Below are 57,390 nucleotides of genomic sequence, written 5' to 3'. Positions count from 1 at the left end.
GGGGACTGCCGACCTGGTGGGGGGAGTGCCGACCTGGTGGGGGGAGTGCCGACCTGGTGGGGGGAGTGCCGACCTGGTGGGGGGAGTGCCGACCTGGTGGGGGGAGTGCCGACCTGGTGGGGGGAGTGCCGACCTGGTGGGGGGAGTGCCGACCTCTTGAGGGAACTGCCGACCAGGTCAGGGAGCTGCAGTCCCGGGCAGGGGAGTTGCTGTCGAAGCCGGAGGGCGGCCACCCGACTCAGGGGGGTCGCTCGGGGCGGGGAGCTCCGGGGCGCTCTCGCGGTACTGGATCGTGTGGCCCACCGTGACATGGCGGCCCGGGCCGGCGTAGCCCTCCAGGCGTTCCAGCAGCAGGTCGAGGGCCCGCTCCGCGAGCGCCCGGGTGTCCGGTGCGACCGACGTCAAGCTCGGCGCGGTGCTCGCGCCCAGCTCGATCGCGTCCCAGCCGATCACGGCGACGTCGCCCGGGACGTCCAGGCCGCGCCGGCGCAGCGCGCGCAGGGCGCCGATCGCGGCGAGGTCGTCGCGGCACAGGAGGCCGTCCAGCTCCAGGCCGGCGTCCAGGGCGGCACCGAGCGCCTCCTCGGCGTCGAGGGCGACGCCGTCCTGCCGCCGCGCGACGAGCAGGGACGGGTCGGCGGGCAGGCCCGCCTCGGCGAGCGCGGCGCGGTAGCCCTCGAGCCGGAGCGTGGAGGTCCACGAGATCCGGTCGGTCTCGTGGCCGAGGAACCCGATGCGGCGGCGTCCCGAGCGCACCAGGTGCCCGACGGCGTCGCGGGCGGCGGCGACGTTGTCGATCGCCACCTGGTCCGCGCCGTCGGGCTGTGGGTCCTCGCCGAGGAAGACGATGGGCAGCCCGTGCCGCTGGTCGTCCAGGTCCCGGGCGGCCAGGACCTGCGGCTGGAGCACCATCCCGTCCATGATCCCGGCCTCGGGGTCGCGCAGCACGGAGCGCTCGCCGTCCGCCGTCGCGCCCGTCTCCGCGAGCAGCAGCCGGTAGCCGCGCGCCTCGGCGACCCGGGCGAAGACGTGTGCGAGCTCCGCGAAGTACGGCCGCCGCAGGTCCGGGAACGCGAGCCCGAGCATGCTCGACCGGCCCGTCGCGAGGCTGCGGCCGGTGCGGTTGGGGCGGTAACCGAGCTCGTCGATCGCGGCCTGGACGCGCTCGCGCATCCGCGGGCTCACGTGCTGGTAGCCGCGCACCACGTTGGACACGGTCTTCATCGAGACCCCGGCGTGGTCCGCCACGTCCTGCAGGGTCACCCGGTTCATGACGAAAGATTACCTTTGGCGTCCTGGACCACGAGACAGGAGCACGGGACTGGGCGCGGGACGGAGCACGGGAAAGGCCCGCCGCGAGACCTCCGCGGCGGACCTCCGGGCGGTCCGTGTCAGGCGGCACCGGCCCAGGCGGCACCGGCCCAGGCGGCACCGGCCCAGACGGGTCCGGCCCAGACGGGTCCGGCCCAGACAGGTCCGGCCCAGACGGGTCCGGCCCAGACAGGTCCGGGTCAGACAGGTCCGGGTCAGACGGCGACGGCGTCCGCCCGCGCGCCCGTCACCGCCAGGCACGTGATCGCCGCCGCCGCCGACCACGCCTGCGGGCGGCAGGCCGCCGGGTACGGCGTGGGCACGCCGGCGCGGGTCGCGGCGTCGCCGCCGTGCAGCTCCGGGACGCGGTACGCGAAGCCCTCGGCCGCCGCGAGCAGCCCGTCGACGGCTTGTGCTGCCTGGTCGGCGAGGCCCGCGCGATGCATGCCGTGCACCGCGATGGCGGTGTCGTGCGTCCAGACGCTGCCCCCGTGGTACGACAGCGGCCAGTACCCCGCCGCGCCGCTCGACATCGTGCGGATGCCGAACCCCGTCGACATCGTCGGCCCGAGCAGCAGGCCGGCGACGTGCTCCTCCTCGGCCGGGTCGAGGATGCCGGTGCCGAGCAGGTGCCCGATGTTGCTGGTCAGCGTGTCGACCGGACGCTTGTGCCGGTCGAGCGCGACGGCGGGGTACCGGCCCTCCGGCGTCTCGACCCAGTACGACGCCGCGAACCGGGTGCGCAGGTCCGCGGCCCAGGCGCGCAGCCCGGCCGGGGTCAGCGTGCCCGACGGCTCGGTGCCCGACGGCGCGGCCCCGGACTCTTCAGCGGTACCTGCCGCACCGAACGCCTCCAGCAGCTCGGCGCCCGCGAGCGCCGCCTCGTAGGCGTATCCCTGGACCTCGCAGAGCGCGATCGGGCCGTCGGCGAGGCTGCCGTCGCGCCACTGGATGGAGTCGCCGGAGTCCTTCCAGCCCTGGTTGGCCAGCCCGCGTCCGGACCGGTCGATGTAGTCGATGAAACCGTCGTCGTCGCTGTCGCCGTGCTCCAGCAGCCACGTCAGGGCGCCGCGGAGCGTGGGCAGCAGGGCGGCGACCTCGTCGTCGGGCATGCCGGCGCGCCAGGCGTCTGCGAGCAGGCACACCCAGAGCGGCGTCGAGTCGACGCTGCCGTAGTAGAGCGGCGGCAGGACGACGCCCTCGCCGGGGATCTCCAGCGGCGTCGCGCGCAGCTCGTGCAGGATCTTGCCCGGCTCCTGGGCGGTGTCGACGTCGTGGGCGGTGCCCTGCAGCCGCGCCAGGACGCGCAGCGTGGAGGCCGCGATCCGGACGTCGAGCGGGAGCGCGAGCCGGGCGGCCCAGATGGCGTCCCGGCCGAACAGCGTGAAGAACCAGGGCGCGCCGGCGGCGAAGAACTCGTCGTCCGGGTGGCCGGGCAGGGTCAGTCGCAGGGCGTCGAGGTCGTCGAGCGCGGTGTCGAGCCACCGGCCGAGGCGGGGGTCGGCGCCCTCGGGGACGGCGATGTCGCCCGCCGCTTCGCCTGCGCGTCCGGCCGCCGCGCCGCCCGCCGCGACATCGGGCCAGGTGCCGGCCGCGCCCCGGACCACCATCGCGTCGTCGTGCAGGGCAAGCGTCCAGGCCGCCTCCGCCTCGCCGCGGGCCGGGACGTCGAGCGGCCAGACGGCCTCGATCGTGCCGTCCGGCCCGGAGGTCACCGTGGCGCCGTCGGCGGTCAGCGTGAAGGAGGCGCCGCCGGAGCGCGCCGTCGCCGAGCCCGGCGTGACGGTGATCGTGAAGGCATCGCCGTCCGCGCGGCCGTCGGAGCCCGCTGCGTCCCCCGAACCCGCTGCACCCGCCCAGCCCACCGAACCGGCGATCCCCGCCTTGACCTCGTGCAGGGTCGCGAAGTCGGCCCGCAGGCGCAGCCGCAGCGTCACGCGCGTCGGCTCGGTCAGGTGCGACGCGACGGTCCAGGTCTCGGCGAGCGCGCCGTCGGCGACCCGCCGGTCGCGCACGAGGCGCACCTTCGGGTCGGGCGTCGGGTCGTCCGCCCGGCGCAGGAGCCCGCCGAACACGACGTGCGAGGCGCTGTCCGGGGCGACCGAGATGTACTCGACGTCCGACTCGGCGCACTCCAGCACCAGCTCGCGCACGTGCCGCACGTCGCCGTGGTAGACGCCGTCGATCGGCGCGGCTCCCAGGTCGCCGTCCCGGCCGGACCAGACCTGGGTCGGGGCGCGCAGGGCGATGACGGCGTCGCTGAGCAGCGGCTGCAGGGGCGGGGTGGTGGTCGTCGTCATGCTCGTCGTCATGCTCGTCGTCATTCCTTGACGGCTCCTTCGCTGGTGTTCATGATGCGTCGCTGGAACACGAAGAACACGACCGCCACGGGGATGGTCATGATCGCCGCGGCGGCGAGCTTGATGGGGTACTGGCTGCCCTGGCTGAGCTGCCCGCTCGCCAGCGACGCGACGCCCTTGGTGAGAGTCGTCAGCTCCGGGGACTGCGCGGCGACGATGAAGTGGCTCAGCTCGTTCCAGGAGCCCTGGAACGACAGGATCACGATGGTCACCAGCGCGGGCCGGGCCATGGGCAGCACCACGGACCAGAAGATCCGGAACGTGCCGGCCCCGTCGATGCGGGCCTGCTCCTCGACCGACCGCGGCACGGACTCGAAGAAGTTCTTCATGATGAAGACGCCCGCGGCGTCCACGAGCAGCGGCAGCACCATGCCCGCGTACGAGTCGTAGATGCCGAGCTGGTTGATGACCAGGAACTTGGGGATCAGCAGCACGACGGTCGGCACGGCCATGACGGCGACCAGGGCCGCGTAGACCACGCCGCGTCCGCGGAAGTTCAGGCGGGCCAGCGCGTAGCCCGCCAGGGAGTCGAAGAACACGCGCCCCGCGGTCACGAGGACCGTCACGACGGCGGAGTTGGCGAACCAAACCGGGAAGTCGGAGCGCAGGAACAGGCGGCCGTAGGCGGACCAGGTCAGCGGGTCGGGGACCAGCGAGACCGGGTCGGCCGCGGCATCCGCCTCGGTCTTGACCGACGTCGCGAGCTGGACCAGGAACGGGTAGACGTAGACCAGCGCCAGCAGGACCAGCAGCGCGTAGAGGCCGAGCTGCCAGGCGAACGCCTTGCGCGGCATGCGGTGGCGGGTGCGCAGCGGTGGACGGCGCGGGGTGCGGCTCATCGGGCGTCCTCCGTCGTCGAGGCGGTGCTGGACGCCGGGGCGCCGGACGGCGCACGGCGCCGTCGTCGGGTCCGTCGCGGCACGTCGGGACTCTCGCGCAGGACGAAGCGCTGCAGGATGGTCAGCAGCACGATGATGACGAACAGGATGAACGCGATCGCCGCGCCCTGGCCCCACTCCTGGGACAGGAACGCCGACTGGTAGCTGAGGTACGCGGGCGTCAGGGTCGTCTTGCCGGGGCCGCCCTGCGTGCCGGTGTAGATCTGGTCGAACACCTGCCAGCAGCCGATCAGACCCAGGGTCAGCACCGTGAAGAGGGTCGGCTTGAGCTGGGGGAGCGTGATGCGCCAGAACCGCTGCCAGGCGTTCGCGCCGTCGACCATCGCGGCCTCCTCGACCTCGGGGGTGATGTTCTGCAGGCCGGCGATGAACAGCAGCATGAACGTGCCGCTGGTCGTGAAGATCGCCATGACCACGAACGCCGACATGGCCACCGAGGGCCCGGCCAGCCAGTCCCACCAGGTCACGCCGAGAAAGCCGTGCTGGGTGAGCGCGTCGGGCCCGCTCGTGACGCCCAGCGCGCCCAGCAGGTTGTGCAGCACGCCGCTCGGCTCGTTGAACCAGTTGGGCCCGGCGATGCCGACCCGGGCGAGGACCGTGTTGACCACGCCCGACGTCGAGAACAGGAAGAGCCACAGCACCGTGATGGCCACGGAGCTGGTCACGGAGGGGAAGTAGAACGCGGTGCGGAAGATGCCGCGGCCCCGCAGCACCGCGCGGTTGACCAGGACCGCCAGGAACAGTGCCAGGGCGGTCTGCAGGGGCACGACCAGCAGCACGTACCAGGCGTTGTTGCGTAGCGCGACGCCGAAGTCGCGCTCGGCGAGGCCGCCACCTGTGGTGACGGCGGCGTAGTTGTCCAGCCCCACGAAGCCGACGCCGGCCGAGAGCGGGCTGCCGCGCCCGGACCAGTCCGAGAAGCTGACCCAGAGCGCCATCAGGACCGGGACGAGCAGGAACACGCCCAGGATCACGAGCACGGGCAGGGTGAAGAGCCAGCCGGCCACGGCCTCGCCGTGCCGGATCCCACGAGGGGACCCGGCACGGCGAGGCGCGGCGTCACGCGGCGACGCGAGAACGGACATCCGTGCCTACTCGGCGATCGCTTCGAGGTTCGACTGCGCGGTGTCGAGGATCGCCTGCGGGTCACCGGACTCCAGCGACTCGAGCTGCGCGTTCAGGTCGGTGATGACGTCGGTCGCGCCGGCCCAGTTCGGCGGGAACTGCGCGTACGCGGCCCCGTCCAGGAACGCGGTGAGGTCCGGGTTGGCAGCGGTCCAGTCGGCCGCGGCCGACTGAGAAGACGGCATCGGGCCGAACGCCTCCGAGAACGCGAGCTGCTGCTCGGTGCTCGTCAGGTGCTCCACCAGGCTCAGTGCGGCCTCCTGGTTGGGGCTGTCGGCGGCCATGCCCCAGCAGTTGGTGAACTGCAGCGTGCCCTGGCCGGCGGGGCCGGCGGGCAGCTCGGCGACGGTGTACTCGACGTCGGGGAAGTCGTTCGTCAGCGCACCGGTGACCCAGTTGCCCTCGATGACCATGGCGGCCAGCCCCTTGCCGAGGGCCTCGCCGCCCCAGCCGGCGCCGAGGTCGGCCGCGTACGCGAACGTGCCGTCCTTGAGGTGGGACTGCACGTAGGTCAGGCCCTCGACGCTGCCCTCGCTGTCGGCGACCGGCGCGCCGTCGACCACGAGGCCGCCGCCGGCCTGCGCCATGAAGGTGCCCACACGCTGGTACTCCGCGCCGAACGAGAGGCCGACCTGGTCGTCGGTGGTCAGCTTCTCGGCCACGGTGGCCAGCTCGTCCCAGGTGGTGGGGAGGTCGGCGTCGGTCAGGCCGGCGTCCGCCCAGAGCTGGGTGTTGATCACCAGGCCGAGCGTCGAGAAGTCCTTGGGCGCGCAGTAGAACGTGTCGTCGACCGTGAAGTTCTCCACGAGCGACGGGTAGAAGTCGTCCTTGTTCTCCAGCAGGTCGCCGTACGCCTGGAGCGAGCCGTTGTCGGCATAGCCGGCGATCGCCTCGGGCGCCAGGTAGAACAGGTCCGGCGGCGAGCCGGCCGCGAAGCCCTGCGAGAGCTGCTGGGGCAGGTCGCTGGCGACCTGGACCTTCGCCTCGACGCCGGACTCCTCGGACCACGCCGCGACCGCCTCGGTCACCGCGTCGGTCTCGGCGTCGCCGGACGATCCGATGAGGATCGAGAGTGCGTCGTCGGAGCTGGTGAGCTCCTCGGCGGCGCCCGCCGCGGGCTCCTCTGCGGTGTCCTCGAAGCCGGAGCCGCCGCAGGCGGTGAGCGTCAGCGCGCCGGCGACGAGCAGGGCGCCCGCTCCGACGAGCTTCCGCGAGATGGGCCGTGTCATGTCTCTTCTCCCTTGATGAGGCACGTGGTTCGTGACGTGGTGCGGGTTCGTGATGTGGTGCCGGTTCTTGACGAGCTGCAAGTTTGAACGATCAAATTATGCTGTGCAGGAGGTTATGGAGCGCGCGGGTGCGGTGTCAAGGTGGACGACCCCGCGGACCGCGCACCTAGGATGACGTTCCGGACATCACGTTCCGGATCTTCACGGAGGCACGCCGCCTCACGACGGCAGGCGGTCTCACGAACACGCAGGCACCACACGAACGGAAGGGGAGCACGATGACCAAGGCCCCCACCGTGGAGGACGTCGCCCGCGCCGCGGGGGTCTCGCGCCAGACCGTCTCCAACGTGCTGAACACGCCGGACATCGTGCGTGCGCCCACCCGCGAACGCGTGGAGCTGGCGATCGCCGAGCTCGGTTACCGCCCGCACGCCGCCGCCCGGCGCCTGCGCACCCGGCGCAGCTCCACCATCGGCGTGCGGCTCGACCCGTACGCGGGCGGGATCTCCGGCGTGGTGCTCGACCGTTTCGTGCACGCCCTGACCGAGCGCGCCAGCGAGCGCGGCATGCGCATCCTGCTCTACGCCGCGCGCACGCCCGGAGAGGAGATCGAGCGCATCGGCGACCTCGTCGACGGCGGCGAGATCGACGCCGTCGTCCTGACCGGCACGTCCCACGAGGACACGCGCACCATCTGGCTCCAGGAGCGCGGTGTCCCGTTCGTCTCGTTCGGCCGTCCGTGGCGGTCGGACGGCGACGGGGCCGGCGGTGGCGATGGCTCTGGCGTCGGCGCGGGCGGACACTCCTGGGCCGACGTCGACGGCGCCGCCGGCACCTACGCCGCCACCCGGCACCTGCTCGACCAGGCCGGTCCCAAGATCGCGTTCCTCGGCTGGCCCGAGGGTTCCGGCACGGGCGACGACCGCGCCCGCGGGTGGAGCGAGGCGATGGCCGACGCCGGGTCCGCCGGCCCCCGCTGGCACACCGAGGAGAGCGTGGGACTGGCCCGCGAGCTGATCGGGGCGGCGCTCGCGGCCGACCCCACCGTGGACGCCGTCGTCTGCGTCAGCGACTCGCTGGCCATCGGCGCGCACCTGGCGGCCACGGCGCTCGGCCGCCCCGACCTGCCCGTGGTCGGGTTCGACAACACGCCCGCCGCCGAGGCCCTCGGCATCAGCAGCGTGGAGCAGCTCCCGGAGCAGGTCGCGGCCGGGGTGCTGGACCTGCTGATGGGCCCCACGGGCGGCGTCGTCCTCCGGCGCGAACAGCGCGACTCGGCGGGGGAGGCCGCGTACGTCCTGGTCGAACCACGCCTGGTGGTCCGCGGAGCGCCCACCCCCTCACCGAGCCCTCCCCGCCCCGCCCGTCGTTGAGTGCTGGCTATGTGCGCACTTTCGGGCCCGGGACGCGCATATAGCCAGCACTCAACAACGGTGGGTGGGTGGGTGGGTCAGGGGGAGGCCGTGGCCCACGTTGTGCCGTCCGGGGCCGTCAGGCGTACCTCGACGACGTCGCGCACTGGGACGCCGAGCACCCCGCCCGCCGAGCAGGTTCCCGTCGTCACCGCGCACGAGCCGAGGGAGATCTCGCGGGTGTCGGTCCTGTCTCCGCTGCCGGGGACGATGGCACCGTTCGTGCGGCCGGTGCCGGGCGGAGTCCCGGACTCCGAGGCCCGGCGGTCGAACGTCGTGCGGCCCGGCTCCGTCGCGCGGATGCCCCTGCCGTACGGGGACGGGACGACGGCGTCCGGGTCGTCGGTGCCCTCCGCGTCGTTCGCGACGACGGCGGTGACGTCGTAGCTGGCCGCCGGCCCGGCGTCGCGCACCACCACGTAGGCCCAGGAGGGATCTCCCTCGTAGAGGAAGACGGTGCCGACCGAGACGTCCGCTGAGGCATCCGCTGCGCCGTCCGCTGTGTCGTCCGCGACCAGGTCGGCGCCGGTGAGGTAGCGGCCGTGCGCCGTGTCGAGCGTCGCGCGGTACGACGCCGCCAGCTCCCGATCGGGCGCCGTCACGACCCACACGCTCGCGCCGCCCGCCACGAGCAGACCTGCGCCGAGCGCGGCGGCGAGGACGGCGCGCCGGGCGCCGTGCCGCCGGACGGTTGCGGGGACGGATGACGCAGAGCCGTGCGTCGCCCGGCCGGGTGCTGCCGGACCTGCTCCGGCCGGCGGGCTGTCCCAGGCGTCTTGCTCGGTCGGCGCGCCGGGTGCGCGGCTCGTCGGACCGGCGTCGGGCCGTGCCGGGTCGCCCGCGAGCCGGGCCAGCACGCGCCCCTCGAAGTCGGCCGGAGGTTCGCGCTGCGGCACCAGGAGCAGCAGCTCGTCGGCGGCGTCGGCCAGCGACGACAGCTCGTCGCGGCAGCGGTCGCACGTCGCCAGGTGCTCCATGACGGCGGCCCGCGTGGCGCCGTCCGCGACCCCCAGCGCCACCTCGGTGAGGGCATCACGCAGCTCGGCGCAGCGGTCGCTGTTCCTGCCCGAGCCGCTGCTGCCTGCCCCGTTACCGCCTGGCCCGCTCCAGTCCGCCCCGTTCATGGCCGCTCCTCCTCCCGGCTGCTCGCCAGCTCGTCGCGCAGGTGCCGCAGCCCCAGCCGGATCCGCGTCTTGGCCGTCCCCAGCGGCACGCCGGTCTGCCGCGCGACCTCCGCCCCGCTGAGCCCGAAGACCGCCGCGAGCACCACCGCCGTCGCCTGCTCCCGTGGCACGTGGGCCAGCGCGGCGTCGACCGTGGTGCCGGTCGCGACCCGGTCCGCGAGCAGGTCGGGGTCGGCGACGGTCTCGGCCGTGATCCGCTCTGCCATGACCACCGGGTCGACGGGCACGTCGCGCCGTACCCGCAGCACGTCGATCGCGGCGTGCCGGGCGATCGCGAGCAGCCACGTCGTCGCGCGGCCCCGCCGCGGGTCGAACCCGTCGGCGTGCCGCCACGCACGGACGAAGGTCTCCTGCGCCACCTCCTCCGCGACCGCGGGAATGCCGACGACGAAGAGCGCCAGCCCGTACACCCGCGCCTGGTGCCGGCGCACGAAGACGGCCGCCGCGTCCGGGTCGTCCGCGGCCATCCCGGCGAGGAGCGCCTCGTCCGATGCCGTCATGTCCCTTCCTACGTGCCGGGACTCGTGTGTGGATCTCTCGCCGGCTGATCTTCGGCTCACCCTGCTGCGCGTCGGCACCCGAGAGATCCGTCGGGCGCTCCGCCACGTAGGGACAGATGACGGGCGTCGTCGGTGACGCCCGGAACAAGGAGGCAACCATGTCCAGACTACGAGGAGCGTCCAGACCACGAGGGCTGTCCGGACGACGAGGGATGTCGGGGTCGCGCGGGATGAGGCTCGCCGCCGGGGCGGCGTTCAGCGTCCTGCTCCTGGCGGGTTGCGGCACCGGCGGTGGCAGCGGGGGCGGCTACGGCGGGGGTGGCGGCGACCAGGGCAACGACTCGGGCGGCGCGGCCGGCGGCATGACCCTGGAGATCACGTCGCCCAAGGACGGGGCAACGGTCGAGACGCCGTTCACCGTCGACCTGTCCTCCAGCGAGGACCTCGGGCCCACCGAGTCGGGCAAGCACCACGTACACGTGTACTTCGACGGGGACGACCAGGAGTACCTGGTGGTCGAGGGCGACAGCGTGGAGGTCACCGACCTGCCCGAGGGCGAGCACGAGATCGACGCGTCGCTGCGCAACGCCGACCACTCGGCGGCCGGGGTGGAGACCCAGATCAACGTGACCGTGGGCAGCGGTGCTTCGGGCGGCGAGACGGGCGGTGACATGGAGGACGACGGTGACAGCTACTGAGCGCCGTGACTCTTCCGGTGATGCTGCGGGCGATGCTGCCGGGGTCACCGCCGGGGCCGCCGCCGAGCCTGTCGTCGGCACGGTCGAGCGCAACCGCCGTCCGGCACGCTGGTTCCATGCCGGCGTGTACCTGACCGTCATCGTGCTGCTGATCACCGGCTGGTGGCTGCTGCTCGGCAACGAGGGCAGCCCGAGCGTCGTCGCGCAGGTCACGGGCGTGTCCGACGCCGACGTGCACACCGTCACGGGCTGGGTCCTCGCCGGGCTCACCGTGCTGGCCGTCGTCGTCGGCGCGCGGGGCTGGCGCACGTTCTGGCGCGAGACGTTCCGGGTCGAGCACGGCGACGCCGCCTGGTTCCGGACCTGGCCCGCCGCGATCCTCACCGGGCGGTTCGGGCGGCACGAGGGCCGGTTCGACCCCGGGCAGCGCATCGCCAACCTGGTGCTCGTCGCGACGCTGCTCGCCTTGGTCGTGTCCGGCGTGGGGCTCGCGCTCGTCAGCGGGGGACCGGCGTTCGTCTGGTTCGCCGCGGTGCACCGGTGGTCGACGTATGTGGTGACCCCCGTCGTCGTCGGGCACGTGATCATCGCCTCCGGCATCCTGCCCGGCTACCGCGGCGTCTGGCGGGCCATGCACCTGGGCGGCAAGCTCCACGAGCGCGACGCCCAGCGGGTCTGGCCCGGCTGGACCGAACGCACCACGGGCCACGCCCACAACCCCCGCCACCGCCGCTAGCCCCGCCCAACCCAACCCAACCCAACCCGACTCGTTGAGTGCTGGCTATCTGCGCTCCTGGCACACGAAAGAGCGCAAATACCCAGCACTCAACGATCTCGGGGGCGGGAGGGGGTTACTCGACCAGCTTGCCCTCCGTGGAGACCTCCTGGGCTGCGATCAGGGTCGCGATCTCCGCCGGGACCTCGGGGATCTCCTCGCGGACGATCCCCTCCTTCGGGGACCAGACCAGGTTGACCTGCAGCGCCGGGTCGAGGTCCGGGTAGTCGCTGCGGTTGTGGCAGCCGCGGGTCTCGCGGCGCTCGCGGGCGGCCTCCAGCGTGGCGCGCGCCGCGATGAGGGACGCCTTGAGGTCGAAGGCGTGCGCGAGGTCCTGGAACCCGGCGATGTCGGGGTGCACGCCGATCTCCGCGGTGCGCGCCTCGATCTCGTCCAGCTCGCGCAGGCCTGCGGTCAGGCCCTCCTCGTCGCGGACGACGCCCGCGTGCTCGGTCATCGTGTTGCGGATCGCCCGCTGCAGGGCGCGCACGTTCTCGTGCCCGTCGGCGGTGAGCAGGTCGGCCACCTCGGCGCGGGCGTGGGCCTCGGCGTCGTGCGAGCGGCGCTGCGCCTCCAGGCCGGCGGAGTACGCCGCGGCGGCGCGCCCGACGATGCGGCCGAAGACCAGCAGCTCGATCAGCGAGTTGCCGCCCAGGCGGTTTGCCCCGTGCAGGCCGCTGGACGCCTCGCCGATCGCGTACAGGCCGTCGACCTCGGTGCTGTGGTCCTCGGGCCGCACCCACACGCCGCCCATGGAGTAGTGCGCGGTCGGCGCGATCTCGATGGGCTCGGCCGTGATGTCGAGCATCTGCAGCTCGAGCATCGTCTGGTAGACGCGCGGCAGGCGCGTCATGATCGTCTCGCGCGGCAGGTGCGAGACGTCGAGCCAGACGCCACCCTTCTCGGTGCCGCGACCCTCCTTGATCTCGGTGTACGCCGCGAGCGCCACGCGGTCGCGCGTCGAGAGCTCCATGCGCTCGGGGTCGTAGTTCTGCATGAACCGCTCGCCCAGGGCGTTGCGCAGGATGCCGCCCTCGCCGCGCGCGGCCTCTGAGATCAGGGTGCCGGCGGCGTTCTCGGGCTCCAGGATGCCCGACGGGTGGAACTGCACCAGCTCCGGGTCGCGCAGGCGCGCACCGGCCTGGACGGCGAGGCGGAACGAGTCGCCCGTGTTCTCGTCGCGGCGGGACGACGTGCGCCGCCAGATGCGGTTGTGCCCGCCCGCGGCGAGGATCACGGCGTCGGCGTGGATCAGGTAGGGCGTGCCGTCGTTCAGGTCGAACCCGTAGGCGCCGAACACCGCGCCGTCGTGGGTCAGGATCCGGGTGACGTAGACCGAGTCGAGGATCGGGATGTCGAGCTGCGTCGCCCGGTTCACCAGGGACCGTTGGATCTCCAGGCCGGTGTAGTCGCCGGCGAACGCAGTGCGGCGGTAGGTGTGCGCGCCGAAGAACCGCTGGGAGATGCGCCCGTCGTCCTCCCGGGCGAAGGCCATGCCGTACCGCTCGAGGTCGGCGATGCCCTGCGCGGCACCCTGCGCGACGATCTCGGCCGTGTGCGGGTTGGCCAGGAAGTAGCTCTCCTTGATGGTGTCCGCGGCGTGCTGCTGCCAGCTGTCCTCCGCGTCCATGGTGCCGAGGGCGGCGTTGATCCCGCCGGCGGCGAGCGAGGTGTGGGCGTCCATCCTGGGCCGCTTGCCCAGAGCGAGGACGTCTACCCCCTGTTCGGCGAGCTCGATGGCGGCGCGCAGGCCGGAACCGCCCGTACCGATGACGAGCGCTGTCGTGGAGATGCGACGTTCGGTGGTGTTCATACTCCATCTGACAACGCGCGAACGCGGAACGTGACGCCTCGGGATGTGACAAGTCAGACGATGTGACATGTCAGACGCCGAGGCGTCGGCGGGTCAGCAGTGGATCTCGGCGAGCTCCGTGAACACCGCCCGGTTGAGCGTGAACGCGTGGTGCGTCTCGGCGAGGGTGACGGCCACTTCGTCGTCGTCCAGGTCGAGCTGGTCCAGGGCCTCGCGGTAGGCGTCCTTGAACACCTTGACCTTGGGAATGTCGGGGAACGTGTAGAAGGCCAGCCCCTCCTCGTCGAGGCCGTAGTGCTGCTTCATCATGCGTTTGACGATCTGCCCGCCGGACAGGTCGCCGAGGTACCGCGTGTAGGAGTGCGCGGCGTAGTGCGGCAGGCTGCCGCCGACCGCGCGGACGTGCTCGGCGTAGGCCCGGGTGGCGGGCAGGATCCGGATCGCGTCGCGCCAGTCCGGACCGTAGAGGAAGGCCAGGTCCCGCTCGATCGCGGGGACGCGCGTGAGCTCCGCGAAGACGAGGCCGGCGCCGCGGTGGTCGCTCCCGAGGGCGGCGCTCGCCTCCTCCAGGGCCTCGTAGACCACCAGGAGCTGCGCGGTGAGGTCGGCGTGCGCGTCCCGGGTCAGCGCCCCGGACAGGAGCTCCTCGATGAACTGTTCCGAGTTGGCACCGGCATGGGCGTCACGGGTGCCCTGACGGAGCACGGCGGACAGGGGGACGGGGGCGGTCTCCTCGACGGGCAGGCTCACGGGGTCTCCTCCGGTGCGGTGCTGACGTGCTGACAATGTGTCATCACGAGCCGATCATAGCAACAGAAGTAAGGCTAGCCTCACCTTATTCGCCCGTGGTTTCGGCAGGGTTGGCGCCGTCGCCAAGGGCGTGTGAGAGGCTCGGGATAGCGTCGGGGAATGCCTGGTCGCGCCTCCGCCCCACGCCCGTCCGCCCTGCCCGAGCCCGTGTTCGTCGAGGTTGACATCGACGGCGCCCGCGAGAGCATCGCCACCTCTGTGCTGGAGCCGGCCGCCAGGCCTTCGTCCGGCGACGTCGTGCTCTGCCACGGCACGCCGTGGTCCGTGCGGGTGTGGGAGCCCGTGGCCCTGGCGTTGAGCCGGAACTCCCGCGTCTTCCTGTGGGACATGCCCGGGTACGGCGCCTCGCCGAAGGGGGCCGACGTCGCCGTCGACCTCGTGGCCCAGCGCAGACGCCTGGCCGCGCTGCTGGAGCACTGGGGGCTGGACCGCCCGCACCTGGTCGCGCACGACATCGGCGGTGCGGTCGCGCTCGGCGCCCATCTCCTGGAGGGCACGGACCTCGCCGGCCTGTTCCTGCTCGACATCGTCACGCTGGATCCGTGGGGGTCGGAGTTCTTCCGGCTCGTGGCGCGGAACGAGTCCGTCTTCGCGGCGGTGCCGGGGCCGCTGCACGGCGCCCTGGTGCGGGAGTACATCGCCGGCGCCGCCAACCACGCCCTCGCCCCTGAGCAGGTCGACCTGCTCGCCGAGCCCTGGCTCGACGACGTGGGGCAGGCCGCCTTCTACCGCCAGATCGCGCAGCTCTCGCCCGGGCACACCGCGCCGATCGTGCGCCGGCTCGGCGAGGTGCGCTGCCCGGTCCGCGTCGGCTGGGCCGAGGACGACCCGTGGATCCCGTTCGAGCAGGCCGGGCGCCTGCGCGACCTGCTGCCCGGCGACCCCGAGGTGGTCGCGTTCCCCGGGCGCGGTCACCTCGTGCCCCTGGAGGACGACGTCGCGGTGGGTCACGCCGTGCGGGCGTGGCTCGGTGCCGTCGACGGGTCGTAAACCTGGTGGCGCCGCCGGCGCCCTCGGGCATAGCGTGTGCGGTGGTGAGCGTGAGGCGTGACGAACCTCGGCCCGGCCTGCCGGGCGAGCGGCCACCCGCGCGTGCGGCGTACCGACGAGAGGCCGGGGCTTCCCGGCAAAGGAGTGGTGGCACCGCGACCTAGCCCCCGCCCGCTCCTCCAGGGCCTGCGCTCTCTGGAGGAATGATGAGACCACCCTTGCCGTCCCCGTCCCCGTCCCCGTCCCCGTCCCCGAGCACGACGCCGACAGCCCTGGCTCCGGCCACCGCCGTGCCCGCTCGCACCCTCGCCCGCGACCTGCCGAGCGTCCCGCCGGGGACCGTCGTGCGGCTGCAGGGCTGGGTGCACCGCCGTCGCGAGCTCGCGACCGTGACGTTCCTGGTGCTGCGCGACCGTACCGGGCTCGCCCAGGTGGTGGTGCGCTCGGCTTCCGGACAAGACACTCCCCGACCGAACGGCGCCGCGCCGAACGCCGGGCCGGACGTCGTCGGGCAGACGACACCGGCCGTGCCCCCGGAGGAGACCACCGTGGAGGTGACCGGCACGGTCACCGCGAACCCGCAGGCGCCCGGCGGCGTGGAGGTCACCGGGACGGGCGGTGCCGGGGCGGGCGGTGCCGGACCGGTGATCACGCCGCTCACGGACGCCGCGGAGACCCCGCCGGTCGAGCTGTGGCGGCCCGCCCTCGGCGCCGCCCTGCCCACGATGCTCGACCACGCCGCCGTCGCCTGGCGCCACCCCGCGCAGAAGGCGCGCTGGGAGGTCGCGGCGGCGAGCCTGCGCGGGTTCCGCGCGACGCTGGACGCGGCGGGCTTCACGGAGGTCTGCACGCCCAAGCTGGTCGGCACGGCCACGGAGTCGGGGGCGAACGTGTTCCCCGTCGACTACTTCGGGCGGCCCGCCTACCTCGCGCAGTCGCCGCAGTTCTACAAGCAGCAGCTGGTCGGCGTCTTCGAGCGGGTCTACGAGGTGGGGCCGGTGTTCCGGGCCGAGCCGCACGACACCGTCCGGCACCTCGCGGAGTACCGCTCGCTCGACGTCGAGCTCGGGTTCGTGCGCGACCACCGCGACGTGCTGGCCGTGCTGCGCGACGTGCTCGCCGGGATGGCGGGCGCCGTCCGCGCGTCCGGTGCCGCCGAGCGGCTGGGTGTCGAGGTGCCGCAGGTCCCGGCCGAGTTCCCGGTGCTGCACTTCGCCGACGCCCTGGAGCTCGTCGGGGCGCCGTCGGACGAGCCCGACCTGGCGCCTGAGCACGAGCGCGCCCTGGGGGAGTGGGCGCGGGCCGAGCACCGGTCCGACTTCGTCGCGGTCGAGGGCTACCCGATGGCGAAGCGGCCGTTCTACACGCACCCGGAGCCGGCTCGTCAGGGGTCTGGGTCCGGCACGGGCGGGGCTCGGTGGAGCAACAGCTTCGACCTGCTGTTCCGCGGGTTGGAGCTGGTCACGGGCGGGCAGCGCCTGCACCGGTACGCCGACTACGTGGCGGCGATCGAGGCCCGGGGCGAGGACCCGGCGTCGTACGCGACCTACCTGGAGGCGTTCCGGCACGGGATGCCGCCCCACGGCGGGTTCGCGATCGGGCTGGAGCGGTGGGTGGCGCGCCTCGTGGGGGCGGCCAACGTCCGCGAGGTGACGCCGTTCCCGCGGGACCTGCACCGGCTGACGCCCTAGCCGTCGCACCTGGCACCCGGGCGGGATGCTCCGCCCGGGTGTCAGTGGCCACCGCTACTTTGTGCGCGTGCTGCTGAAGGCGGCACGATCCAGGGGCGAGCTCTGCCCCGATGGCCGACGACGACGTGATGGGGCGAGATGCTGCAGGAGCTGATGGACCGGGTGCGGGGCGGCGACGAGACGGCGCGAGGCGTGGCGGATGCGCTCGCGCCGCTGTCGCTGGTCGGCACCGGTCTGTACGAGGACGCGGTGGGCTACGTGCTGGAGGGCACGACGCCGGAGGTCCTGACCCAGGTGGCGTCCGCCGCCACGGACGACGTCGACCGGCTGCTCGACCAGCCGGGCCGCACCTCCTACTGGTCGAGCTGGGTCTCTCCCGACCTGGTCAAGAAGGTCGCCGCGCAGCACAAGAACTGGACCACGGACAAGGGCGTGGGCGGACGCCGCCGCGTCTACGCCGTCGGCGCCATGACGCAGGTGGTCCGCCTCGCCCGGCTGCTCGCGCAGGCCTGCGAGACGGTCGAGATCCCGGGGGTGCCCGCGTGGCTCTCGCTCCTGGTGCACGACATCGGCCACATCGGCACGCCGAAGCGCAACCGCCCCGGCAACGGCGACCAGCCCACGCGCACCCGCTGGACGCCGGCGATGTTCGAGGAGGCCGCGGTCGAGGGCGGCGTGCCGGCCGACGACGCCGCGCGCACCGTGCTCGTGGCGATCGTGCACCGCTCCTCGAAGGGCCGCTCCTGGTACTCCGACGCCCGTGAGGGGATCATGAAGTCCGCCGCGTTCAGCGAGTTCGTGGGCCGGCACGCCACGCTCCTGGCCGACGTCGTCCCCGGGCTGACCGCAGCGAGCAAGGAGGAGCTGCTCGGCCAGATCGGCAAGCGCATCTCGACCCAGGAGGCCCCGAGCGACGAGTTCGCGCAGATCGTCGCGGGCCTCGCCGCCGACCCCGCCAAGGGCGTGCGCACCGCCGCGCTCCAGCACCTCGCGACCCTTCCCGACGACCGGCAGGTGACGCTGCTGGCGCCCTTCCTGACCACGGCGCCCTCGGGCGTCCTCGGCGAGGCCGTGACGCGGCTGGCCGCGCTGGACGGCGGCCTCGCCGCGTGCGAGGCGGCGCTCGCCACGCTGCGCGACGCGAACGGGAAGGTCGCCGCCGGGCAGGGCGCACGCGTCAAGCTCCTGGAGCAGACCGTGGAGCGCGCCCGGGCACTGGAGACGCCCGCGCAGGACGTCGTCCTCGACCTCCCCGACTGGGAGCCGCTGCCCGACCCGGTGCTCGACGACGCGTGGGTCAAGCAGCTCCGCACCGACGTCGAGCAGGCGACCGCCCGGGCCCGGAACAACCTCGACGAGGCCCGGAAGAACAAGAAGGCCGGCGGCCACGACTGGGTGCTCACGTCCGCCCAGAACACCCTCAAGCAGCTCGAGAAGATCTCCGCCAAGGACGTCGAGGCCCTCCCGCGGCTCCTCACGGCGAACGCTCCGGCTCGAAAGCTCAGCAGCTCGGCCCTGGTCACCTGGCTCACGGACCGCCGCCGCGAGGCGTTCCCCGACCAGGGCCTGATGTTCCACGTGCGCCTGCGGGCGCTGGTGCACGGCGGCCGCAGCGACGGCAACAGCCTGCTGTGGAGCCTGCGCGGGCACCTCGACGAGATCACCGACCTGCGCCAGCTCCACGACGGCTTCGAGCGCGCCGGGATCCCGGACGTCGAGGGGCTGCTCATCGATCTCGTCCTGAACCGCTGGTGGGGGCACGAGGAGATCCCGGCGTCGGTCGCCTGGCCCTGGTTCGCCGAGCGTCCCGAGGTCCTGGAACGCACCCTGCGGACCGGGGACGGCGGCGAGCGCACCGGCAGGGCGCTCGCGATGCTGCGCGAGTTCCCCGCGCTGCCGCCGATGCTCCTGCCCAAGCTCACGGCGCTCGCGCTCGGCGCGGGCAAGACCCACCGGGTCACGGCCCAGCAGGTCCTGGAGGCGCACGCCGGCGCGCGGTCCCTGGCGGAGCAGGCACTCGCGGACAGCAAGGGCGAGGTGCGGGCGTCGGCCGCGGTGTGGCTCGCCCGCATCGGTGACCGCGCCGCGGTCCCGGCGCTGCGCACCGCCCTGAAGAAGGAGCGCCGTGAGGCGGCACGCGCCGCGCTGCTCTCCGCCCTGGAGACGCTCGGCGACGACATCACGGCCGACCTCGCGCCGGAGATCCTGCAGGCCGAGGCCGCCAAGGGCCTCAAGGCGAAGATGCCGGCGAGCCTCGACTGGTTCCCGTTCGAGCAGCTCCCGGAGGTGCGGTGGGCCGCTGGTGCTGATGCCGGCTCCGCCGGCGAGCCGGGCGGCGTCGTGCCGCGGGACGTCGTGCGCTGGTGGGTCGTCCTGGCCACCAAGCTCAAGTCGCCCAGCGGCGAGGGCCTGATCGCCCGGTACGTCGGCCTGCTGGACCCGGCCTCGCGGGCCGCGCTCGGCTCGTTCGTGCTGCGCGCCTGGGTCGCCCAGGACACCCGTAACCCGTCCGTGGAGCACTCCCGCGAGTACGCCGACCGGCACGCGCAGTCCCGGTGGGACAACCTGCAGTCCGCGATCAAGCGCTACCCCGAGTACTACGCGGACCAGGCCGGGCAGACCGTCGAGGACTTCTGGAAGCGGCTCTACCGGGAGGACCAGGCCACCTACCTCGGGTCGGCCACGCAGGAGAAGGGCCTGCTCGCGCTGACCGTCGGGATGCCCGGGGCCGGGCTCGCGACGACCGCCCAGCACTACTTCGCCGCGCACAAGGGTCGCCGCGCCCAGGCCGAGTACCTGGTGCGGGCGCTGGCCGCCAACGGCGACCGGGCCGCGGTGCAGCAGCTGCTCGCGGTGTCGCGCCGGTTCAAGCAGCGCACCGTCCAGGAGACGGCCGGGGTGCTCGCCCAGGACATCGCCGACCGCAACGGCTGGGACGGCGACCAGCTCGCCGACCGTACGGTCCAGACCGCCGGGTTCGACGACGACGGCATCCTGCGGCTCGACCTCGGCGGGCCCGCTGCCTCCGGGACGGACGGCGGCGTCGACGGTGGCGAGTCGCGCGTGGTCACCGGGCGCATCACCGAGGCGTTCACGCTCGAGCTGCGCAACCCCGCGGGCAAGGTCGTCAAGGCCCTGCCGGCCAAGCGCGCGTCGGACGACGACGAGGTGTACGCCGAGGCGAAGCGGCAGCTCAAGGAGTCGCGGGCCGAGCTCAAGGCCGTCGTCGCGCTGCAGACCCAGCGGTTCGCCGAGGCCATGGTCACCGGTCGTACGTGGAGCGCCGCCGACTGGCGTGAGTTCGTGCTGGGGCACCCGCTGATGTCCCGCCTGGCCGCGCGTCTGGTGTGGGCGGCGGAGCTGCCGGGCGGCGCTGCGGGGGACGGCGTGGGCGCGGGTTCTGCGACCGTGACGTTCCGGCCGGGCGACGGCGGCGCGCTGATCGGCGTCGACGACGAGGACGTCACCCTCCCGGACGACGCCCGCGTGTCGCTGGTGCACGCCGCCACCCTCGGGGACGACGACGAGACGGGCGCACCCGCCTGGCGCGCCCACCTGGCCGACTACGAGATCACGCCGCTGTTCGACCAGGGCCTGGGCGCCGAGGCGGACGCCGCCGGCGGGCTGCCGGACCTGCCGGGCACCGCCACCGTGATCGACACCCGCAAGGGCTGGCTGAGCGACTCGTTCACGATCCGCGGCCGTGCCACCAAGCTCGGGTACTCGCGGTCGCAGGCCGAGGACGCCGGGTGGTTCTCCGCGTACCGCAAGGAGTACCCGACACTCGGCCTCACGGTCGAGATCGAGTTCACCGGCGCGTTCCTGCCCGAGGAGAACATCACCGCGGCCGTCCAGGAGCTGGTGTTCCGTCGCACGGGGACGTGGGACGACCGGGGCCGGCTCAAGCTCGAGGACGTGCCGAAGGTGCTGCTCGCGGTGTCCTACCGGGACTACGTGACCGTGGCCGAGGGTGGGGCCTTCGACCCGGACTGGGAGAAGAAGAGCCAGTACTGACCGATCCTGACACGTTCTGAGTGCTGTGCTGCGCGGGTCGAGGGACCCGCGCAGCACACGTGTCCCCGGCGTCCCTCGACGCCTTCGTGCGCGACTGGCCGCAGATCACCGATCCGGCCGACCCGTTCACCGCGCTCATGAACAGCCTGCCCAGGTATGTCGCGTCGCAGACGCTCGCCGAGGGCACCCGGCACCCGACCACCGTGCTCTCGGGTGACGTCGCGGCCCAGGTCGCCGCGCTCAAGCGGCAACCGGGCCGCGAGCTCCAGATCCACGGGCGCGCGCGGCTCACGCCGTCGCTGCTTCCGCCGGACTGATCGACGAGCTCCGCCTCGTGGTCGCGCCGGTCGTCGTCGGCGGCGGCCCCTTCCCGGACGGCCACGCGCCCGCGGGACTGCGGCTCGTCAGCAGCGAGTCGACGCCCGGCGGGCTGGTGATCCAGGTCTACGCCTGGGCCGGCGAGCCGGCGGTCGCGACGCAGGCCGGGTTCTCGGACATCGTCTGACCGGACGTGGGGGGTGGGTGCGGGGCGTGGGTGGGGCGGTGAGCACGGGCGGTGGGTGCGAGCTGGGGACCCGGGGCGGGTGTGTCAGTGGCTCCCGCTACCTTGATCGCACGCTGACCGCAGGGGCCCTGACCAGGGCCGTCGCGGCACTACTCGCACGCCATCATTCTCACGTCATCATTCGCACGTCATCACTCGCAACGCACGCACCGAAGGACGTCATGACCACGGACACCACCGTCTCGGCAGGCACGACTGCTGGAACCGAGATCAGCCAGGCCGCCGAGATCCGCCCGCCCGCCGAGATCCGCTACGCCGCCGAGCTGGCGACGCTCGACTCCTGGGACGCCGAGCGCGGGCACGAGCGGCCCCCGGGCTGGCGGCTCAGCCCCCGGGCCGTGCGGGCGTTCGTCGTGGGCTCCGAGGAGCTCGGCGTGACCCGCAAGTTCTACGGTGACGACCCGCTGGTGGACCGCGCCGTCGTCTCCCTGATGGGGCGGCAGGGTCTGATGCTGGTGGGCGAGCCCGGTACGGCCAAGTCGATGCTGTCGGAGCTGCTGTCGGCGGCGGTCTCCGGCAGCTCGACCTTGACCGTGCAGGGCACCGCGGGCACCACCGAGGACCACGTGCGGTACTCGTGGAACTACGCGCTCCTGGTGTCCGAGGGGCCGAGCGAGCGGTCGCTGGTGCCGTCGCCGATCTGCACGGGCATGCGCGAGGGTCGCGTCGTGCGCTTCGAGGAGATCACGCGCTGCGCGCCGGAGATCCAGGACACGCTCGTGTCGATCCTCTCCGAGAAGCAGCTCATGGTCCCCGAGCTCGGGCCCGACGCACGCGTCGCCGCCCGTCCGGGCTTCACCGTGATCGCGACCGCGAACCTGAAGGACCGCGGCGTGCACGAGATGTCGGCGGCCCTCAAGCGCCGGTTCAGCTTCGAGACCGTGGCCCCGGTGCGCGACCGCGCCTTCGAGATCGAGCTGGTGCAGCGCCAGCTCGCGGCCGAGCTCGGGCCGGAGGGTGACCGCCCCGAGGTGCCGCGCGACGTCCTGGAGGTGCTGGTCACCGTGTTCCAGGACCTGCGCACGGGCAGCACACGCGAGGGTGCGCCCGTGAAGCGGCCGGAGACGGTCATGTCCACGGCCGAGGCCGTCAACGTCGCCGTCGCCGCCTCGCTGGAGGCCCGGTACCTCGGCGACGGCACGGTGACCGCGGCCGAGGTCGCGCGGCAGGTCGCGGGCGTCGCGCTCAAGGGCGAGGAGGAGGACGCGCGCCGGCTGCGGCACTATGTCGACAACGTGGTGCGCGAGCGCGCCCGCACGGACGCGCGCTGGAAGGCGTTCTTCACCGCGGCAGAGCCGCTGTGGCGGTGACGGGCGGGGCGGCTGCGGCGGTGCGTGACAAAGCCGCTGCGGCGGTGCGGGACGACGCCGTCGTCCGGCGCGCCGACGCCGTCTGGGAGCTCGCGCCGGAACGCCTGCGGTCGGCAGCGGACGCCGTCGCACGGCTGCGGGCCGAACACGGCATCTACTTCGCGCCCGTGCGGCACCACAGCCCGGCGTGCGCGGTGGCGGTGCGGGCGGCGATCGAGGAGCTGCGGCCGTCGGCCGTGCTCATCGAGGGACCGGAGGAGTTCACGCGGCTCATCCCGGACCTGCTGCACGAGGCGACCCGGCCGCCCGTCGCGGTGCTGAGCCTCGGCGGCTCGGGTTCCGGCGCGGGCGCGGGGTCCAAGAAGGAGACGGGCGACGCCGAACCCGGGGAGGGCGCCGGGTTCTACCCGCTCGCCTCCTTCTCCCCGGAGTGGGTCGCCCTGCACGCGGGGCGCGACGTCGGCGCCGAGCTCAGGTTCATCGACCGCTCCTTCGGCGAGCGGTCGGCGGCGGAGCGCGCGGTCTCGGGGCCGGGGCATAACGCTTCCGGATCGGGCGCCGCCACGCAGCCCGACCCGTTCGCGCGGACCCTCATGTCCGAGCGCTACCTGGCGCACTCCGAGGCGGTCGCGACACTCGCGCGCCGGCTCGGGTGCCGCGACCACGACGAGGTCTGGGACCACCTGTTCGAGTCCCGGAGCAGCTCCGAGCTCGCGGACTGGCGCGCCCTCTTCGACGACGTCTTCGCGTGGGCGGCGCTCGCGCGCCTCGACTACGAGGAGAGCGTGCTCAGTGCCGACGGGTCCCTGGACCGCGAGGCACGGATGTCGGCCCGGATCGCCGAGGCGGCGGCGGGGCCGGCAGCAGGAGCAGAGCTGGCAGCAGGAGCAGGTTTGCCGGGCCGATCGCGTGCTGCGACGGCGCAAGCGGGCACCGAGCTGACGGGAGCAGGGCCGGCGCCAGGTACTGCTACGGCAGGGGCCGGCGGACCGGTGCTCGTCGTGACCGGGGCTTTCCACACGCTCGCGCTGGTGGAGGCGCTGTCCGGGGCGCCGGAGGGCGCCCCGGTGCGTGACCGGCAGCCGGAGGGCGGCTTCGGCCCGATCGCACAGGGCGAGGCCTGGCTGGTGCGCTACGACCACGAGCGGCTCGACGGACTGCGCGGGTACGGCGCCGGCATGCCGTCGCCCGGCTACTACGAGCGCCTGCACGCGGCGCACCTGCGGGAGCTGGCGGCGGACGGCGCGCACGGCATGGCCGGCACGGACGGCGCGCACGGCATGGCTGGCACGGATGGCACGGACGGCGTGGACGGCGTGGACGGCGTGGACGGCGTGGATGGTGTCGCGTCCGGCCCCGTTGGTGCCCGCGCCCTCGCAGCGGAGATCCTGGTCGACGTCGCCCGTGGCGCCGTCGAACGCGGGCACGCCGTGAGCCTGCCGCAGGTGGCCGCCGCGGCGGCGTCCGCGACCCGGCTCGCTGACCTGCGCGAACGCGCCTTCGCGGGCCGCACCGACCTGCTGGACGCGATGCGTTCGTGCTACGTGCAGGACGACGGAGGCGTCGGCGGACCGGGCGAGCCGGAGCGGCCGCTGGGGCTGGCGATCGCGGAGGTGTTCGGCGGCCGGGCCCTGGGCGACCTGCCGCCCGGCAGCGCATCGCCGCCGCTCGTGCGCGACGTGCGTGAGCGGGTGCGCGCGGTGCGGCTCGTCGTCGACGACTCGCTGCCGCGTACGGCACGCCTCGACGCGCGGCGGACCCCGTCGCACCGGGCGAAGCGCCAGGTGCTGGCGCTGCTCGACTTCGTCGGCGCCGGATTCGGACAGCTCGTCTCGGGTCCGGACCACGTGGCGGGCCGAGGGCTCGGCCTGATCACGGAGGAGTGGCAGTACTGCTGGACGCCGCTGGTCGAGGCGCGGCTCGTGGAGATGGTGCACCTCGGCGCGACCCTGGAGGCCGTGGCGGTCGCCCGGCTGTACGAGGCGGAGGCGCGGCTGGCCGGCACTGGGACGGGCTCGGCGCCCGGGGCTGCGGCCGCGTCGGTCGACGCCCTCGCGCGGCTCGTGGCGCAGGCGCTGGTGATCGGGATGGGCTCGCACCTGCCCCGGATCGTCTCCCTGCTGCGCGTCACCCTCGACACCGACCGCGACGTGGACTCCGTCGTCTCGGGTGCGCGCCGGCTGCTCGGCCTCTGGCAGGCGCGGGTCGAGCTGGGCGCCGAGGAGTACGCGGGCGAGCTGCTCGACCTGGTGAGCCAGGCGCTCGCGACCGCTGCCTACCTGGTCAGCGACCTGGGCAAAGTCCGGGCGGAGGACGAGGACGGCGCGATCGGCACCCTGATCGGCCTGCGCTCCCTGCTCCGGGACGCGGCGGCAGCGGACGGCGGCGAGGCAGACGGCGGCGCGGACCGGGCCGACGGTGCCGTCAACCGCATCGCCGTAGCGCGCGAGCTCGCGCGCCTGCGCGACGACGAGGGCACCGCGCCCGCCGTCGCGGGCGCGCTGCTCGCCCTGGGGTTCACCGACGGCGAGGTGACCGACGACGTCCTGGTCGGCCGGGTGCGCGGAGCCCTGTCCGCGGGTGCGGACCCGGGGGCGGCCGTGCGGTTCCTGGGCGGCGTCATGCGCGCCGCGCCCGACCTGATCCTGCACACGCCGGAGATGTTCGACGCCGTCGACGACGCGCTGCGCACGCTCGACGGCGACGCGTTCCTGGCGGTGCTGCCCGACCTGCGGCGGGCCTTCACGTGGCTGCGGCCCACCGAGACGCACCGGCTCGCGAAGCGCGTGGCGGAGCAGACCGGGGCGCGGGTGGACCAGGTGGACGTTCGGGTCGCGCTGTCGGAGGAGGACCTGGCGACCGGCCTGGCCCTCGACCGCGAGCTGGTCGCGGTGCTGGAACGGGACGGGCTGGCCCACTGGGGCCCGGCGTCCGCAACGACGAGAGCCGTGGACGCCGCCGGCGCCGGCACGGCAGGAGGAGAAGCATGAGCGCGACCGGTCGGGCGGCGTCCGATCTCGGGGGGTCCCGACGTCGGGTGCCCGGACGCGGGGCGTCCGAAGAGCTTGACGCACCTGACGCGGCGCCGTCGGTCTCCGACGACGAGGCTGCCCGGCGCTGGCGCCTGGTGCTGGGCCGGTACGCGGCCGACGAGCTCCAGGTCGGTCAGCAGGACCAGGGGCTGGAGCGGTCCCTGCGGTACCTGTACGACCGGGAGTACACGGCCCGAGGGCACCGCGTCGGTCGCGGCACCGGCCCGGGTGAGGGCGGCGGCGCGCGCGGAGGTGGCGGGGGCGCTGGCCTGGGCGGGTCCCAGCCGCACGGCGTCGACGTCACCGCGCTCGGCTGGTTGAGCGAGGCCGGCAGCCTGTTCCCTCGGGAGACCTTCGAGCGCATGCAGGTCGACGCCGTGAGCCGGTACGGCCTCACGGAGCTCCTGCAGGACGAGACCGCGCTCGAGACCCTCGAACCGTCGCGTGAGCTCGCCGTCGCGATGCTGCAGGTCAGAGGTGCCCTGGGCGACCAGGCCGCGGCGGGTCTGCGGCGGATCATCCGCCGGGTCGTCGACGACGTCGTGCGGCGGCTGCGGCCTCGCTTCGCCACCGCGGTGAACGGCCGCATCGACCGGTCGCGCCGGTCGATGCACCGGGTCGCGCGGAACTTCGACTGGAAGCGCACCCTGCGCGCCAACCTCGGCCGGGTCGACGCCGACGGCCGGATGACGGTCCAGGACGTCCGCTTCTCCGCCCGGGCGAAGCGCACCCTGACCTGGGACGTCATCCTGCTCGTCGACCAGTCGGGCTCGATGGCGCCGTCGCTGCTGTACTCCGCGGTGTGCGCCGGGATCCTGTCCGGCCTGCCCGGGATCAACGTGCAGCTCTACCTGTTCGACACCTCGGTGGTGGACATGTCGCACCTGGCCGCCGACCCCGTCGAGGTCCTGATGACCGCGCAGCTCGGGGGCGGCACCGACATCGCACGGGCCGTCCGGCACGCGGAGCAGCAGGTCCGCAACCCGTCACGGACCGTGGTGGCGCTGGTCAGCGACTTCTACGAGGGCGGATCGGTGTCGAACCTGCTGACGACGGTGCGGCGCATGGCGTCCTCCGGCGTCACCATGCTCGGGCTCGCCGCCCTGGACGAGGCGGCCGAACCCGTCTATGACCAGGGCACGGCCCGGCACCTGGCGGAGTGCGGCATGGAGGTCGCCGCGCTCACGCCCGAACGGTTCGCCGAGTGGTTGGGGGAGGTGCTCTCATGAGCGACCGGAAGACCTACGCGTGGGCGGCGCCCTACGCAGGCCTGGACGACGACGCGCTCAAGGCGCTCGGCAATGCCGGCCTGCTGCGCCGGGCCCGCAAGGACATCGTGACCGAGGTGTCGTACGACGCCAAGGGCGCGGTGCTCGACGTGTCCGGCATCTCGGTGCGGGTGGACGGCCGCGGTCCGGCCGCGGTCGCGTGCGACTGCCCGACGGCGGGTGTGTGCCAGCACGTCGTGGCGGCCTGCCTGTGGGCGACCGGGGTCGCGCCCGACGTGGCGCCGGCAAGCGCTGACCCGGGCACGGGCACCGGCGCTGGCGCTGGCACGGGTAGGGGCACTGCCGCGGGCAGGGAGACGGGCGCTGCTGCGATCGTCGCCCAGTCCATGCCCCGGGCGGCCGGATCGGCGACAGGACCTGGTGGGTCGGCTGCTGCTGGTGCGGTGGCGGCGGGTGGTACGGAGACCGCGGGCCGTGCCCCGTCCCCGGCGGTGCTGAAACGTCGGCGGGAGGCGCTCGCGGAGGTGCGCGACGTCGTCGGTCGGCTCATGTCGGGCGGGCTGTCCCACCTCGGGGCGGACGACGCGGAGTCGCTGACCGCGCTGGCGGGCCGGGTGCGGGTCGCCGGGTTCGACCAGGTCGCGCCCGAGCTGGTCGGCAACGTGCGGTTCGACGGTCTCGTCCGGGTCGCCGGCGGCCTCGTCGCGGGCCTCGCCGGTCGCGACGACGCCGTCACGGAGTCCGACCTGCTCGACGCCTTCGCCGAGATCTGGGCGATGTGCGAGGTGCTGGAGCGGGCGGCGGACCCGGCCGGACCTGTCCGACCTTCGGGAGCTGTCTCGGGCGGGCCGGGGAATGCCGCAGGTGCGTCCGGTCGCGCCGTGACAGGCCGCCCAGCGACAGGCCGCGGCGGATCCGGCAAGGGCTCGGACGACGAGATCGACCTCCCGCGCTGGGTGCCGCTCGGGGCCCGCTGGTGGACGTCGCAGAGCGGGTCGCGCGGCCTGGCCTACCTGGGCTGGGACAGCGAGACCGAGGCGGGTGCGCCTGCCACGACGGACGCCGGCCAGGTGCGGCAGGTCGTGACCGGCCGCCCGTCGGGCAGCGACCCGCGGTTCCAGCGGAGCTGGACCAGCCCGCTCCTGTGGAACAGGTCCCTGAGCACCCTCTGCGAGGGGGCGTTCGCCCTCACCCAGGTGCGGACCAAGCCCGACGGAGGCCTCGGCGCGGGCGGCACCCCGGTGCTCCAGCGCCTGGAGGGCGACGGGTTCGACCTCGACGAGCTGCGCGTGATCGCCGAGCGCACGGGGGCGGGCGGCCGGCCGCGAGACGTCGTGGGGTTCGGTCGGCGTCCGGCGAACGTCCGGCTCGTGCTGGTCCGCGACGTCGGCGAGGTGGGTATCGACGAGGTGCGGCAGGAGCTGACGCTCTCCGTCGTCACCTCCGACGGCGACACCCGGCAGTTGCGCCTGCCGGCCGCGGGGGAACAGGCGGTCCAGACCCTGTTGTCGGTGCGGGCCAGGCTGGTCGCGGTGACGATCGAGCGCCGCGAGGAGCGGGACGAGCCGGTCGGCCTGTTCGTGCGTGACAAGGGCGCGATCCGCCTGGTCAGTCCCACGATCACGCCGGCCTGGTCGCTCGAGAACAGCTACTGGGACTTCTGGCGCAAGCGGATCCGCAAGCTCAAGGCCCAGGCGTCCTCGGCGAAGGCTGTCCGACCGCCGACGGCAGCGCCGCCCCCGGTACGCCGCGTGACGCTGCTGCTGGGCGACGTCCTGCTCGCGGCGGCGGCCACCGGCCGGCCGGTGCTCACGGTGCGGCAGCGGTCCGACGTCGAGCAGGCGCGTGTCCTGGCCCGGGACCTCGGGCTCGCGACGCTGGAGCGGACGGCCCAGGGCCTGCTGGTCGGCGACCTGACGCCGCCCGCGGTGCTCCACGCCGCCTTCGTCGTGGGCCGGGCCCGCGCCGTGGCGGACGTCGCGGGCTGACCGACCTGCCCGCCCCGGCCGACACGGCGGCCGGGGCAGCGCAGCGGTACGCGCCCGTGCGCACGGTTCGGGCTGTTTCATCTCCGTTCCCTCATCGCTCGGTGCGGGCTGGCCGTCGGCGTGATCTCCGTGCAGTGCCGGTTGACCAGGGTCCAGCCGGAGTGGCGGGCGCCGCCGGGATTCCCCGTCCAGCGCATGGTGATGCCGGTGGTGTCGACCAGGTCGTGGTGATGCCAGCACAACAGTGCGGCGTTGCGTGCACTGGTGTCGCCGCCGTCGGCCCAGTGGCGTTCGGCGTGGTGGACCTCGCACCGAGCGGGCGGCTGGGTGCAGTCGACGTAGACACAGTGTCTGTCGCGGGCGATCACAGCGCGGCGCATCTGTCCGGTGACGGTGCGCTGCGCTCGTCCGACGTCGAGCACCTGGCTGTCCGCCCCGAAGACCACCCGGGTCACGGCGGAGTCGCACAGCAGACGGCGCAGCGTGGCGGTCGGGACCAGCGACGCGGAGATCCCGAACCGGGCGGGTGCCGCGGTGACGTCGGTCAGGCCGGTCGGCTCCTGGATGGTGTGCCCGGCGGACGGGGAAGGCTGACCGAGGAGCCGATCGCCGGACTGGCCGGAGACCTGGCCGGAGACCTGGCTGGAGAACTGCCCGGTCAGGCGGGCGAGCTCCGTCCACGACACCGTCACGGTGACGTGTGGTCGCACGGCCGCACCGGTTCCGGAGAGGCCGTTGTCGAGCACGGTGCGGGCGAGGTCGGCCAGTGCCTGGGCGCGACGCTGTGCGGGTGTGCGCTCGTCGCCCGGTGTCGGCGCTCCCATCACCGAGTCCATCGCGGCCCGCAGCGCCTCGCCGTGCTCATCGGTGAGGAACCCGTTGACGTGGTAGCCGCCGAAGGTCTTGGCCACGTCGAGGTGTTCGCGCTCCGTCGCCTGCTTGTATCCCCGCTCGTCGGACTCAGGATCGGCGACGCGGGCGAATCGGTCGACGAACCGGCGGAACACGAGCGGGCCGTGCTGGTCGGCAAGATCCAGGAGCAGCTCCTCTCCGGTCGGGGACAGGGCCGCGCGCCCGGAGCCGCCGGCACCGTCGGTCGCCGTCTCAGCCTCCTCGGGGTGCTCGGGTGCGTCCGGTTGGTTCGTCGTCCCGTCGCCCGGCGTCGTGACGGTCTCCGTCCCGCCCCGAGGCGTGACGCTCACCCGTCCCGGGTCGACCGGGCTGGCCAGTGCCTTGCGCCGGTCGTCCGACGTCGGGCCGACGTCGACCATCGCGCGCACCTGGTCCATCCCGAGCCGCCCGGTCAGAGCGGCGGCGAGCGTGGCCGGAAGGTGTTCGAGCAGACGTTCGCCGGTGAGCGCCTCCCGACTCGCGGTGCGCATGGTCACCTTCTCCCGGCGGGCGAGCCAGGTGCGGAACGTCCGCGAACCGTCGAGTGCCCACATGCCGTCCGCCTCGATGCGAGGCAGCCAGGTCATCCGGAGGATGTCGAGCTGCGAGCACACCGCGCGCAGCAGCGGCGACGCAGCGGTGAGGCGCACGCCGATCCCGGTTGCACCGCCCAGGGCAGCCCCGTCCAGTGCTGTCGGGCCTGCGGCGCCGATCAGCTCTCGTGTCACGTCCTGGAGGTCCGTGAGGATCTCCTCGAGCGAGCGTGCCCCTGCGGTGGTCGCGCTCGGTTGTGTCAGCACCATCGGTCCACCCCCTCGATCCGGCGCTCGGCCTCGTACCGGCGATGCATCGACGATATAGAACATCCGTACGTGCTTCTAGGCAGATTTAAGATCTGTGGACAACTCATGGACCGCCTCATGCTGCGGGCTGTCCCGTCCGCCGAGTGTCAGTGGCGCACGGCAGACTGGGCCCATGCACACGGTGGTCTCGCGGGACGGCTCCGGCATCGGCCTGCGGCCGGTGTCCGACACGGGCGTGCCCGAGGGAGAGCTGCGGGCTGTCGAGACGCCCGCCCTGGCCCAGGAGGTGGCCGCCGGCGAGACGGCTCGCGTCCGCTGGACCTGGGACGACACCAACGGCTGGTACCCCGCCCTTCTCGCCGAGGGGGTCCGGGTCGACCGCGCGCACGACCTCCGGCTCGCGCACGCCGTGCTCCGCGCCTCAGCGCTCTCGGCGCACACGGCGCTCGCCGAGGCCGGTCCTACGGCCTGGGACCGGCTCACCCCGATCCCGCCACCGGGCGGTCCGACGGCGGCCGCGCTGGTCCGGCCCGACCGGCACCCCGGCGCCGAGGCGCTCTTCGACCTCGGCGAGAGCAAACCCTCCGTCACCATCCTGGCCAGCGTTGCAGGAGGTGCTGCAGAAGACGACCCGCTCGACCCCGTCACGGAGCTGGCCGCCCAGCTCCGCGCGGTCAAGGACAGCACCGACCCCGGACGGCTCCGACTCCTGCTCGCGGCGGAGTCCGCGGGCGCGCTGGCCGCCGCCGAGATGCATCACGCCGGCCTCCCGTGGCGGGGCGACATCCACGACGAGATCCTCACCGAGGCGCTCGGCCCGCGGCCTCGGCCGGGGGCACGGCCCGCGAAGCTGGAGGCCCTGGCCCAGCAGATCCGGGCCGCGCTGGACGCCCCGCCCACGCTCAACCCCGACTCCCACCAGGACCTGCTGCGCGCCATGGAGTACGCGGGTGTGGGCTCGCGCAGCCTGCGCAAGTGGGAGCTGGAGAAGCTCGACCACCCCGTGATCGCGCCGCTCCTGGAGTACAAGAGCCTCTACCGCCTCTACACCGCGAACGGCTGGAACTGGCTCGACACCTGGGCGCCCGACGGGCGGTTCCGGATGGAGTACGTCGTGGGCGGCGTCGTCACCGGCCGCTGGGCCAGTACGGGTGGCGGCGCGCTCCAGCTCCCGCACAACGTGCGGCGCGCGGTGGTCTCCGACCCCGGCTGGACCTTTGTCGTGGCCGACGCCGCGCAGCTCGAACCGCGCGTCCTGGCCGCCCTGGCCCGCGACGAGCGCATGGCCGCCGCCGGCCGCACCAAGGACGGCGCGAGCACCGACATGTACGCGGGGATCGTCGCCACCGGCGCCGTCGACTCCCGCGAGCACGCCAAGGTGGGGATGCTCGGCGCCATGTACGGCGGCACGACCGGCGTCAGCGCCCAGGTGCTGCCCCGGCTGGCGCGCGCGTTCCCGCAGGCCATCGACCTGGTCGAACGCGCGGCCCGGGCGGGGGAGCGTGGTGAGGTGGTCACCACGCGCCTCGGCCGCAGCTCGCCCCTGCCTGGCGAGTCGTGGGCCGCGGTGCAGGGCTCCGCGTTCGACGAGGACGCCGGCGCCGACGCCCAGTCGCGGGCCCGCAGCCAGACCCGGTCCTGGGGCCGGTTCACCCGGAACTTCGTGGTGCAGGGCACCGCGGCGGAGTGGGCGCTGTGCTGGATCGCGTCCATCCGGCGTCGGCTCTGGGCGCTCGGGGAGGACACGTCCGACGGCGTCCCCGGGCTCGCCCCGGCACCGTTCGACCGCAGGCCGCACCTGGTGTTCTTCCTGCACGACGAGATCGTGGTGCACGCCCCGGCGGCGCTCGCCGACGTCGTCGCACAGGAGGTGCGGGACGCCGCCGACGAGGCCGGCCGGCTGTTGTTCGGCGACTTTCCCGTCGACTTCCCGCTCAGCGTCGCCGTGACCGAGAGCTACGCGGACGCCAAGGGCTGACCGCCGGCTCGCCGCTACCGGTCCAGTTCTACCGGTCCAGCACCGCCTTCAGCGACGCCTCCAGGATGTCCACGCCGCCGTGCAGGTCGTCCTCGCTGATCGTCAGCGGCGGCGCGATCCGGAAGATGCCGCCCATCCCTGGCAGCTGCACGATGTTCATGTGCAGTCCCCGGTCCAGGCAGGCCGCGGTCACGGCGCTGCCCAGCGCGTCGGCGGGGGCCTTGGTCACCTTGTCGCGGACCAGCTCCACACCCTGCAGCAGCCCGCGGCCGCGGACGTCGCCGACCACGTCGTAGGCGTCGCGGAGCGCGAGCAGCCGCCCGGTGAGCTGTTCGCCCAGACGCGCGGTCCGCTCGACGAGTCCCTCGCGCTCGATGACGTCGAGCACGGTGAGCCCCACGGCCGCCGCCAGCGGGTCCGAGACGTGCGTCGTGTAGAAGAGGAACCCGCGGTCGTAGCAGACCTGCTCGATCTCGGCGCTCGTGATGACGGCGGCCACCGGCAGCCCTGCGCCGAGCGTCTTCGACAGGGTCAGGATGTCGGGCGTGACGCCGTCGCGCTCGAACGCGTACATCGTCCCGGTGCGGCCCAGGCCGGTCTGCGCCTCGTCCAGGACGAGCAGCATCCCGCGCTCGTCACACAGCTCCTTGAGCCGGCGCAGGTACCCGGGCGGCAGGTCGATGATCCCGCCGGACGACAGGATGGGTTCGACGACGCACGCGGCGAGGCTGCCGGCGGACTGCTGGTCGACCAGGGCGAAGCCGTACGCGAGCTCGGCCTCCCAGTCGTACGACCCGTCGGCCGAACGGAACGGCGAGCGGTAGGCGTTCGGGGTGGGCAGGGCGAGGTTCCCGGGCGTCGGCGGACCGTAGCCGCGGCGCCCCGCCGAGAAGGTCGCGGACGCCGCACCCTGCGTCATGCCGTGCCACGAGCGGTCGAACGAGACGATCTCGTAGCGGCCCGTGTACAGCTTGGCCATCTTGATCGCGGCCTCGTTGGACTCCGCGCCCGTGCTCAGCAGCATCGCCTTGTCGAGGCCGGCGGGCAGCGTCCCGGTCAGCCGGTCGGCCAGCCCCAGCACCGGCGCGCTGAGCATGCCGCTGAACAGGTGGTCCAGCGAGGCGACCGACGACGACACCGTCGCGACGATGTCCGGGTGCGCGTGCCCCAGGATCGAGCTCATCTGGCCCGACGTGAAGTCGAGGATCGGCGTGCCGTCGCTGTCGTAGACGTACGAGCCGGCGGCGCGCTCGATCAGCCGCGGGCTGAAGCTGGGGCCGTAGCGGATCAGGAGGCGGTCCGCCTCGTCCTGGAACGTCATGTCGATCGCCGTCCTTGTCGTGGTGAGCCGAAGGCCATCCTCGATCGCACGAAAGGATCAGGACAAGCAAACAAAACCGCGCGACCGTTCGCTATCCCCGTACAGTCGCGTCATGCTCAACCCCCGGCGGCTCGAGATCCTGCGGGCGGTCCTCGCGGCCGGCTCCATCAACCAGGCGGCCCGGAACCTCAGCTACTCGCCCGCGACGATCAGCCAGCACATGACCGCGTTGGCGCGCGAGACGGGGCTGGTCCTGTTCGAGAAGCGGGGGCGTGGCATCGTCGCCACCGACGACGCGCGGCACCTGGCCGACCAGGCCCAGGTGCTCCTGGCCGATTTCGGTCTGCTCGAACGGGTCGTGGCGGACCTCCGCAGCGGTCAGGGCCAGCACCTCGCCGTCGCCTGCTTCGCCTCGGCCGCCGAGCAGTGGATGCCGACCGTCGTGCGGGGCGTTCGCGAGCTCCAGCCCAACCTCACCGTCGAGATCAGCCTGAACGAGCCCGTCGACGGGCGCGGACGACGGCGGCCGGACCTCGACGTCCGGACCGAACCCGCCGGCGGGGCCGAGGTGCACCTCGACGGATACCGGCGGCACGAGCTCACCGTCGAGGGCTTCGTCGCCGTGCTCCCGGCCGACCACCCGCTCGCCGCCGGCCCCGGGTCCAGCCCTGGGTCCGGCCCCGGGTCTGGCCCCGACGTCGACCTCGGGGTCCGCTCCGAGATCAGCCTCCGGGACCTCGCCGGCGAGCCCTGGATCGACTACGACATCTACGACAGCCCGATCGGGCAGATCGTCCTGACCGCGTGCAGCGCCGCCGGGTTCACACCGCGCTACGCCGCCCGGCTCGACGACCACCGGGCAGCGCTCCGACTGGTGCTCGCGGGGGTCGGCGTGACGGTCCTGCCGCTCCTCGCGGTCACCGACCTGCCCGAGGGTCTGGTCGCCCGGCCCGTGGTCCGGCCGGCGGTCGCGCGGCGCATCGTGGTGCACGCCCGCCACGACCGGCGGCGGGCCGCGCTCATCGCCCACGCGGTGGCGCAGCTCCACGCCGCGGCCCGCGAGACCGACGCGGCCACGCCCGGCGCCGCCGGCAAGACCGACGCAGTCGGCCGCCAGACCGACGCTGCCACGCCCGGCGCCGCCGCCGCCGTAGTCAGCCGCCCAGCAGCCCGATCGCGGCCGTGACCACCTCGGCGGACCGGTGCGCGGCGTCGTCCACGTGGGTGCGGAACTCGGTGCCGTCGGGGGCGCACAGGTCGGAGACGGCCCGTACCGACACGAAGTCCACGCCGAAGTTGTGGCAGAGCTGGGCCAGCGCGGCCGACTCCATGTCGACGGCGAGCACGTCGGGGAAGTCGGCGCGGAGCTGCTGTGCCAGGTCGCTGGTCACGAACTTCTCGCCGGACCCGATGCTGCCCTCGCGCACCTGGTCGTCGACCGTGGCCGCGGCCCGGCGCACGGCGTCGGCGAGCGTGGGGGCGGCGTCGTACGCCTCCGGCATGCCCGGCACCTGGCCGAGCACATAGCCGAAGGCGCGGGCGTCGGCGTCCGCGTTCACGATGCGGGCGCCCAGCACGACGTCGCCCACGGCGACGTCCTTGGCGAGGCCGCCGGCGCTGCCCGCACTGATCAGCGGCACGCCCGCGCCGTACCGGAGGATCGCGCCCGTGCCGGCGGCCGTCGCGTTGACGAAGCCGATGCCGGTGCGGACCAGCACGACGGGCCGGCCGGCCAGTGTGATCGGGCGCTGCTCGGCGAAGCCGACCCGCTCGGGCTCCCCGACGTCGGACGCGAGGGACAGGAACGGCGCTGCCTCGTCGTCCATCGCGACGAGCACGACGGCGACCGGGGCGACAGGCGCGTCGCTCAACGGTTGGCCCCGCCGGTCTGCTCCGGCGACACCGGCGCGCCCGGCAGCGGCGAACCCGGCAGCGGAGTGCCGGGCAGTGGCGCCCCGGGGCGCAGCACGCCGTTCGCCGCGTCCCGCGCCGCGGCCTCGCGAGCCGCGGCGTCCCGGGCGGCGGCGTCGGCGGCCGAGGCCTCGCCCGGCGCGCCCTCCGCGTAGACCTGCGACCAGACGCCGCGCGCCGACAGGAAGGCGGACGCCGCCTCCTGCGCACCGCTGAGGGTGTGGTTCGCGCCCCAACCGCACTGCACCTCGTTCGCGGCGGGCACCTCGCTGGCCGCCACGATGTCGTGCAGGGTCGCGTCGATCAGCGCGAGCACGTCGTCGTACTCGGGCTCGCCCTGCAGCATCAGGTAGAAGCCGGTCTGGCAGCCCATGGGGGAGAAGTCCAGGACGGCGTCGGAGTGGTTGCGCGAGTGCTCCGCGAACAGGTGCTCCAGGGAGTGCACCGTGGGCATCTCGAGGTGCGCGACGTTGGGCTGGGTGAAGCGCACGTCGTACTTGACGATGACGTCGCCGTGCGGGAGCTGCTTGCGGTCCGCGAGGCGCACGTAGGGCGCGGCGACGGCGCGGTGGTCGAGGTTGAAGGACTCGACGTTCATACGGGGCGCTGGGGAGGATGCTGACTCGGTCACGGTCCGAGCCTATGCCGTCAGCGGCGCCGGTACATGTGCCCTCGCGTGCTCGACCGCGGCGGGCAGATCGGTGAACAGGTGGCTCTCGTGCGCCAGCATCCGGTTCAGACCCACTGCCTCCAGGAGCTTGCGGTGCTGCGGCTGGATCCCCTTGACCAGCACGGTCACGTCCCGCTGTTCGAGCTCCAGCACGAGATCGGCCAGGGCCCGCGCCCCGGTGGCGTCCACGAGCTGCAGGTGGGAGAGCCACAGGATCACCACGTCGACGGGCTCGCGCAGGCAGGGCTCGTCCTCAGGTCCGCCGGCCCCGCCCGGCCCGGCGCGCTCGCCGTGCGTGATCGCCGTGACCTCGCTCAGTATCCGGTCGGACGCGCCGAAGAACATGGCGCCCTCCAACCGGAACAGCGCGATGCGCTCGTCACCCTCGTGCGCGACACCGGGCAGGGGCTCGCGGTGCACCGCCGCGGCACCCGCCACGGCCTTCAGCGCGAAGAACGCGGCGACGAGCAGGCCGATCTGGACGGCGTCGATGAGGTCGAAGGCCACGGTGATCACGGCGGTGACCACGAACGTCAGCGCGTCGGGCCAGGTGGAGGTGAGCACGGACCGGATGGTCGAGGCGCCGATCATCCGGAACGACGTGACCATGAGCACGCCGGCGAGCGCGGCGAGGGGGATGTGCCCCACGGGCCCGGTGGCCAGGTAGATGACGGCGAGGATCACGAGGGCGTGGACGACGGCGGCCAGGCGGGTGCGCGCCCCGGAGCGCACGTTGACCGCCGTGCGCGCGATGGCGCCCGTCGCGGGGATGCCGCCGAACACGCCGCTGGCCAGTGACGCGAACCCCTGCCCGACGAGCTCCCGGTCGGGGTGGTAGGTCGCCGTCCGGCCCTGGGCGCCGCTCATCGTGGCCGCCACCCGGGCGGACAGCAGCGACTCGATCGCGGCCAGCGCCGCGACGGCGACGGCCGCGCCCACGAGGTCGCGGACGGCGTCCGGGGTCGCGTCGGGCAGCACGGGGACGGGCAGGGAGCCGGGCAGCGCGCCGATGCGCGGCACGGGTGCGTCGAACAGCCCCGCCAGCAGTGTCACGAGCGCGACGGCGACCAGCGACGCAGGCAGGGCGCCGGCCACACGCGGCAGCAGGAGCATGACGGCGGCGACCACGCCCACGACCCCGAGCGTCCAGACCCAGGTGGGCAGCCCGCCGTCGGCCGGGCTGCCGGACCCGATCGCGGTGCCGACCGACCGTACCGCCGTGACCAGCGTGTTGTGGCCGGTCTCGGCGGCGATGCCGACGGCGGCCGGCACCTGCTGCAGGAAGATGATCGCGGCGATGCCGAGCGTGAAGCCCTCGACGACGGGCCACGGGATGTAGGTGACCACGCGGCCCAGCCGGAGCAGCCCGCACCCGAGCACGAGCGCACCGGCGAGCAGGGTCACCAGGGCGACCGAGCCGACGCCGTGCTGCGCGACGATCGGCGCGAGAACCACGGCCATGGCCCCCGTGGGCCCGCTGACCTGGAGGTTCGACCCGCCGAAGACGGCGGCGACGATGCCGGCCACGACCGCCGTCACGAGCCCGGCGGCCGGACCGACGCCGGAGCTGACGCCGAAGGCGAGCGCGAGCGGCAGGGCGACGACGCCCACCGTGATCCCGGCCAGCAGGTCGGACCGCAGCGTGCGCGGCCGCAGGTCGTAGTCGGCGCGCGACGGCATGAGATCGCGGATGTCGACGCGCTCGCGGACGGCAGCGGTCAGCCTGGCGCGCATGGACGGTGGCCCGCCAAGGCGGTGCTCGACGGTATCCCCCATAAGTGAAGGACCGTAGCAAGATCACGGCCCGTCCGCTCGGTGAGCGGCTCGATAAATGCCCAGGTCAGAGCGCGTTTCGGGCGTAACGGGGCGCACCGGTCATCCTGCGGCCGTCGGTCGCCCGTCCGGCCGCCCGGCCCTGTTCCGGAGCCCGTACTACGCTGCACCGCGTGAGCAGCAGCGACGCCCCCGCCCCCGACGCACCTCCCACGCTGGCCCAGGTGGTCGCCACGCTCGACGGCCTCTACCCGCCCTCGACGGCCGAGGGCTGGGACGCAGTCGGCCTCGTGGTCGGCGACCCGGCCGCCCCGGTGCGCAAGGTGCTGTTCGCGGTGGACCCGGTGTCCGCCGTCGTCGACCAGGCCCTCGACTGGGGCGCCGACCTGCTCGTCACCCACCACCCCCTGTTCCTGCGCGGCGTCAGCTCCGTGGCGGCCACCACCTTCAAGGGGTCCGTGGTGCACCGGCTGCTCACCGGCGGCTGCGCCCTGCACGTGGCGCACACCAACGCCGACGCCGCACCCCGCGGCGTCGCCGACGCGCTCGCCGACCTGGTCGGCATCACCGACCGGCGTCCGCTCGAGGTGAGCGGCGGCGCCCCCGGCACCAACGGCGCCGAGGGGACCGCCGCCACCCGCGGCATCGGCCGCGTCGGCCGCCTCGCCGAGCCCACCACCCTCGGCGGCTTCGCGCGCCGCGTCGCGGCCGCGCTGCCCGCCACCGCCCAGGGCATCCGCTTCTCCGGCGACCCGGACGCCCCGGTGACCACGGCCGCCGTCCTCGGCGGGTCCGGCGACGGCTACTTCGACGCCGTCCGCGCGGCCGCCGCCGACGTCTACGTCACCTCCGACCTGCGCCACCACCCGGCCTCCGAGCTGCGCGAACGCGCCGAGTTCGAGGCCCGCGCGGCCGGTGCCCCCGGACCGGCGGGCACCCCCTTCCTCGTGGACACCGCCCACTACGCGAGCGAGTGGCCCTGGCTGCGCTACGCCGTCGAGGACCTCGCCGCGGCGCTCGCGGGCGACGGCCTCGCGGTCGAGGCCCGCGTCAGCGAACTGGTCACCGACCCCTGGACGGGCCAGATCCCGTCCCGCTGACACGTCACGGGGGACACCTTCCGGGTGCGCCCGGGACCTCGGGCGCGGGGTAGCGTTGGACCACCCCCAGATCACGACCGAGAGGACGCCTCCCGTGGCTACTGCACCACCCGAAGACCAGCGCAGGCTGCTGGAGGTCCAGGCGCTCGACACCCGCGCTCAGCAGCTCGCCCACACGCGCAAGAGCCTGCCCGCGCTCACGCAGCTGACCGAGCTCGACGGCCGCATCGCCGACCTGCGCGCCTCGCTCGTCGAGTCGCGGACCCGGGTGGCCGACCTGAAGCGCGAGCTCACCAAGGCGGAGAACGACGTCGAGCAGGTACGCAACCGCGCCGCGCGCGACCAGCAGCGGCTCGACACCGGCAGCGTGAGCGCCAAGGACGCCGTGGCGCTCACCGACGAGCTCCGCTCGCTCGCCGCCCGCCAGGCCGCGCTGGAGGAGGTCGAGCTCGACGTCATGGAACGCCTCGACGCCCACGAGGACGCGCTGGCCAAGGTCGAGGCCGCGAACGACGAGCTCGTCGCCGAGAAGACCCGGGTCGAGGCCGAGCGTGACGCGGGCTGGGCCGACGTCGACGCGCAGGTCGCGGCGCTCGCGGCCAGCCGCGCGACCGCGGTCGAGGGCCTCGACGCGGGCCTGGTCGCGCTGTACGAGAAGCTCCGCGCGCAGCTCGGGGGAACGGGTGCGGCGGTGCTGAACGGCAACCGCTGCGACGGCTGCCGCATGGACCTGCCCCCGGTCGACCTGGACAAGATCCGCAGCGCGGCGCCCGACGCCGTGGTGCGCTGCGAGGAGTGCGGCCGCATCCTGGTGCGCGTCGCGTCCACGACCGGCGCTGCCGCCGGATGAGCCGCTGGACGAACCGCCGGACGAACTGCTGGACGAACTGCCGGATGAATCAAGCATGAGCGAGGCGCCCGGCCTCGACACGCACGTGCGTCCCTCGGGCATCCCCACGCGGTTCGACGACGCCGTCCCGCTCACCGTGGTGCTCGTCCGGCACGGTGTGACGCCGCTGACGGAGGCCGGCGTCTACTCCGGCTCGGACGCGCCCGGACCGTCGCTGAGCGCCCGGGGCCGGCTCCAGGCCGCCCAGGCGGCGGACGCCGTGTTCCGCATCGGGCGGGCGCCGCGGGCCGGGGCTGCGTCGTCGGGCGGGATGCGCGGTGGCGGCCTCTGGCCGGACCTGCCCCGGCCGACGGTGCTCGTCGCGTCCCCGACGGTGCGCACGCAGGAGACGGCGGCCGCCGTCGGACGGCGCCTCGGGCTGCACATGCGCACCGACGACCGGTTCGCGGAGAGCCGGTTCGGGCAGTGGGACGGGCATACGGCTGCGGAGATCGAGCAGGGCTGGCCGGGCGAGCTGGCGCAGTGGCACTCGACCGGCACCTTCGCGCCGCCGGGCGGCGAGTCGTACGCGCAGGTCGGCGCCCGCGTCTGGGACGGTCTCACGGAGCTGCTGGCCGGCGGCGTGGACCGCACGGTCGTGGTGGTGGGGCACGCGGGGCAGATCCGCACCGCCGTCGGGCAGGCGCTGGGGGCGCCCGCCTCGTACTGGGCGCGGCTGCGCGTCCCGCCCGCGTCGCTGTCGGTGCTGCGCCTGTGGGAGGACGGCACCACCGAGGTGACCGCCGTCGGGGTGCCGACCGACGGGTGAGCTGTCGACTGTTGGGCTACCGGCGGTTGAGCGCGCCCCGCGCGAACGCCGGGGCCAGCGGCACCAGCGCCAGCACGAGCACGGCGGGCAGGGCGAACCCGAGCCGCAGGTTGTCGGCGCCCACGAAGCCGGTGAGCACGGCCCCGAGCAGCGCGCCGACGTAGTTGAACTGGTTGAACCGCGCGATGACGGCGTCGGTGCGGGCGCGGTCGGGCTCGGGCGCCGAGCCCTCCGTGCCGCCGTCCACCGCCGTCTTGGCCGCCGAACCCGCGGTACTTGCCGAACCCGCGGTGCTTGCCGACCCCGCCGCGATGCGGCCCGCGGCCGAGAAGCTCAGCGGTGCCACCAGGGCGACCGCCGCGCCGAGCACCGTGAACCCGGCCACGGCGACCTGCCAGGTCGGCGCGAGCGCCACCAGCGTCAGCGACCCGCAGGCGACGACCGCCCCGATCCGGAGCAGCGGCACCACGCCGAACCGGGTCACGAGCTGCCCGCCGCCCAGCCGCACGATGATCGACGTCACGAGGTAGGGAAAGGTCGCCAGGGCCACGAGGTTGCCGGGCGCGTCGAAGGAGCGCGCCAGATAGGCGGGGCCCCAGGTCGAGGCCGTGGTGTCGACCATGTAGAACACGACCAGCCCGGCGCCGACGAGCCAGATGGGCTTCCACGGGATCGGGGCGGCGTCCGGGGCCGGCCTCAGGCTCTGCGTGCCGCCGCCGGTCGGCGTGAGGCCGGGCACGACGTCGCCGGTCGGCATCAGGCCGGGCGCGGCGTCGGCCCCGGCCGCGACGCGTGGGACGAACCGCGCGAACGCGATCGCCGCGGGGACCAGCGCGACGAACGCGCCGACCGAGGGGGAGAGGTGCCCCGTTGCCAGGGCGGTCGCGGCGGCGATGATGCCGCCGGTGGTCCAGTAGCCGTGGGACGACGGCAGGATCGGGCGGCCGTACCGGTGCTCCAGGTCGACCGCCTGCATGTTGGACGTGGCATCGACCAGGCCGAGTGCGATCCCGTAGAGGGCGACGCCGCCGACGAAGAAGCCGACGGCCGGCGCCAGGGTGATCGTCGGGACGGCGACGACCATCAGCCCGAGCCCGAGGCGCAGCATCGGGGCGCTGCCGACGCGGTGCGCGGCCCGCTCGGCGACCAGCGACCCGACGCCGGCGAGCAGCACCATCATGAGCAGCAGCAGCGAGAGCGCCACCTCGTCCAGCCCCCACCGGTCCAGGAACCGCGGCAGCCGCGTGGTGAGGCTGATGAAGACGAAGCCCTGCGCGAAGAACGCGGCGGCCACTGCGATCCTGGCGCCCGCCAGGCTGCTGATCCTCATGACCGCACATCCAACCGGTCGGTAGGCGTTGGCGCCAGGGCTGTGTCCCACCCGTTACCGGCCCGGCGTCCGACCCGCCGTCCGACTCACCGTCCGATCCACCCCTCCCCTTTGAGGCCCGGGTTTCTTCGCTTTCACCCGCTCGAAAGCGAAGAAACCCGGGCCTCAAAGGGGATGTTGAGAACGGCGATCGGGAGGAGCCTCAGGCCAGGACCAGCTCCAGCGTCCGCGGGCCGCGGGGCTTGCCGTCCAGCAGGTTCGCCTCGATGAGCGTCTGGTCCTTGCCCGAGCCGATCTCGGTGAGCATCACCGACCCGACGAGTTCCTGGGCGGCCTTGAGCACGTCCTCGCTGGTCCGGGCCTCAGGCTCGCGGCGCAGCAGGTGCCCGGCCAGCACGCCGCGGGTGTGCTTGGCGTTGTGCGACACGACGGTCCGCTTCCCGTCGGTCTCGCGCAACACGCGCACCTCGACCCACTCGGCGGACGGCGTCTCGTCGGCGGCGGGCGTCGTCCGCGGCTTCCAGGCGGCGACGTACGTCGCGGACCGGCAGTCCACGACGACGTCGCCCGCGGCCCGCGCGTCGAGCACCTCCGCGAGGGCGGGCTTCCAGAAGGTGGCGAGGCGGCCGGCGTCGGGCAGGCCGACGCCCATGCCGAGCCGGTAGGCGGGGATGCGGTCGCCGGGGGCGACCACGCCCCACAGCCCCGAGAAGGTGAGGACGCTCGCCTCGGCGCGCCGCGCGGCGGCGTCGGGCAGGGTGGCGAGGCCGGCCGCCGCGTACAGGACGCCCGTATAGACCTCAGATGCGGGGGCTGCCGGCGCCGTGTGGAGGGTGGTGTTGCGCGCCACCTCCTCGGCGAGCCCGGCGCTCACCCCGAGCGCCGCCGTCGCGTCCGGCCGCGCGCTGACCTGCGCCAGCTCGGCGAGCAGCTGCTCGCGCCGGGCGGTGAGCTCCGGGTGAGCCAGGGTGGTGAGGTCGAGGGGAGCGGCGCCGTCGGGCGCGGGCGTCTTGCCCTCGGAGGGCGGCAGGAGCAGGAGCACCCGCCTAGCCTAAGTGTCGCGGGCGGGGCCACTAGGGTGAGCCGGCATGGCGCAGGTCAAGGTGTACGGGAACCGGTCGGTCTGGGGCGAGCGGCGCGCGGAGGTCTCCGACGCGCTCCACGAGGCGCTCGTACGCACCTGGCAGCTCCCCCCGGAGAAGCGGTTCCACCGCTTCCTCCTGCTGGACGACGGCGACCTGGTCGCGCCGCGCTCGGACGCCTACCTGGTCGTGGAGATCGTCTGCTTCACCGGCCGCAGCCGCGAGGCGAAGCGTGCGCTGATCACCTCCCTCTACGACGACGTCGCGCCGCGCCTCGGGCTGACGGCGGACGACCTGGAGGTCGTGATCCTGGAGAGCCCGCGGGAGAACTGGGGGATCCGCGGGGTGTCAGGGGATGAGCTGACGCTGGGGTATCGCGTGGACGTCTGAACCGGCGAGCGGTGCGGAAGGTTGACGGTACTCTTCTACCTGCGGACGAGTCGGTCGGGCGGTCGCGTCGGGCACCCTCGGGTGCCTGCCGAGGAACGTCCGGGCTCCACAGGGCAAGGTGGTGGTTAACAGCCACCCGGGGTGACCCGCGGGACAGTGCCACAGAAAACAGACCGCCCTCGGTCTCCGGACCGGGGGTAAGGGTGAAACGGTGGTGTAAGAGACCACCAGCGCCACCGGTGACGGTGGCGGCTAGGTAAACCCCACCTGGAGCAAGGTCAGACAGACTGTGTTTGAGGGCTGCCCGCCCGATTCTCTTCGGAGAAGCACAGTCGGGTAGACCGCTCGAGCCCTGCGGCAACGCAGGGCCTAGATGGATGACCGTCGCCCGCGCGGGGGTAACCGCGCGCGGGAACAGAACCCGGCGTACAGACCGGCTCGTCCGCATTTAACGCTCTGACCTGCATTGGAGCCTTGGTCAGAGGTGCCCGGTACACATTGGGTACACATGAGTGTGTACCGCGTGGGGCTCAAGCAGCACACTGTCCGCCGTCGCCGGCCTGCAGGACTGCGATCAGAAACTGAAGTGCTAACTGTGGCCGACGGGCTGTATTGCGACTGCCGGGCATGAACATCGACAGTCGCTGGTGGGCAGCGATAAGCCCCGGCGATCGGCCCGGGCAACTCGTCCGTGAGGGGTTCCGCTTGAAGCGGCCCGAAGAGGAGAGACACGACCCGGGCATGAAGTCCGTCGGGGCTGGGAGGAATCATATCCGACGCGGGCAGCAGGACACCGAACCGTTGCGCCAGCGCAGCCTTGACGAGTTGCCGAACCCCTGGCGGGGCACTGGGACGAGGTCGATCACGCAGTGGTGCATCCCTGCAGGACCAGACCTGACACAATGATGGCCGGGCTGCGTGGGAGCGGAGCGTGGACGCATTCGAGGAACTGGCGGAGTACGGCCAGATCGACACCCAGGGCTACGAGTTGTTCGTGGCGCGTACGCTGCGCGCTGCCCGTTCTCGCGGATATCCGCCTCCTGACGGTGCGGGCCGCTGGAGGATCGAACATGCCCAGGATGTCGTTCAGGAACTGTTCGTGACCAAGGGCTCGGCGCTCACCCTCAGCCTGCTGGAGGCGACGAGCCTCGACTCGCTGGAGCGACTGGTCACCACGATCGTGCAGAATTTCCTCGCCGACAGTGCCAAGAGCACCGAGGTGGGCAAGTTACGCAGCCGGCTTGAGGGGCTGATGGCATCTGACGAGCGGTTCGTGGAGGTCGGGAAGGACCGCTGGGCCCTGGCAGACGGCCCGACGGACGCATCGAGCCACGACTTCACGGCACTGGCGCGAACAGCGCGTGGTGTCCGTGGCGTGCGGCTCAACCTTCCGCTGAACACAGGCGGGCCTACCTCTCGGCCGAACGTCGAAGCGCTGCTGGCCGTCGCGCACGCCGTGATCGGTCATGCCGACGGCGCGGTCCGGGGCCAGGAATTGACTCGTGCGGTCGCGGCTCGCTTCGGCCTGCTTCCCCAGCATTCCGTGCCGCTGCCCGGCCCCGAGGAAACCGCAACAGCGATCGAGGCTCCGGGGCCTGGACCTGCCGACACCGTCGTCGGACACTCAGCGGCCGGGGACCTCTTTCAGGAACTGACCATCGAAGAGCGGCGCGCGTTGGCCTGCGCTGCCGACGAGTTGACTGCGTCGAAGATGGCGGACGTGCTCGGACGCGGGCGCCGGCAGGCCACGGCGATTCTCGACCGCGCTCGCGAGAAGGTCCGGCTGGCAACGACCGATGAGGAGCACGGATCCGTCGTGTCCGAACTTGTGACCCTGATCATGCTGTGGAACGGCAAGGCGTCGTCCGATAGCTCGTCCACCGATGGTGAGAGTGCGACGACCGTCGCGGCTGAGGCGAGGAGCGACCGATGAGTGGACGGGCACCCAAGAACGTCCGAGCAGCGCTGGCATCAGTCCGGTTGCCGGAGGCAGCTCGTGCGGCCTGGCAGGGAAAGCCACCACCACCAGAGCCTGCCCAGATCTGGCGAGCGCGGTGGGACAAGACGTCGGTGCTGCTCGTGGTCCTTGAAACCGACCGGGCATCCATCCGAGCAGCTCGTGTCACGACCGAGGTAGAGAGAGCGGACAGCGCGGCACTGATTGTGCCGGAAGCCCTGACCAGCCTGGGAAGCCGCATTGCCGTATGGATCGACCTGGCGCGCGAGCTTCCCGTCAGGGTCCTCGACCGCCACTTGGGCTCCCTCGAACCAACCGCTCTGAACGAATCGGCCTCGGGCGAACCGCGCCCGGCACGAGGCGCCGAGTCGTACTCCCCGATCGATGCCTCACGCGAGGCCCGCGCACGAGTCGAGGACGAGCTCGAAGAACTAGCGAATGCACGCTGGGCGCCCGTCAGTACGGGACGCCTTGTCGACCTACTCCGACAAGCCGGCATCACTGGCGCACGGCTTGCGGACCTGCCGGGCATCGGCCTAGCAGACGCGCTCAAGATCATCCGTGGCCAGCGCCCCGTGACCGAGACTCAAGCTCAAGCGCTGGCCGCACGGACAGGCCGGCCCGCTGCTGAGTGGATCCAGGCCAACCCGGCTCTGCCCGAGGACCTGGTTGCCGCGCTGGACCAGCCCTCGTCCCGCTCCCGGGTGATCGCGCTGGCCAAGACACGCAACCAAGACGAGATCGATGCATGGCGAGAAGCGGGGTACGAAGTCTTCGCCCTAGCTGCCCGGCAGACCGGTGAGCAGAAAAGCCCTGACTGGCCTACCCGCGTTGACCGATACTTCACGGCACATCGGGTCTGACTGCCATGACCGTCGCCCGCGACCTCCTGCGCCAACACACGGCCGAAGTCCTCGCCGCACTTGAGCGGTTCAAGCCGGGGAGCCGCGCGAGGCTCGGCTCGGACGCGCTGGCCACGATCAGCTCCTGGCCAGAACTTGAGGTGCAGTACGCCGAAAGCGTGAACCACGGCGCGTCCTGCGATGTCGCCGGGGCTTACCTCGCCGCAGCAAGCCCACCCATCCTCCAAGTCGCGTACGCGACGGCCGAACGCATGGGCTTCAGCGCCCTACATGAGCTCGGCCACCACCTCCAGCAGTCCGACGCCGCCCTCCTCCTCAACCTGCTGTCACAGGAGAACGGCGGGCGAGATCTTGAGGAGGCCGCGTGCGACGCGTTCGCTGCCGCGGTACTGATCCCGGAGACGGTGGCCCAGCAGACACTCGCCGACGGCGTGACCACCGCCTCGATCACTGATCTTCATTCGGTCACCCGGGCATCGAGGTCCGCCGTATGCGTCACCGCTGCAGCGCACCTCCCGGCCCCAGGGCACGTGTCGCTGCTGAACCCCGATGGAACCGTGTTGTTCGATGCCGCGCACGGCGAACCGCGCCTGCGCCGTGGGAGCGACCAGACGCGTGCCTCGGTCGTGGCTCACGCCCTCCGGTCTGACCGGCACAGGGCACAGGGCACGGGCCGCTTCGCATACAGGGATGGTATCCGGGGCCGGGACCTCTACATGCAGGCTGCGGACCTCGGGGGATTCCTCCTTGTCGTATCTGTCACCGACAGGGCTCCCTGGGTGAAGTTCGCGCCTACGCTCCGCGACGATCGTCCTCAAGCAGACACGGTGGAGTGCGAGTGCGGCCACACGTTCGAGTCGTGGGCGCCGTCGTGCGCGCGGTGCGGTCAACCGCGCTGCCCCGAGTGCGGACGATGCGCCTGCGCCCCCGCGGAACGCTTGTGTGACTCCTGCTGGTTGACGCTCCCGCTGACGATGTTCGACGGCGACTCGGCCAGGTGCCGGGACTGCGCGTGACCAGTGCGCACGAGAACGAGTTACCTCGTCCATAGGGGATGACCGAGGCCATCGGTCGCTCGGCCGTCACGGTGCCGAGTCCCTACCGCATGGAGCCACGCATGTCTCTCAGCACCAAGACCTACCCGTCTCTCAGCACCAACACCTACCCACCGCTGGAGCAGCTGCTCGAGCAAGCTCGTCGTCGGATCGAGGTCACTGCGCCCGAACTGGCCGAGGCGCGCACCCGCCGGTCGGAGGTCGCCGAGATCCTCCGCAACGAGTTCACTGGGTGCCGCGTCTACTGCAACGGCAGCATCGCTCATGGCGACGCCCTGACCCCGCTGGTCGACGTCGACCTCGGCATCGTCATCCCCGACCCCGGGCACCGGTACGGACCCGGGAAGCGCGGACCGAGCGAGCTGAAGGAGCGCGCCGCCGAGGCGCTGCGCACCGGACTCCGCGAGAAGTACGGCGACCTTCGCATCGAGGTCAAGGGACGCAAGCGCTCGATCCTCATTCGCTTCCGCGACCCGCTGCGCCCCGGTTGGGAGGACTTCACCGCCGACGTCATCGTCGCCATCGACAACCCCTACGCACGCGGGCTGTACATCCCCCGCTGGGACTCCTGGGACCGCTCAGACCCCGAGACCCACACCAGCCTCGTGCTCGACGCGATCGAGAAGACCGACAAGACCTACTCCCGGACGATCCGGCTGCTCAAGCACTGGGCCCGCCAGTACGACAAGCCTGCCCTGTGCTCCTGGCACATCAAGGCCCTCGCACTCGGCTGCCTGACTCGGCCGACCTCCCTCCTGACCGCGCTCGAGATCTGGTTCGATTACGCCATCGCCGAGCTGAACCAGCGCGACACCCCGGACCCTGCTCACGTCGGCCCCGACATCAAGACCCCCGACAACGACCGGCGCGCCGCCATCCGGCGCCTGGAGAAGGCGCGCGACACGCTGCACGAAGCGATCAGCCTCGAACAGGACGGCTGGGGCGTCCTCGCCCACGAGGCCCTCGCCAACTTCTTCGGGGACCCTGACATGCTGCCGCGGCCCGAGCGCGCCAAGGTCATCGGCCAGCACGCTGCACGACTGCGTGCCCGGCGCCGGCCCGATCACCGTGCCGCCGCAGCCGTCGCGCTCGTTCCGGCCCGGCCCGCCGTCCGGTCTTGGGCGCCGTGAGTTCGCCGTGCCGGGTCCCGCCGCCACCAGCGTGGCACTTGCGTGGGCCCGAGAATTGGTACGGGCGTGACCACCTGTGGGCCGCGCGTCTCGAGGCTGCGGCGGCCCGCCATTACGGCGACGCCCTGACGAAGGCCGTCACGAACACCGATCTCACCTACTGCAACACGGCTCTGGACGTCGTCGGACGGGACAGCCCCGCCCGGGTCACGGTCAAGTTCCTCCGCTACGGCGGCGAATGGAGCTACGGGCTCGCTCCCGGGGACTTCCCTAAGGTCTACACGGCGCCCGCGCCATCGCCGCACCGGTACCCCGACGGGAGTCTGTGCCTGTTCTACCCCCTCGACCCGCCATGGCGCCGATGGCGCTCGACTGACGGGCTCGACACGCTGTTCGGCCTCGTCGCCGACCACCTCTTCGCCGAGGACTACTGGCACGCCACCGGCGCGACCCACGGCGGCCACTGGATCCTCGACGAAGCACCACACGGCGTCACCCAACGGAGCGCACGATGAACACCGCACCCGCCCCCGGCACCACCTGGTCCTTCCTTGGGTTCGACTCCGCCGGGTGGGCCACCATTCTCACCGGCGTCATCGCCGTGTTCATCTTCCTCCTCGGCTACCTGCTCCAGCGCCGGCACGCGCGCCGCGACGAGCGCTCGAAGATGTTCGCCGAAGCACTGCAGGCGGTCGAGGATTACCTTGAGGCGCCGTACCTGATCCGCAGGCGGGACGGCTCGGCACCCGCCCGCATGGACCTTGTCCGGCACATCTCCAGCATCCAGTCACGGATCGAGTTCTACCGCGCCTGGCTCGCGATCCACGCCAAGCCCGCCGTGCACGAGGCCTACGACGCGTTCGTCGTCGCCGCGAAGAAGGAGGCGGGCGCCCAGATGACCATCGAGTGGAAGTCGCGTCCGACACGGCGAGATCACGACGTACCGATCGACCGCCCCTACTCGCGGCGCGACGCCGACCAGGCACGCCTGCGCGTGCTGCGGGCAATGAGCGTGAGCTTGAGGTAGAGGCCCAATCGGGTGCCAGTCGCAGACCTGCTTAGCGGAGGGTCAACATGCCGAGCCTGTCCTTCTACTCACGCGGCACTTGGTGCGGCCGCCTCAGGTGGCCGGGTGCTCATGACGAGGTCGATCGCCGTACGCGTCTGCTCTTCCTCGTCGGGCCACAGGTGGGAGTAGGTGTCCAGAGTCTCGCTGGCGTTCTTGTGGCCCAGCCGCGCCTGGACCGCCTTGACGGACGCGCCGTGGCGGATGAGCAGGCTCGCGTAGTAGTGGCGCAGGTCGTGGAAGGTAAAGCCTGAGAAGTTCGCTGCCTTTAGCGCGCGTCGCCACGTGTCCCAGAACGCCGAGCGGCGCAGTGCGCCGTTCTCGGTGTTGGTGAAGACCAGACCGTCGGGTCCCGGTGGGAACTTGCTCATGTATTCCTTCAGGGCCTTGATCGTGGACGTCGACAGCGGCACCTCTCGATAGCTCGCCTCGGTCTTGAGCGGTCCGAACGTCGGCTTGCCCGCGACCGATCGGTGATCTGCCGGTCAACGTGCATGACCTTGTTGTCGAAGTCGAGCCGATCCACAGTCAGGCCGAACGCCTCACCCTGCCGAAGTCCGGTGCATGCGGTGAACAGGATGAGGCCCCGGAACCTCTCGGGGAAGGCGTCGATGAGCGCCCACAGCGACTCGGTCGGGATCGGCTTGACGCGCTTGGGTGTCTTCTTCGGTAGGCGCGTACCCGCGCAAGGGTTCGACGTGATCCGGTTGGTGTCGACGGCGGACTTGAAGATGCCAGACACGATCCGATGGGTCACTCCGACCGTGGCTGGGGCGTACCCCTTGGTCTTGCCCTCGTCCAGAGCGATCGCGGCCGTCGAGAGCCACTTGACCCACGACTGGATGTCCTCGGAGTCGATCGAGGCGAGAGGCAGGTCTCCGAGCCGTGGGTATGTGCGGATCTCAAGGACCACGTCGACCTGGTCCTCTGTGTTGCCGCGATGGACTTGGAGCGTGCGCCAGTGCTCGGCGTACTCCTTGCGCGGCAGGTCCGCCAGCAGGGCGGGTAGAAACACTACAAGGTCGTCCATGTCGCCCTCGCGGCGGGTCAGGATGATCGTCCGGCCGTCTGCGTAGCGCGCCACGGCGGTGACCTCGCCCGGCCAGTAGTACCCGCGCTCCTGTCCGCCAGTGATCAGCTCGCCCGAAGCGACCTCAAGGGACGCCAGCCCAGTAAGCGGGTACGTGGTCACGGTGGCGTTGGGGCTGTCGGTGTCCAGGGCAGCCACGGCAAGCGTGACGACGGTGTGCTTGGTGTACAGGTGCACCTCGCCGGCGTCGTCTGCGAGGTTGCCGGTCACGTGCTCGACGTCGGCCTGCTGGGCGAGCAGTGCCACGGACGACAGCGCGTTGAGGTACCAGGCGGGCAGGTTGCCGTTGGGGATGCCGTCCCAGCCCGGGCAGCGCCGGATGCGTGGGAGCAGGTCGCGGATGTACTGGTGAGCGGTCTGGAACTCCATGACCCGACCGTCGCGCGTAGCCTGGTGGTGAGGCGCGGTGGGGCGCCCAAGATCACCCGAGGTCGACAGCGGTTCACCCGAGCGCTTCCGCGTCGGCCCATGTCGTCCGCGTGGGTCAGGTGGGAGCATTGCCGCCGTGGCGGACACCGACGGTGAGACCGATTGGCAGTGGGCGCGCAAGGTGCTGGTCACGTGGTTGAACACTGCCCGGACGGCGAGCTCGATGAACAGTAACGCGCTGGCCCCACCTGGTGAGCATGTGGATGCGCTGTGGGAGCGACAGGACCAGGTGGCGGCGATCCTGCGCCGCCTCAACGGAAACGACGCGGACGTGACCCTCCTTGAGCCTCGCGTGGGTAGTCGCCACCGTTTCTTCTCGGTCGAGCGAGGGACTCGGACGATCCAGGCTGCGATCGGGAAGATCGACACGATGGACGAGACGACGGCGCGGCTTGGTACGGACGCGCCGCGGATGCCTGCCGACGCCATGCACCCGGTGGTGTGGGGCGCGGCGTCGAGACTGTGGAACGACGGCCACTACGGGGCCGCCGTCCAGCGCGCCGCGACGTTCGTCAACGCGGAGATCCAAGACAAGGTGGGGCGCCATGACGTGTCCGACGTGGCGCTGATCCGCGAGACGTTCACGACGACCCGGCCGCCCGAGGTGGGCAAGCCTCGCCTGCGCTGGCCCGGCAAGGACGACAACCTCACGGTCAAGGCGATGCGCGAGGGCATCTTCTCGTTCGCCGTCGGCTGCTTCCTCGCGATCCGGAACCCGACCACGCACGGGGTCGACGACTTGCCCCGGCAAGAGGCGCTTGAACAACTGGCGACGCTCTCGACGCTGGCACGGTGGATCGATGGCTGCGAGCTGGTGACGGCACCAGGCGTCAGTTGAGCCCTGCCGGTCGCGGGCCAACCCGTGCGGCGTGCCCGGGAGCGGTGCCTCCTCGCCTCATCAGGGTTCGAGGCGGCCCCTGGGAGCCCCGATGTGATGGTGCGACGGTTGCAGGCTCGGGGCGTTCGGATGAGGCGATGAGCCAGTGGGCGATCTGGGCGAGGCAGCACCAGCACCTGGCACGACCACGCCCAGCCCTGGCCCTGCGCAGTCCGCACCCAGTCCGCAGGGAGTCCGCAAGAGCGCCACGAATGGTCGTCGGACCCAATAGTCTCCAACGCTCACAAGCCGCAGAATCCCAACGTTCTCGGCACCTCCCGCCGGGTACCCCGACAGGCCATGAAGCCTGCCGGGGAAACCCGGCGTACTGCCGTGTTCGGAAACCTGCTGTTCAACGCCGCCACCGCCGCCGTCAAGATCGGTGCGGCGCACCGAGCTGCCGATCTGCTGGCCGAAGCACGGTCGGCGGCGGCGAGGACCATGACCAGCGTCGTCACCGAAGCGGCGATCTTCAGTCCGCGAGCAGTGGCACTTCAGGAGGTCGAGAACCTGTCCCGGAGCGACGACCCCGAGACGGCGCTGCGCCACGCCGCGACGTTGCCCGCACTGCCCGGTCAGCTGCCGGCCTTCTGGGAAGCTGGCCATGCCCTTCACATCGCGTCCGCCTCCGTCAAGACCAGACGGTACGACGACGCACTCCACCACCTCGACCGGGCCCATCACCTCGCTCCCGACTGGGCAACCAGCCAACCCCTCGGTGTCGCGACCCTGCGCACCTTGCTCGACCGAGCCGCCAGGCGACGCGGACCTCACTTCGCCGCACTCGCCAACGCCTACTGCGCGGGGTAAAGCGATACGCGCTCCGCACCGAGGGGTGGCACGCCTTGACGGGCGGTGGTGGGTGGGTCGCTGATTCCTGCAAGAACCAGGGAGCCTGCGACAGGCGCGGATATTTTATGCTGGCTTGTCCGATTGGCTTGGGCCGCCGCGACGAAGACCGTCAGCGAATGCCCCGTAGTCCAGCGCCGCCAAGCCTTTCCGCGCTAGGACGATCTTCGACGAGACTTCATCATAGTCACGTTGGAAAGTCGGCTCTGACGTTGCCAGAACGTGTACGAGTCGCCCAAGGAGTTCGACAATTTCCCGTCTCCGCCGCGTGGCCAGGTAGTTCGGAACTCCGGGTGCGCGGCCAGTGAATTCTTTCTCCTTCGAATTCAGCAACCACGCCCATTGTGCATGGGCAATGTCGTTGCGCTCGCTGACCAGGTTCTTGAGTTCCGAGTGCAGGATCGACTGGATCTGTTCAATCCGCTGAATGTGTGCCTCGGCAGCATCCAGAGTCTCAAGCGGAACATGGAAGGGGATGCCGTACTGTCGCCGCACAGCGAGTTCGATTGCCATCGACCACCTGTCTAGCTGCGATCTCTGTGCGACAATCTGATTCCGCTCCCGCTCATTGAACCCCGCGGGATCCCAGATGGTCTTGCGCAGCATTGCCTCGGCAAGGGCGCTCGCCACGAGCAGGTGCATCCGGCCCGCGAACTCAATCGCGGGATCGTCACCGGCTCGAATGGCTGCCTTGTGAGCACGCTCGGCCTGCTTCAGACCGTGCTTAACAGCCCTGAGATTCTCTGCGTGACGTCGGAACGGATGGTCTTGGGGAAGCGGCTTATATTCGGCCACGTCAATCCCCAATCCTCCAGTCGACTCACAGGCACCGAGGTCCACAAAGTTTAGAACACGTTGTTGACCTTGGTGCCTGGGAGTCGAACCCAGTATCTCCTCCCGAAGGAGGCGCGCTCCGAGCGCCCGCACCCGACGCCATTGTGGCACCGAGGCGAACGACCGTCCATCTGCGGCGAGTCGTGCTAGTCCGCGCGCCAGCACTCGGCTGCGTCGCCGGCGAGATCGCCAACCTGACAAGCTCGGCCAGACTGCTGTACGGATACGTGACGGAGTGCCGTGTGGTAGTTCCATAACACTCTGGTCTCGCTCTGGTGTCGGCCGCGGCTCGGCTTCTGTCATGATCCCGATATGGACCCAGAGCTGCCGATCGTGCAGGTGGACCTGTGGCGCGCCGACGCAGTGGTGCTGTTCGACTGGCTCATGTCGGTAGACCTGGACACCGTTCCGATCTCGCACCCTGCGCAGAAGCAGGCACTGATGGATCCGCTGACAAGGTTCGAGACGGAGACCGGCCTTCCGGGCGTGACCCAGGCGGAAATCGACGAAGCCCAGTTGGCCGTCGCACGAGACATGGGCTGGTAGACGCGCATGACCACCGCACTTTCACGGACGAGCGTTCTCCTCTCGCTGCAGAGCGCACTCTGGGATGCGGTCACACCCGGGCTGCGCGGTGTGGCGGTCCGCTTCGGTGGGTCCAGCATCGAGGGCCGGATGATCTACGACCACGATCCTGGCCCAGCGGATCACGAGGACTGTTCGCTGGTGGAGACGTACGTCGTCGCCGATTTCCCCGACGACGTCACGGTCAGCCTCAACGCCGTGGCTACTATCCCGCCGGAGCCGCGATCATTGCTCGCCGAAGAAGCGTGGGTGTACCTGCGCAAGGAACCAGCCCCACCCGAACCGTGGCATCCGCACCGCAACCCAGCAGCAGCGCCGCTGCTCGACTCACCGCGCACGCGCGGCGAGCTCACGACATTCATCGACGAACTCGCAACCACGATCATGGCCTCGCCGGACGCCTGGGAGAACGCCACGTTGCCCGCCTACCTCCATGCGCTCGCCGCCTGGGTCCGTGACCTTGACGGCTATTACCTGAACCGCGCCGAGCCCGTACCCGAGACGCCGTCCTGGAATCTCATGGCGCGGATGCTCCACGCCGCGACCGGATACGAGTAGGCGACCGCCGGCGCACGGTCGGTTTCCCGACTGCTACCCAGCTCAGTTGCGCAACCAGACGATATTGCGCTGCCCCGACGACGTTGCCGCGCGTTGTCAGCGGGGAGTCTGCCGGTACACATCGGGTACACATGACCGCCGTCTGAGCCCATCTCACGCCACCCTCGCCAACGCACAGCGACCCCGGCAGAACCGCGAGATTCCAACGTTCTCGCGGTGCCCAACCGACTCGGCGGACACCACGAGACATACCGGTACACCCTCCGGGAGAACCCGGCGTACAGACCGGCTCGTCCGCTTTTAAGGCCCTGACCTGCATCGGAGCATCAGTCGGAGGCTTCCAGGGGCGAGATCACGTTCGCAGTTGCGCCATGGTCGCGTGGCCTGAAGGCCGTGGTGATACCAGTAGGTGTCCAGGGTCTCACTCGCGTCCTCCGCCAGTGCTCGGCGTGCTCCTTGAACGTGAACTTGCCGGCGTCCGGGTCGACGGGTCGGAGTCGCTACCTCGCGTCGGCAAGGGTGATCCGGCGCCGTAGGGCCTGGGCTAGTGGTGCTTCCCACACGTCGGTGCCCTCCGTCGGATCGGGACCGTTGTGCGGAAGCCGGGCCATCGTCTGCTTGGTGACGCGGATAGCCTCCCGGTCGCGCCGGGCGATGCGCCGGGCCAGGCGCTTGGCCTCGGCCCACACGTTCTCGGTCGGGACGACGGATTGCACGAGCCCGCCCTCCAGCGCCTCCTGGGCGTTGATGGCATCACCGAGCAGCAGCATCGCGCGCGTCCGGCCGGACCCGATCTCGGCGACCAGGCGGTCCAGCACCTCGCTCGGACCCACCGGGATGCTGACGACCGTCTCGGGCGCGCGGAACCGTGCGTCCTCGGCGGCCACGCGCAGGTCGCTCGCGACCGCCAGCCCGAGCCCTGTTCCGGCGACGTTGCCGTGCAGCGCCGCGACTGTCACCGCCGGGCAGGTGCGCCAGGCGCGCAGCACCTCGTCGCTGAGCTCGACGAGGTTCCGGTAGCCGTCGGGGTCGTTGGTGGCGAGCTGGGCGAGCTCGTCCAGGTCGCCGCCTATGCAGAAGTGGCGCCCTTCGGCGCGCAGCACGATGGCGGCGATGTCGTCGGGCAGTGTCGTGAGCACGTCGCCCAGGGCGGTCAGCGTCGCTCGGTCGAGCCGGTTGTCGCCGTCGGGCCGCGTGAGGGTCACCACCAGCACGGCGTCCTCGCGGTTGACCACGACGGGTCCGGCGGCGGACGCGCTCTCACCAGCGGCCACCGCCGCACCAGCACCCGCGGTCGCGGCTGGACGGGGTCGCCGCCGTACCGGCACCGAACGTGTTCCGCGGAAGGCGAGGGTCTCGTCGTAGCCCACTGGCCCGGCGAACTCGAGATCGAACCGCTGCAGCACCTCGGGGAACAGGGTCGTCGCTTCCAGACGGGCCAGCGGCGCGCCTAGGCAGTAGTGCATGCCCACGCCGAACGCGAGGTTGCGGCGGGGCGGGCGCGAGAGGTTCAGGTCGTGCGGCGAGTCGTAGGCGTCGGGGTCGTGGTTGGCCGCGGCGACCACGGCGTGCACGATCTGCCCGGCTGCCACCGGGATGCCGCCCGGCAGCTCCGTGTCCTGCGCCGCGTACCGGGTCATGAGCTGTACGGGCGATACGAAGCGGACCAGTTCCTCGACGGCGCCGTGCACGGCTTCCGGGTGCTCGAGCATCCACGTGGCCTGGTCGGGCCGGCGCAGGAGCTGCACCACGCCGTCGGACAGCAGGGACGTCGTCGTCTCGAGGCCCGCCTCGATCATGACGTTGAGCTGGGAGCCGGCCACCGCGCGCACCGCGGGGTCGGTCTCTGTGTCGAGCCATTCTCCCAGCGGGGAGTCCTCTGTGAGCCGGGGTCTGGGCTGGGCTACGAGCTGTTCCCAGTACGCGTTCCACAGCTTGCCCGCGCGGTCGGCCTGCGCCATCCGCGCCTTGCTCGGCGCGAGGTCGTGCACGTTCGAGAGCATGCGGCTCATCTCGCACAGCAGCGGGATGTCCTCGCGCGGCAGCCCGAGAACGATGCAGAGCACCGCCATGGGCAGCCGGTCGCCGACCAGGGCCCCGAAGTCCGCCTCGCCGTCGGCGCGCAGCACCGCATCGAACCGGTCGAGGTACTCGTGGACTGTCTGGACGATCTGCGGTGTGAGGTCAGCGACCGACTGCGGCGAGACGAACGAGCCAAGGCTGCGGCGCAGCCCGGCGTGCCCGGGCGGGTTGGT

General features: G+C 72.4%; 47 protein-coding genes, 1 other RNA gene and 1 pseudogene (1 of these 49 cut by a window edge). 29 read left to right on the top strand and 20 right to left on the bottom strand.

Annotated elements, in window-relative coordinates; all coding sequences use genetic code 11:
• Positions 1-177 precede the first annotated feature (177 nt).
• The 5 genes from ACH45N_RS21100 to ACH45N_RS21080 all read right to left on the bottom strand — a co-directional run bounded on the left by ACH45N_RS21100 (position 178) and on the right by ACH45N_RS21080 (position 6,924).
• A complete protein-coding gene (locus ACH45N_RS21100) occupies positions 178-1,272 on the bottom strand; it encodes a LacI family DNA-binding transcriptional regulator (protein WP_397397431.1) in 1,095 nt (364 codons plus the stop codon).
• A gap of 254 nt (positions 1,273-1,526) precedes the next feature.
• Complete coding sequence (locus tag ACH45N_RS21095) at positions 1,527-3,623, bottom strand: glycogen debranching N-terminal domain-containing protein (protein WP_397397429.1); 2,097 nt, start codon at positions 3,621-3,623, stop codon at positions 1,527-1,529.
• 8 nt (positions 3,624-3,631) lie between these two features.
• Entirely contained in the window at positions 3,632-4,510 is an 879-nt protein-coding gene (locus tag ACH45N_RS21090) for a carbohydrate ABC transporter permease (protein ID WP_397397427.1), read from the bottom strand.
• A complete protein-coding gene (locus tag ACH45N_RS21085) occupies positions 4,507-5,655 on the bottom strand; it encodes a carbohydrate ABC transporter permease (protein ID WP_397397425.1) in 1,149 nt (382 codons plus the stop codon). Before ACH45N_RS21085 ends, ACH45N_RS21090 begins: the two co-directional genes overlap by 4 nt.
• Before the next feature lie 6 nt (positions 5,656-5,661).
• Positions 5,662-6,924, bottom strand: a complete 1,263-nt coding sequence (locus tag ACH45N_RS21080) for an extracellular solute-binding protein (RefSeq protein ID WP_397397423.1) — start codon at positions 6,922-6,924, stop codon at positions 5,662-5,664.
• Between the two features lie 278 nt (positions 6,925-7,202).
• On the opposite strand from ACH45N_RS21080, the gene ACH45N_RS21075 reads away from it, so the two are divergent.
• The gene (locus ACH45N_RS21075) at positions 7,203-8,297 is read left to right on the top strand and encodes a LacI family DNA-binding transcriptional regulator (RefSeq protein ID WP_397397421.1); all 1,095 of its coding nucleotides are present in this window, start codon (positions 7,203-7,205) and stop codon (positions 8,295-8,297) included.
• Positions 8,298-8,374: 77 nt separating this feature from the next.
• Here the strand turns inward: ACH45N_RS21075 and ACH45N_RS21070 are convergent, their stop codons facing one another.
• Together ACH45N_RS21070 and ACH45N_RS21065 are read right to left on the bottom strand one after the other, a co-directional pair.
• Positions 8,375-9,460, bottom strand: a complete 1,086-nt coding sequence (locus ACH45N_RS21070; RefSeq protein ID WP_397397419.1) for a zf-HC2 domain-containing protein — start codon at positions 9,458-9,460, stop codon at positions 8,375-8,377.
• Positions 9,457-10,020 carry an RNA polymerase sigma factor gene (locus tag ACH45N_RS21065; RefSeq protein ID WP_397397417.1) on the bottom strand — a complete coding sequence of 188 codons (564 nt, stop codon included), beginning with the start codon at positions 10,018-10,020 and terminating at the stop codon, positions 9,457-9,459. The genes ACH45N_RS21070 and ACH45N_RS21065 overlap by 4 nt, the downstream gene beginning before the upstream one ends.
• 230 nt (positions 10,021-10,250) lie before the next feature.
• Here ACH45N_RS21065 and ACH45N_RS21060 point away from each other — a divergent pair, with 230 nt between their 5' ends.
• Together ACH45N_RS21060 and ACH45N_RS21055 are read left to right on the top strand one after the other, a co-directional pair.
• Positions 10,251-10,718, top strand: coding sequence for a hypothetical protein (locus tag ACH45N_RS21060; protein WP_397397415.1), 468 nt, complete (start codon positions 10,251-10,253; stop codon positions 10,716-10,718).
• The gene (locus ACH45N_RS21055; RefSeq protein WP_397397413.1) at positions 10,705-11,454 is read left to right on the top strand and encodes a cytochrome b/b6 domain-containing protein; all 750 of its coding nucleotides are present in this window, start codon (positions 10,705-10,707) and stop codon (positions 11,452-11,454) included. The genes ACH45N_RS21060 and ACH45N_RS21055 overlap by 14 nt, the downstream gene beginning before the upstream one ends.
• 115 nt (positions 11,455-11,569) lie before the next feature.
• Here the strand turns inward: ACH45N_RS21055 and ACH45N_RS21050 are convergent, their stop codons facing one another.
• Together ACH45N_RS21050 and ACH45N_RS21045 are read right to left on the bottom strand one after the other, a co-directional pair.
• Positions 11,570-13,306, bottom strand: coding sequence for an L-aspartate oxidase (locus tag ACH45N_RS21050; protein WP_397397411.1), 1,737 nt, complete (start codon positions 13,304-13,306; stop codon positions 11,570-11,572).
• A gap of 93 nt (positions 13,307-13,399) precedes the next feature.
• Positions 13,400-14,056, bottom strand: a complete 657-nt coding sequence (locus ACH45N_RS21045; protein WP_397397409.1) for a heme oxygenase (biliverdin-producing) — start codon at positions 14,054-14,056, stop codon at positions 13,400-13,402.
• 159 nt (positions 14,057-14,215) lie between these two features.
• On the opposite strand from ACH45N_RS21045, the gene ACH45N_RS21040 reads away from it, so the two are divergent.
• From ACH45N_RS21040 to ACH45N_RS21000, 9 genes are all read left to right on the top strand, one after another.
• The gene (locus tag ACH45N_RS21040) at positions 14,216-15,106 is read left to right on the top strand and encodes an alpha/beta fold hydrolase (protein WP_397397406.1); all 891 of its coding nucleotides are present in this window, start codon (positions 14,216-14,218) and stop codon (positions 15,104-15,106) included.
• A 206-nt stretch (positions 15,107-15,312) separates the two neighbouring features.
• Positions 15,313-16,797, top strand: a complete 1,485-nt coding sequence (gene aspS, locus ACH45N_RS21035) for an aspartate--tRNA(Asn) ligase (RefSeq protein WP_397397404.1) — start codon at positions 15,313-15,315, stop codon at positions 16,795-16,797.
• A gap of 138 nt (positions 16,798-16,935) precedes the next feature.
• A complete protein-coding gene (locus ACH45N_RS21030) occupies positions 16,936-20,811 on the top strand; it encodes a DUF4132 domain-containing protein (protein WP_397397402.1) in 3,876 nt (1,291 codons plus the stop codon).
• Positions 20,812-20,870: 59 nt separating this feature from the next.
• A complete protein-coding gene (locus ACH45N_RS21025) occupies positions 20,871-21,128 on the top strand; it encodes a hypothetical protein (protein WP_397397400.1) in 258 nt (85 codons plus the stop codon).
• Between the two features lie 17 nt (positions 21,129-21,145).
• Positions 21,146-21,316 carry a hypothetical protein gene (locus tag ACH45N_RS21020; RefSeq protein ID WP_397397398.1) on the top strand — a complete coding sequence of 57 codons (171 nt, stop codon included), beginning with the start codon at positions 21,146-21,148 and terminating at the stop codon, positions 21,314-21,316.
• A 221-nt stretch (positions 21,317-21,537) separates the two neighbouring features.
• A complete protein-coding gene (locus ACH45N_RS21015) occupies positions 21,538-22,686 on the top strand; it encodes an AAA family ATPase (protein WP_397397396.1) in 1,149 nt (382 codons plus the stop codon).
• Positions 22,687-22,706: 20 nt separating this feature from the next.
• On the top strand, positions 22,707-25,676 hold the full coding sequence (locus ACH45N_RS21010; RefSeq protein WP_397397394.1) for a DUF5682 family protein: 2,970 nt from the start codon (positions 22,707-22,709) through the stop codon (positions 25,674-25,676).
• Positions 25,673-26,947: a VWA domain-containing protein gene (locus ACH45N_RS21005; protein WP_397397392.1), complete on the top strand. Its 1,275-nt coding sequence runs from the start codon at positions 25,673-25,675 to the stop codon at positions 26,945-26,947. The genes ACH45N_RS21010 and ACH45N_RS21005 overlap by 4 nt, the downstream gene beginning before the upstream one ends.
• Positions 26,944-28,935, top strand: coding sequence for a hypothetical protein (locus ACH45N_RS21000; protein WP_397397390.1), 1,992 nt, complete (start codon positions 26,944-26,946; stop codon positions 28,933-28,935). The genes ACH45N_RS21005 and ACH45N_RS21000 overlap by 4 nt, the downstream gene beginning before the upstream one ends.
• A 77-nt stretch (positions 28,936-29,012) precedes the next feature.
• Here ACH45N_RS21000 and ACH45N_RS20995 read toward each other — a convergent pair whose 3' ends face one another.
• Positions 29,013-30,629, bottom strand: a complete 1,617-nt coding sequence (locus tag ACH45N_RS20995) for a DUF222 domain-containing protein (protein ID WP_397397388.1) — start codon at positions 30,627-30,629, stop codon at positions 29,013-29,015.
• 172 nt (positions 30,630-30,801) lie between these two features.
• On the opposite strand from ACH45N_RS20995, the gene ACH45N_RS20990 reads away from it, so the two are divergent.
• Complete coding sequence (locus ACH45N_RS20990; protein ID WP_397397386.1) at positions 30,802-32,607, top strand: bifunctional 3'-5' exonuclease/DNA polymerase; 1,806 nt, start codon at positions 30,802-30,804, stop codon at positions 32,605-32,607.
• 28 nt (positions 32,608-32,635) lie between these two features.
• On the opposite strand, the gene ACH45N_RS20985 is transcribed toward ACH45N_RS20990, so the two are convergent.
• Positions 32,636-33,928 (bottom strand): aspartate aminotransferase family protein, encoded by a 1,293-nt coding sequence (locus ACH45N_RS20985; protein ID WP_397397384.1) that lies wholly within the window; start codon positions 33,926-33,928, stop codon positions 32,636-32,638.
• Between the two features lie 112 nt (positions 33,929-34,040).
• On the opposite strand from ACH45N_RS20985, the gene ACH45N_RS20980 reads away from it, so the two are divergent.
• Complete coding sequence (locus ACH45N_RS20980) at positions 34,041-35,114, top strand: LysR family transcriptional regulator (protein WP_397397382.1); 1,074 nt, start codon at positions 34,041-34,043, stop codon at positions 35,112-35,114.
• Here the strand turns inward: ACH45N_RS20980 and mtnN are convergent.
• The 3 genes and pseudogenes from mtnN to ACH45N_RS20965 form a co-directional block, all read right to left on the bottom strand.
• Complete coding sequence (gene mtnN / locus ACH45N_RS20975) at positions 35,083-35,799, bottom strand: 5'-methylthioadenosine/S-adenosylhomocysteine nucleosidase (RefSeq protein ID WP_397397380.1); 717 nt, start codon at positions 35,797-35,799, stop codon at positions 35,083-35,085. The genes ACH45N_RS20980 and mtnN overlap by 32 nt on opposite strands.
• 188 nt (positions 35,800-35,987) lie before the next feature.
• Positions 35,988-36,437: pseudogene (locus ACH45N_RS20970) on the bottom strand (S-ribosylhomocysteine lyase); the annotation flags it as partial.
• A gap of 42 nt (positions 36,438-36,479) precedes the next feature.
• Positions 36,480-38,243, bottom strand: a complete 1,764-nt coding sequence (locus ACH45N_RS20965) for a SulP family inorganic anion transporter (protein ID WP_397397378.1) — start codon at positions 38,241-38,243, stop codon at positions 36,480-36,482.
• A 212-nt stretch (positions 38,244-38,455) separates the two neighbouring features.
• Here ACH45N_RS20965 and ACH45N_RS20960 point away from each other — a divergent pair, with 212 nt between their 5' ends.
• The 3 genes from ACH45N_RS20960 (at position 38,456) to ACH45N_RS20950 (ending at position 41,040) form a co-directional block, all read left to right on the top strand.
• The gene (locus ACH45N_RS20960; protein ID WP_397397376.1) at positions 38,456-39,382 is read left to right on the top strand and encodes a Nif3-like dinuclear metal center hexameric protein; all 927 of its coding nucleotides are present in this window, start codon (positions 38,456-38,458) and stop codon (positions 39,380-39,382) included.
• 94 nt (positions 39,383-39,476) lie between these two features.
• The gene (locus tag ACH45N_RS20955; RefSeq protein ID WP_397397374.1) at positions 39,477-40,232 is read left to right on the top strand and encodes a zinc ribbon domain-containing protein; all 756 of its coding nucleotides are present in this window, start codon (positions 39,477-39,479) and stop codon (positions 40,230-40,232) included.
• A gap of 55 nt (positions 40,233-40,287) precedes the next feature.
• Complete coding sequence (locus tag ACH45N_RS20950) at positions 40,288-41,040, top strand: histidine phosphatase family protein (protein WP_397397372.1); 753 nt, start codon at positions 40,288-40,290, stop codon at positions 41,038-41,040.
• A 16-nt stretch (positions 41,041-41,056) separates the two neighbouring features.
• Here the strand turns inward: ACH45N_RS20950 and ACH45N_RS20945 are convergent, their stop codons facing one another.
• Positions 41,057-42,370 (bottom strand): MFS transporter, encoded by a 1,314-nt coding sequence (locus ACH45N_RS20945; protein WP_397397370.1) that lies wholly within the window; start codon positions 42,368-42,370, stop codon positions 41,057-41,059.
• A 202-nt stretch (positions 42,371-42,572) separates the two neighbouring features.
• Positions 42,573-43,412 carry a YaaA family protein gene (locus ACH45N_RS20940; protein ID WP_397397368.1) on the bottom strand — a complete coding sequence of 280 codons (840 nt, stop codon included), beginning with the start codon at positions 43,410-43,412 and terminating at the stop codon, positions 42,573-42,575.
• Between the two features lie 46 nt (positions 43,413-43,458).
• On the opposite strand from ACH45N_RS20940, the gene ACH45N_RS20935 reads away from it, so the two are divergent.
• The 8 genes from ACH45N_RS20935 (at position 43,459) to ACH45N_RS20900 (ending at position 49,874) form a co-directional block, all read left to right on the top strand.
• Complete coding sequence (locus tag ACH45N_RS20935; protein WP_397397366.1) at positions 43,459-43,842, top strand: tautomerase family protein; 384 nt, start codon at positions 43,459-43,461, stop codon at positions 43,840-43,842.
• 46 nt (positions 43,843-43,888) lie between these two features.
• Positions 43,889-44,287, top strand: an RNA gene (rnpB, locus tag ACH45N_RS20930) — RNase P RNA component class A.
• Positions 44,288-44,773: 486 nt separating this feature from the next.
• Entirely contained in the window at positions 44,774-45,775 is a 1,002-nt protein-coding gene (locus tag ACH45N_RS20925; RefSeq protein WP_397397364.1) for a hypothetical protein, read from the top strand.
• 137 nt (positions 45,776-45,912) lie between these two features.
• Positions 45,913-46,662, top strand: coding sequence for a hypothetical protein (locus ACH45N_RS20920; protein WP_397397362.1), 750 nt, complete (start codon positions 45,913-45,915; stop codon positions 46,660-46,662).
• Positions 46,663-46,667: 5 nt separating this feature from the next.
• Positions 46,668-47,678: an ImmA/IrrE family metallo-endopeptidase gene (locus ACH45N_RS20915; RefSeq protein ID WP_397397360.1), complete on the top strand. Its 1,011-nt coding sequence runs from the start codon at positions 46,668-46,670 to the stop codon at positions 47,676-47,678.
• A gap of 101 nt (positions 47,679-47,779) precedes the next feature.
• Positions 47,780-48,847, top strand: a complete 1,068-nt coding sequence (locus tag ACH45N_RS20910; protein WP_397397358.1) for a nucleotidyltransferase — start codon at positions 47,780-47,782, stop codon at positions 48,845-48,847.
• A gap of 38 nt (positions 48,848-48,885) precedes the next feature.
• Positions 48,886-49,362: a hypothetical protein gene (locus ACH45N_RS20905; protein WP_397397356.1), complete on the top strand. Its 477-nt coding sequence runs from the start codon at positions 48,886-48,888 to the stop codon at positions 49,360-49,362.
• Positions 49,359-49,874: a hypothetical protein gene (locus ACH45N_RS20900; RefSeq protein WP_397397354.1), complete on the top strand. Its 516-nt coding sequence runs from the start codon at positions 49,359-49,361 to the stop codon at positions 49,872-49,874. Before ACH45N_RS20905 ends, ACH45N_RS20900 begins: the two co-directional genes overlap by 4 nt.
• 68 nt (positions 49,875-49,942) lie before the next feature.
• Here the strand turns inward: ACH45N_RS20900 and ACH45N_RS20895 are convergent, their stop codons facing one another.
• Both ACH45N_RS20895 and ACH45N_RS20890 read right to left on the bottom strand, forming a co-directional pair.
• Complete coding sequence (locus ACH45N_RS20895) at positions 49,943-50,326, bottom strand: tyrosine-type recombinase/integrase (RefSeq protein ID WP_397397352.1); 384 nt, start codon at positions 50,324-50,326, stop codon at positions 49,943-49,945.
• Complete coding sequence (locus ACH45N_RS20890; protein WP_397397350.1) at positions 50,293-51,372, bottom strand: tyrosine-type recombinase/integrase; 1,080 nt, start codon at positions 51,370-51,372, stop codon at positions 50,293-50,295. Before ACH45N_RS20890 ends, ACH45N_RS20895 begins: the two co-directional genes overlap by 34 nt.
• 136 nt (positions 51,373-51,508) lie before the next feature.
• Here ACH45N_RS20890 and ACH45N_RS20885 point away from each other — a divergent pair, with 136 nt between their 5' ends.
• Both ACH45N_RS20885 and ACH45N_RS20880 read left to right on the top strand, forming a co-directional pair.
• Positions 51,509-52,270, top strand: a complete 762-nt coding sequence (locus ACH45N_RS20885; protein WP_397397348.1) for a TIGR02391 family protein — start codon at positions 51,509-51,511, stop codon at positions 52,268-52,270.
• Positions 52,271-52,609: 339 nt separating this feature from the next.
• On the top strand, positions 52,610-53,119 hold the full coding sequence (locus tag ACH45N_RS20880) for a hypothetical protein (protein WP_397397347.1): 510 nt from the start codon (positions 52,610-52,612) through the stop codon (positions 53,117-53,119).
• 105 nt (positions 53,120-53,224) lie between these two features.
• On the opposite strand, the gene ACH45N_RS20875 is transcribed toward ACH45N_RS20880, so the two are convergent.
• Entirely contained in the window at positions 53,225-53,953 is a 729-nt protein-coding gene (locus ACH45N_RS20875) for a hypothetical protein (protein WP_397397346.1), read from the bottom strand.
• A gap of 351 nt (positions 53,954-54,304) precedes the next feature.
• On the opposite strand from ACH45N_RS20875, the gene ACH45N_RS20870 reads away from it, so the two are divergent.
• On the top strand, positions 54,305-54,538 hold the full coding sequence (locus tag ACH45N_RS20870; protein ID WP_397397345.1) for a hypothetical protein: 234 nt from the start codon (positions 54,305-54,307) through the stop codon (positions 54,536-54,538).
• Between the two features lie 6 nt (positions 54,539-54,544).
• Positions 54,545-55,135, top strand: coding sequence for a hypothetical protein (locus ACH45N_RS20865; RefSeq protein WP_397397344.1), 591 nt, complete (start codon positions 54,545-54,547; stop codon positions 55,133-55,135).
• A 500-nt stretch (positions 55,136-55,635) separates the two neighbouring features.
• Here the strand turns inward: ACH45N_RS20865 and ACH45N_RS20860 are convergent, their stop codons facing one another.
• On the bottom strand, positions 55,636-57,390 hold the 3' portion of the coding sequence (locus tag ACH45N_RS20860) for a cytochrome P450 (protein ID WP_397397343.1). The gene runs 255 nt beyond the window's last position; only the last 1,755 of its 2,010 coding nucleotides appear in the window; the start codon falls outside the window, past its right edge — the gene reads right to left on this strand; its stop codon occupies positions 55,636-55,638.

The organism is Promicromonospora sp. NPDC019610 (assembly GCF_044389365.1).
Lineage (GTDB): Bacteria > Actinomycetota > Actinomycetes > Actinomycetales > Cellulomonadaceae > Promicromonospora.
The sequence above is the reverse complement of the archived record's forward strand: the minus strand, read 5'-3'. Positions and strand labels throughout refer to the sequence as shown.

Coding starts and splice junctions, on each gene's coding strand:
- ACH45N_RS20910 (WP_397397358.1), top strand. CDS start 47,780: ATGTCTCTCAGCACCAAGACCTACCCGTCTCTCAGCACCAACACCTAC.
- ACH45N_RS20980 (WP_397397382.1), top strand. CDS start 34,041: ATGCTCAACCCCCGGCGGCTCGAGATCCTGCGGGCGGTCCTCGCGGCC.
- ACH45N_RS21060 (WP_397397415.1), top strand. CDS start 10,251: ATGAGGCTCGCCGCCGGGGCGGCGTTCAGCGTCCTGCTCCTGGCGGGT.
- ACH45N_RS21075 (WP_397397421.1), top strand. CDS start 7,203: ATGACCAAGGCCCCCACCGTGGAGGACGTCGCCCGCGCCGCGGGGGTC.
- ACH45N_RS21065 (WP_397397417.1), bottom strand. CDS start 10,020: ATGACGGCATCGGACGAGGCGCTCCTCGCCGGGATGGCCGCGGACGAC.
- ACH45N_RS20985 (WP_397397384.1), bottom strand. CDS start 33,928: ATGACGTTCCAGGACGAGGCGGACCGCCTCCTGATCCGCTACGGCCCC.
- ACH45N_RS20935 (WP_397397366.1), top strand. CDS start 43,459: ATGGCGCAGGTCAAGGTGTACGGGAACCGGTCGGTCTGGGGCGAGCGG.
- ACH45N_RS20965 (WP_397397378.1), bottom strand. CDS start 38,243: ATGCGCGCCAGGCTGACCGCTGCCGTCCGCGAGCGCGTCGACATCCGC.
- ACH45N_RS20900 (WP_397397354.1), top strand. CDS start 49,359: ATGAACACCGCACCCGCCCCCGGCACCACCTGGTCCTTCCTTGGGTTC.
- ACH45N_RS21100 (WP_397397431.1), bottom strand. CDS start 1,272: ATGAACCGGGTGACCCTGCAGGACGTGGCGGACCACGCCGGGGTCTCG.
- ACH45N_RS20865 (WP_397397344.1), top strand. CDS start 54,545: ATGACCACCGCACTTTCACGGACGAGCGTTCTCCTCTCGCTGCAGAGC.
- ACH45N_RS21095 (WP_397397429.1), bottom strand. CDS start 3,623: ATGACGACGAGCATGACGACGACCACCACCCCGCCCCTGCAGCCGCTG.
- ACH45N_RS21015 (WP_397397396.1), top strand. CDS start 21,538: ATGACCACGGACACCACCGTCTCGGCAGGCACGACTGCTGGAACCGAG.
- ACH45N_RS20945 (WP_397397370.1), bottom strand. CDS start 42,370: ATGAGGATCAGCAGCCTGGCGGGCGCCAGGATCGCAGTGGCCGCCGCG.
- ACH45N_RS20880 (WP_397397347.1), top strand. CDS start 52,610: ATGAAGCCTGCCGGGGAAACCCGGCGTACTGCCGTGTTCGGAAACCTG.
- ACH45N_RS21085 (WP_397397425.1), bottom strand. CDS start 5,655: ATGTCCGTTCTCGCGTCGCCGCGTGACGCCGCGCCTCGCCGTGCCGGG.
- ACH45N_RS20915 (WP_397397360.1), top strand. CDS start 46,668: ATGACCGTCGCCCGCGACCTCCTGCGCCAACACACGGCCGAAGTCCTC.
- ACH45N_RS21070 (WP_397397419.1), bottom strand. CDS start 9,460: ATGAACGGGGCGGACTGGAGCGGGCCAGGCGGTAACGGGGCAGGCAGC.
- ACH45N_RS21050 (WP_397397411.1), bottom strand. CDS start 13,306: ATGAACACCACCGAACGTCGCATCTCCACGACAGCGCTCGTCATCGGT.
- ACH45N_RS21090 (WP_397397427.1), bottom strand. CDS start 4,510: ATGAGCCGCACCCCGCGCCGTCCACCGCTGCGCACCCGCCACCGCATG.
- ACH45N_RS21080 (WP_397397423.1), bottom strand. CDS start 6,924: ATGACACGGCCCATCTCGCGGAAGCTCGTCGGAGCGGGCGCCCTGCTC.
- ACH45N_RS21030 (WP_397397402.1), top strand. CDS start 16,936: ATGCTGCAGGAGCTGATGGACCGGGTGCGGGGCGGCGACGAGACGGCG.
- ACH45N_RS21000 (WP_397397390.1), top strand. CDS start 26,944: ATGAGCGACCGGAAGACCTACGCGTGGGCGGCGCCCTACGCAGGCCTG.
- ACH45N_RS20870 (WP_397397345.1), top strand. CDS start 54,305: ATGGACCCAGAGCTGCCGATCGTGCAGGTGGACCTGTGGCGCGCCGAC.
- ACH45N_RS20950 (WP_397397372.1), top strand. CDS start 40,288: ATGAGCGAGGCGCCCGGCCTCGACACGCACGTGCGTCCCTCGGGCATC.
- ACH45N_RS20995 (WP_397397388.1), bottom strand. CDS start 30,629: ATGGTGCTGACACAACCGAGCGCGACCACCGCAGGGGCACGCTCGCTC.
- ACH45N_RS21040 (WP_397397406.1), top strand. CDS start 14,216: ATGCCTGGTCGCGCCTCCGCCCCACGCCCGTCCGCCCTGCCCGAGCCC.
- ACH45N_RS21005 (WP_397397392.1), top strand. CDS start 25,673: ATGAGCGCGACCGGTCGGGCGGCGTCCGATCTCGGGGGGTCCCGACGT.
- aspS (WP_397397404.1), top strand. CDS start 15,313: ATGAGACCACCCTTGCCGTCCCCGTCCCCGTCCCCGTCCCCGTCCCCG.
- ACH45N_RS20990 (WP_397397386.1), top strand. CDS start 30,802: ATGCACACGGTGGTCTCGCGGGACGGCTCCGGCATCGGCCTGCGGCCG.
- ACH45N_RS20890 (WP_397397350.1), bottom strand. CDS start 51,372: ATGGAGTTCCAGACCGCTCACCAGTACATCCGCGACCTGCTCCCACGC.